General features: G+C 35.4%; 45 protein-coding genes and 1 pseudogene (2 of these 46 running past the window's edge). 36 read left to right on the top strand and 10 right to left on the bottom strand.

The window, feature by feature from the left end; translation table 11 throughout:
- Window positions 1-1,863, top strand: the 3' portion of a protein-coding gene (locus JOC76_RS09750; RefSeq protein ID WP_205177413.1) for a S8 family serine peptidase. 282 nt of this gene lie to the left of the window's left edge; only the last 1,863 of its 2,145 coding nucleotides appear in the window; its start codon lies off the left edge, out of view; the stop codon is at window positions 1,861-1,863.
- Window positions 1,864-2,021: 158 nt separating this feature from the next.
- On the top strand, window positions 2,022-2,153 hold the full coding sequence (locus tag JOC76_RS30445; RefSeq protein WP_275591347.1) for a cytochrome c family protein: 132 nt from the start codon (window positions 2,022-2,024) through the stop codon (window positions 2,151-2,153).
- A 297-nt stretch (window positions 2,154-2,450) separates the two neighbouring features.
- Here JOC76_RS30445 and JOC76_RS09745 read toward each other — a convergent pair whose 3' ends face one another.
- Window positions 2,451-3,875 (bottom strand): transposase, encoded by a 1,425-nt coding sequence (locus JOC76_RS09745; protein WP_205177412.1) that lies wholly within the window; start codon window positions 3,873-3,875, stop codon window positions 2,451-2,453.
- A 319-nt stretch (window positions 3,876-4,194) separates the two neighbouring features.
- Between JOC76_RS09745 and JOC76_RS09740 the strand changes: the two genes are divergently transcribed.
- On the top strand, window positions 4,195-5,499 hold the full coding sequence (locus tag JOC76_RS09740) for a SpoIID/LytB domain-containing protein (protein ID WP_205177411.1): 1,305 nt from the start codon (window positions 4,195-4,197) through the stop codon (window positions 5,497-5,499).
- A 42-nt stretch (window positions 5,500-5,541) separates the two neighbouring features.
- Here the strand turns inward: JOC76_RS09740 and JOC76_RS09735 are convergent, their stop codons facing one another.
- The gene (locus tag JOC76_RS09735; protein ID WP_205177410.1) at window positions 5,542-7,089 is read right to left on the bottom strand and encodes a glucosyltransferase domain-containing protein; all 1,548 of its coding nucleotides are present in this window, start codon (window positions 7,087-7,089) and stop codon (window positions 5,542-5,544) included.
- A gap of 355 nt (window positions 7,090-7,444) precedes the next feature.
- Here JOC76_RS09735 and JOC76_RS09730 point away from each other — a divergent pair, with 355 nt between their 5' ends.
- From JOC76_RS09730 to JOC76_RS09675, 12 genes are all read left to right on the top strand, one after another.
- Window positions 7,445-10,381 (top strand): S8 family serine peptidase, encoded by a 2,937-nt coding sequence (locus JOC76_RS09730; RefSeq protein WP_205177409.1) that lies wholly within the window; start codon window positions 7,445-7,447, stop codon window positions 10,379-10,381.
- 790 nt (window positions 10,382-11,171) lie between these two features.
- Complete coding sequence (locus tag JOC76_RS09725) at window positions 11,172-12,500, top strand: capsular polysaccharide export protein, LipB/KpsS family (protein ID WP_205177408.1); 1,329 nt, start codon at window positions 11,172-11,174, stop codon at window positions 12,498-12,500.
- A gap of 15 nt (window positions 12,501-12,515) precedes the next feature.
- The gene (kdsB, locus tag JOC76_RS09720; RefSeq protein ID WP_205177407.1) at window positions 12,516-13,250 is read left to right on the top strand and encodes a 3-deoxy-manno-octulosonate cytidylyltransferase; all 735 of its coding nucleotides are present in this window, start codon (window positions 12,516-12,518) and stop codon (window positions 13,248-13,250) included.
- Complete coding sequence (gene kdsA, locus JOC76_RS09715) at window positions 13,243-14,070, top strand: 3-deoxy-8-phosphooctulonate synthase (RefSeq protein ID WP_205177406.1); 828 nt, start codon at window positions 13,243-13,245, stop codon at window positions 14,068-14,070. The genes kdsB and kdsA overlap by 8 nt, the downstream gene beginning before the upstream one ends.
- Before the next feature lie 53 nt (window positions 14,071-14,123).
- Window positions 14,124-15,098 carry a KpsF/GutQ family sugar-phosphate isomerase gene (locus tag JOC76_RS09710; protein ID WP_205177405.1) on the top strand — a complete coding sequence of 325 codons (975 nt, stop codon included), beginning with the start codon at window positions 14,124-14,126 and terminating at the stop codon, window positions 15,096-15,098.
- Between the two features lie 10 nt (window positions 15,099-15,108).
- Window positions 15,109-15,633, top strand: coding sequence for a KdsC family phosphatase (locus tag JOC76_RS09705; protein WP_205177404.1), 525 nt, complete (start codon window positions 15,109-15,111; stop codon window positions 15,631-15,633).
- 15 nt (window positions 15,634-15,648) lie between these two features.
- Complete coding sequence (locus JOC76_RS09700; RefSeq protein WP_239557652.1) at window positions 15,649-16,077, top strand: HIT family protein; 429 nt, start codon at window positions 15,649-15,651, stop codon at window positions 16,075-16,077.
- 126 nt (window positions 16,078-16,203) lie between these two features.
- Complete coding sequence (locus JOC76_RS09695) at window positions 16,204-18,357, top strand: capsular polysaccharide export protein, LipB/KpsS family (RefSeq protein ID WP_205177403.1); 2,154 nt, start codon at window positions 16,204-16,206, stop codon at window positions 18,355-18,357.
- A gap of 15 nt (window positions 18,358-18,372) precedes the next feature.
- A complete protein-coding gene (locus tag JOC76_RS09690) occupies window positions 18,373-19,479 on the top strand; it encodes a capsular polysaccharide export protein, LipB/KpsS family (protein ID WP_205177402.1) in 1,107 nt (368 codons plus the stop codon).
- A gap of 113 nt (window positions 19,480-19,592) precedes the next feature.
- On the top strand, window positions 19,593-20,396 hold the full coding sequence (locus JOC76_RS09685; protein ID WP_205177401.1) for an ABC transporter permease: 804 nt from the start codon (window positions 19,593-19,595) through the stop codon (window positions 20,394-20,396).
- 18 nt (window positions 20,397-20,414) lie between these two features.
- Window positions 20,415-22,049, top strand: a complete 1,635-nt coding sequence (tagH, locus tag JOC76_RS09680; RefSeq protein ID WP_205177400.1) for a teichoic acids export ABC transporter ATP-binding subunit TagH — start codon at window positions 20,415-20,417, stop codon at window positions 22,047-22,049.
- Window positions 22,050-22,082: 33 nt separating this feature from the next.
- A complete protein-coding gene (locus JOC76_RS09675; protein WP_205177399.1) occupies window positions 22,083-25,925 on the top strand; it encodes an HAD-IA family hydrolase in 3,843 nt (1,280 codons plus the stop codon).
- Window positions 25,926-25,985: 60 nt separating this feature from the next.
- On the opposite strand, the gene JOC76_RS09670 is transcribed toward JOC76_RS09675, so the two are convergent.
- The 3 genes from JOC76_RS09670 to tagU form a co-directional block, all read right to left on the bottom strand.
- Window positions 25,986-27,353, bottom strand: a complete 1,368-nt coding sequence (locus tag JOC76_RS09670; protein ID WP_205177398.1) for a glycosyl hydrolase family 28-related protein — start codon at window positions 27,351-27,353, stop codon at window positions 25,986-25,988.
- Between the two features lie 276 nt (window positions 27,354-27,629).
- The gene (locus JOC76_RS09665) at window positions 27,630-28,079 is read right to left on the bottom strand and encodes a NanQ anomerase/TabA/YiaL family protein (protein ID WP_205177397.1); all 450 of its coding nucleotides are present in this window, start codon (window positions 28,077-28,079) and stop codon (window positions 27,630-27,632) included.
- Between the two features lie 118 nt (window positions 28,080-28,197).
- Window positions 28,198-29,124 carry a polyisoprenyl-teichoic acid--peptidoglycan teichoic acid transferase TagU gene (tagU, locus tag JOC76_RS09660; protein ID WP_205177396.1) on the bottom strand — a complete coding sequence of 309 codons (927 nt, stop codon included), beginning with the start codon at window positions 29,122-29,124 and terminating at the stop codon, window positions 28,198-28,200.
- A gap of 731 nt (window positions 29,125-29,855) precedes the next feature.
- On the opposite strand from tagU, the pseudogene JOC76_RS31035 reads away from it, so the two are divergent.
- The 4 genes and pseudogenes from JOC76_RS31035 to JOC76_RS31070 form a co-directional block, all read left to right on the top strand.
- Window positions 29,856-31,496, top strand: a pseudogene (locus JOC76_RS31035) (M4 family metallopeptidase); the annotation flags it as partial.
- Between the two features lie 405 nt (window positions 31,497-31,901).
- Window positions 31,902-33,695, top strand: coding sequence for a peptidase S8 (locus JOC76_RS31030; protein WP_443677857.1), 1,794 nt, complete (start codon window positions 31,902-31,904; stop codon window positions 33,693-33,695).
- Between the two features lie 103 nt (window positions 33,696-33,798).
- Entirely contained in the window at window positions 33,799-34,296 is a 498-nt protein-coding gene (locus tag JOC76_RS09650) for a BsuPI-related putative proteinase inhibitor (RefSeq protein ID WP_205177394.1), read from the top strand.
- 949 nt (window positions 34,297-35,245) lie between these two features.
- Window positions 35,246-35,323 (top strand): hypothetical protein, encoded by a 78-nt coding sequence (locus JOC76_RS31070; protein ID WP_504739415.1) that lies wholly within the window; start codon window positions 35,246-35,248, stop codon window positions 35,321-35,323.
- 221 nt (window positions 35,324-35,544) lie between these two features.
- On the opposite strand, the gene JOC76_RS09645 is transcribed toward JOC76_RS31070, so the two are convergent.
- Together JOC76_RS09645 and JOC76_RS09640 are read right to left on the bottom strand one after the other, a co-directional pair.
- Window positions 35,545-36,543: a DUF3231 family protein gene (locus JOC76_RS09645; RefSeq protein WP_205177393.1), complete on the bottom strand. Its 999-nt coding sequence runs from the start codon at window positions 36,541-36,543 to the stop codon at window positions 35,545-35,547.
- Between the two features lie 215 nt (window positions 36,544-36,758).
- Window positions 36,759-37,178, bottom strand: a complete 420-nt coding sequence (locus JOC76_RS09640; RefSeq protein WP_205177392.1) for a hypothetical protein — start codon at window positions 37,176-37,178, stop codon at window positions 36,759-36,761.
- Between the two features lie 832 nt (window positions 37,179-38,010).
- On the opposite strand from JOC76_RS09640, the gene JOC76_RS09635 reads away from it, so the two are divergent.
- Window positions 38,011-38,481: a DinB family protein gene (locus tag JOC76_RS09635; protein WP_205177391.1), complete on the top strand. Its 471-nt coding sequence runs from the start codon at window positions 38,011-38,013 to the stop codon at window positions 38,479-38,481.
- Window positions 38,482-38,768: 287 nt separating this feature from the next.
- Here the strand turns inward: JOC76_RS09635 and JOC76_RS09630 are convergent, their stop codons facing one another.
- The gene (locus tag JOC76_RS09630) at window positions 38,769-38,930 is read right to left on the bottom strand and encodes a hypothetical protein (RefSeq protein ID WP_205177390.1); all 162 of its coding nucleotides are present in this window, start codon (window positions 38,928-38,930) and stop codon (window positions 38,769-38,771) included.
- A gap of 184 nt (window positions 38,931-39,114) precedes the next feature.
- Here JOC76_RS09630 and JOC76_RS09625 point away from each other — a divergent pair, with 184 nt between their 5' ends.
- The 4 genes from JOC76_RS09625 to JOC76_RS09610 all read left to right on the top strand — a co-directional run bounded on the left by JOC76_RS09625 (window position 39,115) and on the right by JOC76_RS09610 (window position 41,585).
- Window positions 39,115-39,252, top strand: a complete 138-nt coding sequence (locus tag JOC76_RS09625; protein ID WP_205177389.1) for a hypothetical protein — start codon at window positions 39,115-39,117, stop codon at window positions 39,250-39,252.
- A gap of 78 nt (window positions 39,253-39,330) precedes the next feature.
- On the top strand, window positions 39,331-39,516 hold the full coding sequence (locus tag JOC76_RS09620; RefSeq protein ID WP_205177388.1) for a Fur-regulated basic protein FbpA: 186 nt from the start codon (window positions 39,331-39,333) through the stop codon (window positions 39,514-39,516).
- Window positions 39,517-39,663: 147 nt separating this feature from the next.
- Window positions 39,664-40,749, top strand: coding sequence for a YARHG domain-containing protein (locus JOC76_RS09615; RefSeq protein ID WP_205177387.1), 1,086 nt, complete (start codon window positions 39,664-39,666; stop codon window positions 40,747-40,749).
- The gene (locus JOC76_RS09610) at window positions 40,746-41,585 is read left to right on the top strand and encodes an N-acetylmuramoyl-L-alanine amidase family protein (protein WP_205177386.1); all 840 of its coding nucleotides are present in this window, start codon (window positions 40,746-40,748) and stop codon (window positions 41,583-41,585) included. Before JOC76_RS09615 ends, JOC76_RS09610 begins: the two co-directional genes overlap by 4 nt.
- A 46-nt stretch (window positions 41,586-41,631) precedes the next feature.
- Here JOC76_RS09610 and JOC76_RS09605 read toward each other — a convergent pair whose 3' ends face one another.
- Both JOC76_RS09605 and JOC76_RS09600 read right to left on the bottom strand, forming a co-directional pair.
- A complete protein-coding gene (locus JOC76_RS09605) occupies window positions 41,632-42,300 on the bottom strand; it encodes a YdcF family protein (RefSeq protein WP_205177385.1) in 669 nt (222 codons plus the stop codon).
- A 245-nt stretch (window positions 42,301-42,545) separates the two neighbouring features.
- Window positions 42,546-43,106, bottom strand: coding sequence for a YdcF family protein (locus tag JOC76_RS09600; protein WP_205177384.1), 561 nt, complete (start codon window positions 43,104-43,106; stop codon window positions 42,546-42,548).
- A gap of 1,451 nt (window positions 43,107-44,557) precedes the next feature.
- On the opposite strand from JOC76_RS09600, the gene JOC76_RS09595 reads away from it, so the two are divergent.
- The 12 genes from JOC76_RS09595 to JOC76_RS09540 form a co-directional block, all read left to right on the top strand.
- On the top strand, window positions 44,558-45,307 hold the full coding sequence (locus JOC76_RS09595) for a YveK family protein (protein ID WP_205177383.1): 750 nt from the start codon (window positions 44,558-44,560) through the stop codon (window positions 45,305-45,307).
- Window positions 45,297-46,004 (top strand): CpsD/CapB family tyrosine-protein kinase, encoded by a 708-nt coding sequence (locus tag JOC76_RS09590; protein WP_205177382.1) that lies wholly within the window; start codon window positions 45,297-45,299, stop codon window positions 46,002-46,004. The genes JOC76_RS09595 and JOC76_RS09590 overlap by 11 nt, the downstream gene beginning before the upstream one ends.
- Before the next feature lie 86 nt (window positions 46,005-46,090).
- Window positions 46,091-46,855, top strand: coding sequence for a tyrosine-protein phosphatase (locus tag JOC76_RS09585; protein WP_205177381.1), 765 nt, complete (start codon window positions 46,091-46,093; stop codon window positions 46,853-46,855).
- 288 nt (window positions 46,856-47,143) lie between these two features.
- Entirely contained in the window at window positions 47,144-48,037 is an 894-nt protein-coding gene (gene galU / locus JOC76_RS09580) for a UTP--glucose-1-phosphate uridylyltransferase GalU (RefSeq protein WP_205177380.1), read from the top strand.
- A 55-nt stretch (window positions 48,038-48,092) separates the two neighbouring features.
- The gene (locus JOC76_RS09575) at window positions 48,093-48,737 is read left to right on the top strand and encodes a sugar transferase (protein ID WP_307784709.1); all 645 of its coding nucleotides are present in this window, start codon (window positions 48,093-48,095) and stop codon (window positions 48,735-48,737) included.
- 187 nt (window positions 48,738-48,924) lie between these two features.
- A complete protein-coding gene (locus JOC76_RS09570) occupies window positions 48,925-49,815 on the top strand; it encodes an SGNH/GDSL hydrolase family protein (protein WP_205177378.1) in 891 nt (296 codons plus the stop codon).
- Window positions 49,808-51,313: a murein biosynthesis integral membrane protein MurJ gene (gene murJ, locus JOC76_RS09565; protein ID WP_205177377.1), complete on the top strand. Its 1,506-nt coding sequence runs from the start codon at window positions 49,808-49,810 to the stop codon at window positions 51,311-51,313. Before JOC76_RS09570 ends, murJ begins: the two co-directional genes overlap by 8 nt.
- A gap of 100 nt (window positions 51,314-51,413) precedes the next feature.
- The gene (locus JOC76_RS09560) at window positions 51,414-52,658 is read left to right on the top strand and encodes an O-antigen ligase family protein (RefSeq protein ID WP_205177376.1); all 1,245 of its coding nucleotides are present in this window, start codon (window positions 51,414-51,416) and stop codon (window positions 52,656-52,658) included.
- Window positions 52,659-52,679: 21 nt separating this feature from the next.
- Window positions 52,680-53,864, top strand: coding sequence for a glycosyltransferase family 4 protein (locus JOC76_RS09555; RefSeq protein WP_205177375.1), 1,185 nt, complete (start codon window positions 52,680-52,682; stop codon window positions 53,862-53,864).
- A 322-nt stretch (window positions 53,865-54,186) separates the two neighbouring features.
- Window positions 54,187-55,254 carry a glycosyltransferase family 4 protein gene (locus JOC76_RS09550; RefSeq protein ID WP_205177374.1) on the top strand — a complete coding sequence of 356 codons (1,068 nt, stop codon included), beginning with the start codon at window positions 54,187-54,189 and terminating at the stop codon, window positions 55,252-55,254.
- Window positions 55,251-56,384, top strand: a complete 1,134-nt coding sequence (locus tag JOC76_RS09545) for a glycosyltransferase family 4 protein (protein ID WP_205177373.1) — start codon at window positions 55,251-55,253, stop codon at window positions 56,382-56,384. Before JOC76_RS09550 ends, JOC76_RS09545 begins: the two co-directional genes overlap by 4 nt.
- A gap of 10 nt (window positions 56,385-56,394) precedes the next feature.
- Window positions 56,395-57,671, top strand: the 5' portion of a protein-coding gene (locus tag JOC76_RS09540) for a sugar phosphate nucleotidyltransferase (RefSeq protein ID WP_205177372.1). The gene runs 100 nt beyond the window's last position; only the first 1,277 of its 1,377 coding nucleotides appear in the window; the start codon lies at window positions 56,395-56,397; its stop codon lies off the right edge, out of view.

Here is a 57,671-nt window from a genome sequence, read left to right as displayed (position 1 = left end):
TATAATTTAAAAACAAAAAAGAATTTAAATAACTCCACAACAAAACTATTAACCTATAATGCAAACCTTCCAATTAGTGATGTACTTAATGCTCTAAATGCATCAACGCAGGTCGAGTATGCGGAACCGAACTACCTCATAAAACCAGATGCAGTATCCGACCCGTTATACGGCCAATTATGGGGAATGAAGAATACAGGTCAATCGATTTTGGGCTCTTATGGTAAAGCTGGTATTGATATTGGTGCAGAAGGAGCTTGGGCACTCACCAAAGGAAGTACTAGTGTTGTCATTGGTGTTATCGATACAGGGGTAGACATTAACCATCCAGACTTAAAGGCGCGAATCTGGAAAAACCCAGGCGAGATTGCAGGCGATGGCATTGACAATGATAAGAATGGGTATATTGATGACGTCAACGGCTGGGACTTCTTTAATCAGGATAATACTGTATTTGACTCGGCTGACGGAGATGAACACGGTACGCACGTTTCCGGGACGATTGCTGGAACAGCTGATACCGTTGGTGTTACCGGTTTAGCACCAAATGTCAAAATCATGCCGCTTAAATTCATCGGACCTGATGGGGGATATACATCGGATGCGATTCTAGCCATCAATTATGCCAAGGCAAAAGGGGTAAAAATCACCAACAACTCATGGGGTGGAGGCGGCTTCAGTCAAGCATTATCCGATGCCATTAGAGATTCCAACTCCCTATTTATAGCGGCAGCAGGAAATGATGGAGAAAACAATGATGTCACACCACATTATCCAGCAAACTATGATTTGCCAAATATTATCTCGGTAGCGGCAATTGATAACACTGGTAATCTTGCCGATTTCTCCGACTATGGTGCGACAAGCGTTGATATTGCTGCACCTGGTGTCAGTATCCTAAGTTCAGTACCACCACTCTATGGAGATTATGCCGATGCTTATGATTATTACAACGGTACATCCATGGCGACACCACATGTCACTGGGGAAGCAGCCCTATTACTTAGTAAGTATCCAACCTATACGCCAGCTGTTATCAAGCAATCGATTTTGAAAGCTTCAACCCCACTTTCTTCCTTACAAGGGCTAGTATTAACAGGCAGTATGGCAAGAGCGGATAAGGCGCTTGCGTACCAGCCTGACAGCGATATACCGGGGATTCCATTCACGGGTACCAGTATAACCACTACGGCCAACGCGACAAATGACAAAGATGATGTTTACTCTATGGACCTATTAAAGGGTGAAAGAGTGACTGTAACCTTATCTGGAGCAACGGGTACAGACTTTGATATTTACCTATACAATAACACCGCAACAACCGTTAATAGCAGTGCAGGAATTGTGGCCTACTCGGAAAAGGCCGCCACATCTAGTGAGACCTTTACGTATACTGCTTCAGCAGATGGCACCTATTATTTAGATGTTTCCGCGTTCAGTGGATCAGGAAGCTATACAGCAACGGTCAAAAGAGGGGCAACCGCGGCAACCTATGAAAATACAGCGAAGGAAATTAGCTATGTTCCTGCATGGAGCACTTCAAGCAATACAAGTGCATCAGGTGGCTCCTATGCGGTAACAAATACGGCAGGAGCGAAGGCGCAGTTTGTCTTTAATGGCACATCCGTATCGTTAACAGGTACGAAGTATGCATCACAGGGAATGGTTAAGATTACAGTAGACGGTGTTAGTACAACAACAAGTCTGTACTCTGCTTCTAATCTCTATAAACAAACCTATTATACAAAAACAGGTCTCGCAGCAGGTAGGCATGTATTAACCATTGAATGGACTGGAAAAGCAGCCACAGGAGTTAAAAAGTCCGCTACCGGCGTGAATCTTGATACGATTATTGTAAAATAATGAAGTGTGTCCTTGAAAACCTTACCGGAAACTTTTACCCGGTAAGGTTTATTTTTTTGCCCTTTAATACTTGGAGATTCATAAATCTATCATTCTTTATTAGTATTATTATGGTAAAATATAGAATTGTGCAAATATAACGGAAAATAGGGAAACGAATGAAAAAACTATTAGGTCTTGTCGTATTGGCGTTCATTTTATTGGGATCTATCCCCAAACCGCCAGCTGATGCAGGACAAGAACCGCAAATGCAACTGAACCCTCACCCCATTGAAATAGGGTGGTTCTAAAAAATTAGACCTTCTTTAAATGAAGAATGCATGTACTTTTCCCTTTCCTTACTAAACAAGAGGAGGGTTCTTGTCGTTCAGACTCACGAGTTTTCCATGCAACATTCGCGAATGAACAGCTCTTCCACGCATAAGAAATACAGTCTTAGACATGGCGGTAACCAGAGAGTTTCCAGTCGCCGTTTAGTATTCGCATCCGGCTTTTAACCTGCCAAACAAGAGATACCTAAAACTCACGTCGTAGATTTCCTGTTCTTCCGTGGGATTCAACACGGCAGAGGTTTGTAAAATACAATATTAAAACCCGATACTAGATATAAATTTTTTATTTAATGACCGAAGAGTTTCTTCGGTTCTTTTGTAGTTTTCAAAAAATGGTGAAAATTCGGTTAAACACTTCTCTCTATTTACTTTATTTTTCGTTTCATTTACGTTTTTAATTAACCAGGCAGAATAACAATCTCTCTGTATTTTTGTCCCATCTGGGAAGACATGGAACCGTTGAGATAAATTCTTTTTTTGAAACTCATTTAAAATATGGCAATATTGGCTGGCTTTTACCGTCCAGGTATTGATATATTCAATCTCCTTTCCTTGATAAGATAGTTTTGTATTAACGATTCTTAAGAACATACTCGGAGCTTTATATCCAATCCTCTTACCGAATTTCGTTTTCTGGAGACCCTTGTAATTCATCTTTTCGCAAAATACCTTGTTACCCATCTTAAGGATTGTATTAGCTAGTTTATTGTGCATGATTTTCCGAACAGCGGCGATCTTATAGCAGATTTCTTTTAGGTTAAATAATAGTTTCCAATAACGCTTAGAACGTATCCATTTATCTCTGTTCCCTTTTTTTATAGTCCCGTTTTCATGGTACTTATTAGGATTGGTCGCTCTCCTAGATCTATCCATTTTCCTCAGAATTAGTCGTTTTTCTTTCTCCAACATATCTAAGCCTTCACAAAATTCCTCAATGATAACTTCTTTATTGGACACAGCAGCCACGGTTGAGATGCCAATATCTATGCCGACTTCTCCATCACAAGATTCCTGTTTATGTAGAGGAATACCTTTTAGAATTAACTGTAAATAATATTTGATTTTCCCTCTAATAGTCTTACGAACTAAACGGCAATAGGCGATTTCATCATGTAATGCCTTTTGGATGTATGTATCGTTCATTGGAATATGCACTTTCATTTTTAAACCATTCCAATACAATATTCCGTTTTCGTAAGTTAAACCAGCCTGATTATTCTTTCCTTCTACCGAATTGAATTGTCCATACTTTTTGAAATGAACCTTTTTACTTTTATTGAAAAGATAGTCAGAAATAGATTTCCAAACTTGAAGGGCAATTTTCTGTACGACATGCGAATCTAAATGAACTTTTTGTTTATGTTTTGGATTCTTTGGCTTCTTTTGTTTAAAGTGTTTACCCATTGATTTGACGATTCGCTCAGCCCCGGTTTGAGAGATATTAAATTTTTCCCTGATTTTCCTAAGTGCAATTGAACGTTCTTCGGATTTTTCTTCCCTTAGCCAAGATTTATACTCCTCATCGGCTCTCATATAAGAAATGTTTTCTAGCATTTTACCCTTGCAAGCATTGTAGATATGACGAGCAATTTCAAATCTAGTTTCTAATATATGAAGTTGAAATGTCTCTAAGTGCAAATCGAGTTCCGCTATATAGCGTGATTTTTTCTCCTTCGCCATTTCACTAACACCTCGAACGTATGTTCTGTATAATATATTATATAGATAATTATAGGAATATTCAATCAATAAGACTTAAGAAAGCACAAAAAAACAGGCATTCATCACCTCATTAAAATAAGGTGCGTTCTGCCTGTGGAATCGTAAAACAATGAAGTTTGTCCCTGAAAACCTTACCTGAACCTTTTACCCGGTAAGGTTTTTTTGCCCTTTAATACTTAAAGATTCATAAATCTATCATTCTTTATCAATATTATTATGGTAAAATTTAGAATAGGAGAAAAATAAGAGAAAATGGAGAAACAGGAAGGAGTAACGAATGAAAAAACTATTAAGTCTTTTCGTAATAGCGTTTATTTTATTAGGATTTACACCAAATCCATCAGCTGCAGCTGAACAAGAACCCCAAATGCAAATAAAACTAGTAAACTACTTGGCAAACAAAACCAGTATTCCAGTAAAGGTAACGGGAACATACTACCTAAATGGGACAACCACCAAGTTAAGTACCGCGAAAACGTATACCGTAAAAGTAACCACTGTGAAACAAAGCGATGGAAGTACAAAGCCATACATAAGCTTATATGATGGTACAACCAAACTTTCTACGAAAGACAATTTATCAATCAAAACAAGTAACCGAAATGACACGGCAACCTTAGACAGCCATACATACTTAGGAAGTTTTAGTTTCGCGGTCGACGGTGGAAAATATGTTGGTGTGACCAATAGCATTTACATGGAAGATTACATTAAGTGTGTCGTCCCAGCTGAAATGAGTGGCTCATGGAATATTGAGGCTCTTAAAGCACAGGCGGTAGCGGCAAGAACTTATGCCTATTACCGTGTAGGCAAAGTCATCAATGATACAACGAGTTATCAGTATTACGTTGGAACCGCCAAATTGTACCCTAATTCAACTGCCGCGACGCAAGAAACAGCTGGTCAAATTCTTACCTATAATGGAAAAGTAATTGATACCTTATTTTCAGCTTCTGATGGCGGTATGACCGAGAGCAATTACAATGAATTTGGCACGACTCCGCTTCCATACTTTCCGGTTCAGAAAGATACCTATGATACCCTAATCGTGTGGAGCACTACGGTACATAAACAAGAAATCAATACGACTTCATTAGATTTAAAAAATCCTGCAGTCTGGTGGGATCAAACAAATGAAGCAGATCCGACCATATCGACCAATATTAAAGCATGGCTCAGCAAAAATGGTTATGCGAATAAGCAAATTAAGATCGTCAGCGTCCCAATACTGAAGTTTTATGATAATACAACTAGCGGTCGGGTAATACGGGGCGATTTTCAATTTACGTTTTATGTAAAAGACCAAAAGGATGCAACGGGTAAGCTGCAGCTACAAACGAAAACATATACTAGTGCAATCGCTGATACAATCAGAAGTATTATCGGAACAAACGTGATGCCAAGCACGTTACTATCCAAACAATCCGTTACCAGTACTGCAATTACGATTGCAGGTTCAGGTAAAGGTCATGGTGTAGGCATGAGTCAAGAGGGTGCCCACAACCGTGCGAGGGCAGGAATAAAATACAACAGTATCCTAGCATTTTATTATCCTAAAACGGTTTTAACCAAGCCATATTAAGCAACACAAAAGGGCTGTCCAACGATTGGACAGCCCCTTTAATTAGTTAGACAACTTCACAACGATCAAATCACCAGAAATGCGAATACTATCCTTCTTCGGCCACACGGTAAGCTCCTTTTCAATCGAATGAGCGTAATCCAATTGCTTACTAGTCGGCCTATTAAAGGGATAACCCAAAATCCGCATAAAGCCAATGGCTCTATAAGTCGTACCGGCCTTCGTTCCGATATCCCAGGCAAAGAAAGAATGTCCAAGCGTTTCTCCCGGCACAACCACAACGGACTCCGGTTCATGCTTCCCAAGTATCACCAATGAATAATCAGCACGGTCTCCCACACCCAAATTATCCAATTGAACATTAATTCGATTCGCTAACGTAACATCCTCTTCATATTTCACATGCTCCGAGAACAATAAATTAGCGGCTGTATAACTTTGATTGAAGGCCAGAATCAAACAATACGTGACCAGTGCCTTTCGAAGCCAATGATTGTTTAAAGACCAATATACATAATAAAAATTAAAAGCAATCACTAATTCAAGTGCCGGCATCTGTGCCCGAATCGCTTCTCCCTGCCCAATAATGATAGTAAGCAGAAAAGGAGAGAGATACAAAACCAAAAAGACAAAAATCTCTAAATAAATGTACGGAACACGTTTCACTATTTTTTTGATAAAAATAAACAGAACCAAGATGGTGCTAATGATAAAGCCATAATTATAAAAACTAGCATTTTTCGCAAAAAAGACTGTCGAGAGCTGTTTTTGAATCTCCTGAATAACTTCTGATGTGGGTAATTTCCCCCATAAGATTTGTCTCGTTAAGTAGGTGCCGCTAGGAATGTGCATGATCTTGGTGTACGTCATCGCGAGTAACTGCGCTAAGATAAATGAAAGCAAATAAATCAACGAATATTTTAAAATAATCACCAGATAAGTTGAGAAGGATCTTGGTTGCGATTCTTTTTGGTCCCGACAAAGGATGAGAAGAATACTCACAACTGCCCCAGTAATAAAGAAAGAATATAAGGCCTGATAGGTTAAAAAACTCCAGATGTTTAAAACAATCGCGACGACGGGAAAAATGATATAGTTTTTCTGGGTATAATAGTACGTCAACAATAAGGCGAGCACTTGGAATAAGATTCCCAATGCCACTTCAAAATTTTGTAGAGTAAAATTAAATTGTTCGGCAAAAATCGGATGTGTCAAAAAGAGAATCGGTAGGATGAACATTCCCGCACTTTTGGAAACGGGACCTAAGATTCGATGGACCAAGTAACTAAGGAAATAACAAACAATCGTAAACGTAAAAAAGGTTAAGATATTCGCCACAAACGGATTAAATCGGTGGTGAAACAATAGATATTTCGTGAAAACCAAACCTAGCCGATTCACATTTAACCAATTATCCATTTGTTGTGGATAATCATCAAGGATGGCTTCCGTATCAATGGAAAAATCAAAATAAAATAGTTTAATTCCGTAACTGAGAATCATAAAAAAGATGGTAATCACTAAAAGAAACTTTGCTTTTTGGACAAACGCTAGAAATTCATTTTTTTCATTTTTTAAAAAATCTCGCACTTTTAAAACTCCTCAAATTACTCTAAAGTATTTCCAGTTCAATCCTATATAACCATCAATGATTATATAGCCATTTATAATAGAAAAGATACGGTTTTTTTGAAAAAACTATAATTATTTAATTATTAATCTCGTTACAAGTCGAACTCCGTCTATATGAACAGACCCAATAGTTCCTAGTAATTTCCACTATGAGTATAGTAAATAATCAAATAGATTTTGGTACTTTTTTACCATCCTTTGCAGTATAATAGTTTCATTGGAAAAGTGTGAAACCATAGGAAAGGAGTTAGAAATACTAGATTAGAATAGGGAAATCAAAAGGTTCGATAAGTCATTTTGGGAGGTTTCATTGGTGAAAGGGAGAAAGGTATTTAGTGCCATTTTATCGTCCTTATTAATCGTTAGTGCGGCACCACTTGCAAGTGCAAACACAAGTGTTGCGAGCGATAAGGCGGTAACAACAACAAATGTTAAAAAAGGCAGTAATAAAGTATCAGATGTGATTCAGGTACATAATAATGCCGCAAAATCAAAAGTACAATCAGTGGTTAAAACATCTAAAAAACAAGAGTTTTCAAAAGATGAAGTTCTAGTAAAATATAAAACGGTTAATGCCCAAGCGGTTGGAACAGTGGAAAAAGGCGCCGGTATTAAAAAGTCCAAAGACCTTGGCTCAACAGGTTTTAAACTTTATAAAATCACGGATGGCAGCTCAGTCGATCAGACGATTGCTAAATTAAGACAGTCTACAAATGTAGCCTATGTTCAGCCAAACTACAAAGTGACCAAATATGCTGTAACGGATCCCGATTATAGTCTATTATGGGGACTAAAAAATACTGGTCAAAATGTGAATGGCTATGATGGAACAGCGGGAATGGATATTAATGCGGAAGCAGCTTGGGCGAAAACAACTGGTGCAAACGTGGTCGTCGGAGTGGTGGACGAAGGAATCGATTTCAATCACCCTGATCTTAAAAACAATGCTTGGGTGAACCCAGGTGAGATTGCAGGCGACGGCATCGATAATGACCATAATGGATATGTCGATGATATCAACGGTTGGGACTTCTATAATAATGATAATTCTGTTTATGATTCCAATAATGGCGACGAGCATGGTACACATGTGGCGGGAACCATTGGGGCTTCTGCCAATAATGTAGGAGTTATCGGTGTTGCGCCAAATGTTAAGTTAGTGTCATTAAAATTCATGGGACCAGATGGTGGTTATGACACGGATGCCATTGAGGCCATCCAATATGCGGACAAGATGGGCATCAAGATCTTAAATAACTCGTGGGGCAGTGACACCTACGATCAGGCACTTTATGATGCAATCAAAAATTATCATGGCCTATTTGTGGCTGCGGCCGGAAATGATGGAGTGAACACGGATTCCACACCAAGTTATCCAGCGGCCTTTGACCTGCCTAATATTATTTCGGTGGCTTCGATTGATAATACCGGAAACTTATCCTGGTTCTCTAACTACGGGGCGAAATCGGTTGATGTTGCGGCACCTGGTGAGGATATTTATAGTACAGCTCCGTACGCGTTTGCTAACGACTATAACAATGACTATCAATATATGAGTGGAACCTCTATGGCAACACCGCATGTGACAGGAAGTGCAGCCCTTGTTTTGGCGGCTCATCCTAGCTATACAGCGGCTAATATTAAACAAGCTTTAATGGATACTTCGAAAAAGTTATCCTCTCTAACAGGAAAAGTGGTCTCTGGCGGCTTGATTAATGTTGGTTCGGCCGTTTCTTACACTGCGGATAATGATAACGATATTCCTGGAACTGCATGGACAGGTTCAAAGGTATCTAACAGCTTAGACGCAGCAACTGACACAGATGATGTGTACGCCGTAAAACTATCTAAAGGTGAAAAAATAACAGCTAGTCTTTCAGGCGCTGCTGGAACAGATTTTGATTTATATTTATATGACACCAAAGCAACGACGGTAAAATCAAGTGATGGTATATTAAAATCCTCAGAAAAAGGAGGAACATCTAGCGAAAGCGTGACCTTTGTGGCGCCAGCTGCAGGAACCTACTATCTAGATACGTATGCCTACAGCGGCAAAGGTACGTATACTCTATCGGTCACACTTGGAACAACAGCCGGAATTTATGATAACAAGAGTGGATATTTAAACTATGTATCTACTAATCCATGGAGTGTTGTTGCGAATTCTTATGCATCAAGCGGTTCCTACTCCACGATTAATGCATCAAAATCAAGTGTGGAACTAGTCTTCAATGGGACAGGCATCCAGTACAATGCATTGAAAAACAAACAGCAGGGAATGGCAAAGGTGACGTTAGATGGTGCAGCACAGACGGTAGACCTTTATTCAACGGTAAACCAATATAATACTTCGGTCTATGAAAAGACAGGTCTCGCAGCAGGTACCCATACATTAAAGATTGAATGGACGGGACAAAAGAATGCATCAGCATCATCCACTGCCATTAATATCGACTCGATTGTTGTGACCAATAATCAATCTGCGACAGTAGAAGAGAATAACGCAAACATAACCTATAGTGGCACATGGACGTCACAATCCTCGACCAGTTTCTCAGGAGGAGCAGCAAAATATAACTCCGTTAAAGGGAATGCGGCAGAATATAAGTTTACCGGTGAGGGATTAACGGTTTTAGGGAAAACAGCAAGCAATCAAGGCAAAGCGGATATTTATGTTGATGGAGTTTTGGTGAAAACAGCTGATCAATATTCCAGTACAACGAAGTACAAAGTAACACTCTACTCTACAACGAGTTTATCTAAAGGACCTCATGTGGTTAAGATTGTGAATAGAGGAGAAAAATCAACTTCTTCGACAGGAACCACTATTACGCTAGACGCATTTGTCGTTTCGCAGAAATATGGAAGCTATCCAATCCAAGAAAATGCGCTAGGATTGGCTTATAGCGGTACCTGGAGCGCATCATCTTCTACTTATCATTCAGCTAGTGCGGCTAAATATTCAACTGTAGCTAATGCATATGTGGAACATACCTTTACTGGAAGAGGCGTAACCTTATTAAGCTTTACTAGGTCTAATGGCGGAAATGCGGACATCTATTTAGACGGAAAGCTCGTTAAGACGGTAAGTATGTATTCTAGTTCAACCGTATATCAAGTTCCGATGTATAGTATAAGTGGTTTATCATATGGACCACATAAGATTAAGGTTATAAATAAAGGGACGAAACCAACAGGGTCGACTGGAACGGTCGTATCTGTTGATGCTTTTGATGTAAGTGCGTACTAAGTCTTCCTACATCTTGTCAGAGCAAACTTAATTTCCCCTTAATACCTTGTTATTAAACAAAAAAGCTGACTAAAAGTTCGTTGAAGAATTTTAAAGTCAGCTTTTGTTTCGTTTGCGAGGAAGTAGCATCAAGGGGCGGTTCTTTGCTTTCGAAGCATGAGAACCGTCCTAGAAACGAATATATTTTTAATGTAGAAAAGAGGAATTGTCTCAACAATTACTTCTTGTCCGGTTGATGCCTGTTTCATCCCTCGTGTTTTATAATTAAAATTTTTATGTCATAATAACAAATGATCGCATAGTGCCAATTCCTAATTAACTTGAACCTTTTTATCCTACAATTCCACAACGGCATTATGCGTGCGGTTTTGATTAATCTGTAATCTGCAATAAAAATTGCCATAATCACATGCTTTTTATTTTTGTCGAATACTGTCATAAATACACGAATTATTGTATAGTGTTTCTACGACATTTTCTTTAATATATATGATAAAATAATTAGAGCCTTTTTCACTATTATTATGATATTTTATAAAAAATTGAACTTATTTGAGTTATTATAAATAAAAAATAGGTCTTTTGGTGGATTTGGAAATTGATTGTAAATTCGTCTGAGGTCTTTTAATTCTTTGTGTTAAAGTATATTATTATAGTTGTGCTTGATGCTCCATACATTTTATTACAAAAAAGTATCGAATTTTACAATTTATTTACATTAAATAAAGAAGTTTTAAAATGGGTGAATTTTATTATAAGATATTCAAATGAAAAAAAGGGGAAAAAATAGATGGCGAATTTTTTATTTATACGAGGCAACAGAAACAAGAAATTTTTTATAGATGTTGCTAACCAAATAAATAAACTAGGCCATTGCAGTTACCTAATCAAGTTGGAACTAGGTGATTTATTGTTTAAAAGCGGAGATATTAAAACAGTTTTCGCCCCCTTCAAAGTAAATAAAAAAGAATACCCCATCTCAAATGAAGAATTATTAAATATGGAAATTTACAATGTGACATATATCCAAAGAATATTGAAAAAGAGGGTTTCAAAAAAGACATTAACCCTTTATAAAAGATATATGTACTATATTGATAAGTTTATAGTAGAAAACAAAATTGACGTGATTTGTCTATTTAATGGTTATCATTGGATAGATCGTGTCACTTCTTATCTAGCCAAAAAAAGGGGATTAAAAGTCATTTGCTTTGAGGATGGTTTATTCCGACCTGCTACAGTAACATGTGATCCCAAAGGAATTAACGCTGCATCATCGGTAAGACAAGATGCCGACTTTTACGATTCTATCAAAGTTGATTATAATAGGTTAGAAAACTTCTTATTTAAAGCTGAACACCCTTTGCATTTAAAAAGAAAAAAGGAAAACTTGTTAAGAGTAGCTTTTGTGAAAGCTTTATCAATGTTCGGGGGATTTATTGGTTTACATCCAAACTACTACGTCCATATTAATTTACCGCAGGCCATAAGGTACTTCTTATTTAAGATGCAATTTTCAAGGCGGAATAATGATGTAATTGACTTGCCAGATGAATATGTTTTTGTTCCATTTCAGGTTTCAAGAGATACTCAGATCTTCTATAACTCTCCTAACATAGAAACGATGGAAGGGCTTTTAGACTATGTTTATTCAGCCGTTTTAAAGTTTAATAAAGAAAATAATCGTCATCTTAAGGTAATCGTTAAGGAACATCCTGAAGATATGTCAAGGAATAACTACAAAGACCTAAAAGATCGATATAAAAACATCAATGAAGTTATTTTCTTGGAAAAATGCAATGTGAAGGAACTGATCAAAAAATCAGAAGCCGTCATAACCATTAACTCTACTGTGGGCATTGAAGCTTTAACAAAAAATAAAAGAGTGCTTACGTTAGGTGAAGCCCTTTATAATATTGCGGGTGTAGTTCATAAAGTTAATGATCCAAAGAATTTGCATCTAGATTTGCAAAAAGCATTATCTACTCCAATTAATGTGGAAAGAATACAAAAATTTATCTATTACCTAAGGTTCATTTATCAAGTCGAAGGAACCATTAGCATACCAAATGAACAAACCGCCAAAAATTTGGCAGCAAGACTAAATCAATTAATTTAAAACGAGGTGTTCTTAATGAAAGCAATTGGTGTAATCCCAGCCCGATATGGATCTACGAGATTCCCAGGAAAGCCTTTAGCGTTGATTCACGATAAACCAATGATTCAACACGTCTATGAACAAGTAAGTAAAAGTAAGGAACTAGATTTAGTCGTAGTGGCGACTGACCATGAGTTAATTAAAACAGCCGTTGAATCTTTTGGTGGTAAGGCAGTTCTTACACGTACGGACCATGAAACAGGTTCAGACCGTATTGCGGAAGTAGCTTCTAAAATTGATGGAGATTTCTATGTGAATATCCAAGGGGACGAGCCTTTAATCAAGGCGGAATTAATTGATGCCCTTGTACAGGCTGCAAAAGAATCACCTGAATCCGTTGTTACAGCAAAAACAGAGATTCATAGTGAAGAAGATATTGATAATCCTAATGTTGTTAAGGTAGTAACTAATAACTGTGGAAGTGCACTTTATTTTTCACGTTCAGCCATCCCATTTAATCGTGCCAAAAAAGAACACACTTATTTTAAGCACTTAGGGATTTATTTATACCCAAAAGAAATCTTAAAAGATTTTGTTAATCTTCCTCAATCATCTTTAGAGGAAGTTGAAATGTTAGAACAGCTACGTTTATTAGAAAATGGGTTTGATATCAAGGTTGTTGAGACAAATTATGAAGTAGTGGGTGTTGATACACCTGAAGATATTCAAAAAGTTGAAGAAATCCTAGGAGGTTTAAAACAATATGTCTAAAGTAATTACTCTTAATGAAAATATTAAATTTGGTGGTAACAATCCATTTGTATTAATCGCGGGTCCTTGTATGCTCGAAAGTGAACAGCTTGTAATGGAGGCTGCAGAAAAAATTAAAGAAGTTACTACTAAATTGAATGTTCCGTTTGTATTTAAAGGCTCATTCGATAAAGCAAACCGTTCTTCTATTTACTCTCATAGAGGTCCTGGCATTGAAAAGGGTTTAGAACTTCTTGCGAAAGTAAAAGAAACATTTGATTTACCTGTAACTTCTGATATTCATGAAACGTATCAGGCAGAACTTGCTGGTCAAGTATTAGATATTATTCAAATCCCTGCTTTCTTATGCAGACAGACAGATTTATTAGTGGCATCAGGTAAAACAAACAAGATTGTAAATGTGAAAAAAGGACAATTCTTAGCTCCATGGGATATGAAAAATGTTGTAACAAAATTACAAGAAACAGGTAATGAGCAAATTCTTTTAACTGAAAGAGGAACAACATTCGGTTATAACAATCTTGTTGTTGATATGCGTTCCCTCATTACTATGCGTGAATTGGGTGCACCTGTTGTATTTGATGCAACTCATAGTGTTCAGATTCCTGGTGGTAATGGTACAACAACTGGTGGTAAGCGTGAGTTTGTTCCATATTTATCAAGAGCTGCAGCTGCTGTTGGTATCGATTCAATCTTTATGGAAGTACACCCTGATCCAGACAATGCCCTTTCAGATGGACCTAACATGGTTAAATTAGATAACTTAGAAGAAGTATTAAAACCAATCATCGAGATTGACCGCTTAGTTAAACAACTTTAATTATTAAAATAAAAATAAAAATAAAGATAGAATGATTAAAAGGGGAGAAGTACATGTTAGACGTTAAAGTTGATTTTACTGCAAGTGTGATTAGCGTGCTGGAAAAAGAGGCCCAGGGAATCCTTAACTTAAAAAATGTCATTGACGAGTCAATTAATGATGCCCTTAATATGATTCTAGAGTGTAAAGGCAGAGTGGTCATCACAGGTATCGGCAAATCAGGAATTATTGCTAGAAAAATCAACGCAACGATGGCAAGTACTGGTACTCCCTCTTTATTTTTACACCCATCTGAAGGACTTCATGGGGATTTAGGAATGGTGACGAAGGATGATGTAGTCCTTGCAATCTCAAATAGCGGAGAAAGTGAAGAAGTCCTGCATCTAATTCCTTCTATTAAGCGTATTGGCGCCAAGATTATTGCAATTGCAAAGAACCCGGATTCAACATTGGCAAGAAAATCAGATGTTTTTTTATGTATTGGTGATGTTCAAGAAGCGTGTCCGTTAGGTCTGGCTCCTACAACTAGCACTACGGTTACCCTAGCATTAGGAGATGCCTTAGCGGTTGCGCTTTTGGAAGCAAGGGATTTCACGGCAGAAGATTTTGCTGTGTTTCATCCAGCGGGTTCACTAGGCAGAAAGTTATTATTAACTGTTAATAATGTGGTTAAATCGACTAGAAAAAATCCATTGATTTTAGAAGATGCTACTGTTAAAGAAGCTTTGTTTTTAATGACAGCTGTTGGTTTAGGCGCAACAAGTGTCGTAGACGAGCAGGGCCATATGATAGGGATTGTGACGGACGGCGATATTAGAAGAGCATTTGCTCTTGAGCAAGACATCTTATTTAAAAACGTAAGCGATCTTTGCAATTATGCGCCAATTGTTATAAGAGAAGACATGTTAGCAGCGGAAGCATTCCATTTGATGGAAGAAAAGAAAGTGAATGTATTACCTGTCGTGGATGAAAACTATAAACCGATTGGTATGATTCATATTCATGATCTAATGAATCTAGGATTGTAAGGAATCGAAAATGAAAAATATTAAATTAATAGTGTTTGATGTAGATGGTGTTTTAACAGATGGAAAGCTTTATATTGGCTCTGATGGGCATGAGTATAAAGCCTTCCATACCCAGGATGGAATGGGTATCAGCCTTGCCCACTATACAGGTATTAAAACAGCCATTATAACTGGAAGAAAATCAGAAGCGGTAGCAAAGCGTGCAAGTGAACTTAAAATCAACTATGTTTACCAGGGGATTCATCAAAAGCTGGAAGTCCTGGAACAAATCATGGCTGACATGAAGATTAGTTTCGATGAAATCTGCTATGTTGGTGATGACATTAATGACTTGCCTATTCTAAAGGTAGTGGGCTTTGGAGCAGCTCCGAACAATGCAGTCCCATTAGTTAGAGAACAAGTACAATATGTTGCACATTCTAATGGTGGTGAAGGTGCTGTAAGGGAAATTATTGAACATATCTTACAGCAATCCATTGATTACCCGGCATTAATTTCAGACTTTTTGAACGGAAAAATAAGAGTAACGCAATAATAAGGAGTGGATCAGATGATTGAATGCCCAATTTGTGAAAAACACAAGCAACTAGTAAATCCAATTTTTGAAGATGAAGATTGGATCGTCAATCCTGGTCCACTATCTTCACAAGTTCTTGGATACATGTACATTGAGCCAAAAAGGCATGTAGAAAACTGGTCAGAATTGACGGATGAAGAATTGGTGAAGGTTGGACCATTGATCAAACGTCTTGAAGAAGCTTTAAAAAGAGAATTGTCAGTCGACCGAGTGTATGTTGTCACAATTAGTGAAGCTGTTAGACATCTTCACTTCCATATAATTCCTCGTGACGAAGAAGATACAACAAAAGGTTTAGGTTTGATTGAGCAGGCAACACAGCAAAAGGTAAATAGGCAGCCAACTGTCAGTGAGGAAAGATATCTCGCTTTTCTTGAAGCTCTTAAGAAACAATTTAATTAATTAACGAAGGCACTAGGTACTTTTAGGACTAGTGCTTTTAGAATGTCAAAATAATGAATTAGTGGACATATAGTTGAAGAAACTAACGGGACTACTCTTATTTCAATAGGAACATAAGGTGAAGCGATGAAGAAAAGGCTTAAAAAAATAATTAAAAAGGTAGTAGGCAAGAATCAATTTTTGAGAGTGGCTATATTGCATAAGCGGTTAAAGCCAAAATTGGAGACGGAAAAGACGATTGCTTTTTTATTAGGTTTCAGCAAGTGGAAGCACTCCTTCATACAGGACTACTTAAATCAATATGATGTAGTATTTATTGATGATAAAGAAAGTATGTTGTCGATTATCAATAAGGCTGAAAAATACAAAGAAAAAGTTATTATGGTATGGGGCTACAAAGAAAGATCAGGTCTATTGCAGTTTGCAAAAAAGAATAATATTCCTCTTTATCGAATAGAAGACGGATTTATTCGCTCAGTTCAGCTTGGGGCTTCAAAGAGTATCCCGATTTCCTTAGTTATGGATTCACAGGCACTTTATTATGATGCATCACAGCCAAGTGATTTGGAGGATATTTTAAATACGTATGATTTTCAATCTGATAAGGATTTAATAAATCGTGCTGTTAATTGTATCAATATTCTCAAAGAACAAAATATAAGTAAGTACAACAATGTCTCTTCTAAGAATATTGAGGCAGTCTATGGACATAAAGAAAAAAAGAGAATATTAGTTATTGGTCAAGTGGAAGATGATGAATCCATAAAAAGAGGTAGTTCTAGGCCAATTACTAATAATGAACTGGTTATCCTTGCTGCAATGGAGAATCCAGAAGCAGAGATTATTTATAAACCACATCCTGACGTATTATTTGGCAAGCGGGCAATGCAATCAAATCCAGCTGAGGTAGCTCATATTGCTAAAGTGATTACTGAACCACTAGGTCTGACTGATTCCTTCCAAACAATTGATCATGTATATACAATTACATCACTTTCTGGTTTTGAAGCCTTATTAAGAGGGATTTCTGTAACAACGTTCGGTGCGCCTTTTTATTCTGGATGGGGATTAACGGATGATCGTCAAAAGGTTGATCGTCGAAATCAACAATTAACAATTGAAGAGATTTTTGCAGCTGCATACATTCTCTATCCAAAATATATGCATCCAATTACTAGAAGAATGATTACCATTGAAGAGGCTCTTTCGTTTATTGGAATCATGAAGAAGCAAGAAGAGAACAAACAACATGCATACCATGTGAAATCGGAACTTTTACATCCTGAATCAGTCATCAAGAATGAGGTCGGAGGTAAAATTGGGATACTATCAAAAGGAATTCAAGCAATCCCAAATCTGGATTCTTTCTTTCTGTCTGAATTAGAATTTAATCCATATGAGGAGACGGAAAGTTTAACGTATATTGCTGGTTGGGGTATGAAACAAAGTGCAAACAAAGCCATCGCATTAGCAGAAAAATATAATATCCCATATGTAGGATTAGAGGATGGATTTTTACGTTCAGTTGGTTTAGGTGTGGATGGTGCCCCACCACTTTCGATAAGTGTTGATAATGTCGGAATTTATTACGATGCCACACGACCATCAAGACTCGAAAATATCCTTAATGCAAGCGGTTGGGAAAGAGAAGACCTTTTACAAGATGCAAAAAAATCAATGGAATTGATTAGAGTAAATTATTTAAGTAAATATAATCATGCTCCCATAATCGATTCGGCTAAATTTTTGGATGCTGGAAAACAACGAGTGTTAGTGGTCGATCAAACGCTAGGGGATATGTCCATTACACTAGGTTTAGCGGACAAAGAGCGTTTCAAAGAAATGTATGAAGCCGCCGTTAAAGAGAATCCTAATGCTGATATCTTTATTAAGACCCACCCAGATGTGATTTCTGGTAAAAAAGAAGGGAACTTAACTCCTAGGAATGTAGGTAAAAACGCCGTTTTTATTTATGATGATTGTAATCCATTGTCATTAGTAGAACAGTTTGATAAGGTGTATGTTGTTACTTCACAGCTTGGATTTGAGGCTCTCATGTTAGGAAAAGAAGTTCATTGCTTTGGTATGCCATTCTATGCAGGGTGGGGAATAACCTCTGACCGCTTAAAAATTGATAGAAGAAAGAGGGCCCGAAATCTAGAGGAAATTTTTGCAGCAGCCTATCTTCTTTATTGCCGGTATTTAAATCCAACAACGAATCAGCTTGGTACAATATTTGATGTGATTAATTACTTAACGGAAAACAAAAATAACGATTAAAACAAAGGAAATTCCATGAATTTACGTTTAGGTATGAAAAGGAAGGTAAAGAAAGTAATTAAATTTGCCCTACTGATTCTTAATATTATCAGTTGGTACTTCAAAATCGATTCTAAGAGACAAAGTACCACAGCCCTAGTATTTAATGTTTCAAAGTGGAAGCGGCCATATATTGAAAATCTGTTATATGAGTATGAAATTATGTTTATCCCAGCAGAAAAAAGCCTTTTTTTGTTATCACCAATCCTAAAGAAATTAGAAAAAAAGGTAATTATCATTTGGGGATTTGGTGGAGATCAAGAGATTTGCCGTTATGCTGAAACGAAAGGAATCCCTGTTTATCGTATCGAAGATGGCTTTGTGAGATCTGTTGGACTTGGATCTATGCATACACCGCCATATTCAATATGTTTTGATAAAAAAGGAATGTACTTTGACTCAACTAAACCAAGTGATCTTGAGGACATTCTAAATCAATATGATTTTGAGCAAAATCCTAAATTACTTAACCAATCTAGAAAGTGTATCGAGATGTTAATTAACTTAGGAATCAGCAAATACAATCATCTTGACTCTAAGAGTGTTCATGAAATATACGGGAAGAAGACGAAAAAGAGAATCTTGGTTATTGGCCAAGTTGAGGATGATGCGTCTATTCTCAAAGGATGTAGTAAGAGAATAACCAATAACGACCTTGTAAGGCTAGCTTACCAAGAAAATCCAGATGCAGAGATTATTTACAAGCCGCATCCTGATGTTTTAACCGGTCGAAGGCCAAAACAATCAGATCCTAATGAGATAAAGCATATTGCCAAAGTAATTCAGGAACCTTTAAGTCTGGTGGATTCGTTTAAAACGATCGACCATGTTTATACCATCACTTCACTATCTGGATTTGAAGCACTCCTAAGAGGAATTACGGTAACGACTGTAGGGGCGCCCTTCTATTCAGGTTGGGGAGTTACGGATGATCGTCAGATTACTGGTCGTAGAAATAGAAAATTATCTGTTGAGGAGATTTTTGCAGGTGCGTATCTTCTATATCCAAGATATGCAGACCCCTACACAAAAGAACAGTTATCACTTGAAGAAACGATTAAACGGATTGCATCTAATTTATAAATTGTAACCATCTAAAGATAAGGAATATATACATTTGGTTTAGAAAATAGTTATATTGAAACTCAAACTCAGTGTATGATCAATCCTAACGAAATAAGATAGGAAGCTATAATATGATTCAAATAACACAAGTCATAAAAGAACAATTATTTAATTTTAATTTAATATTTCGACTAGCATTTTATGAAGTTAAAGGACAATACTTAATGCATTATTTGGGTGTCTTCTGGCAGTTTTTAAATCCTCTCGTTCAAATCTTTGTTTATTGGTTTATATTTGGAATGGGTATACGTGGGGGTCACCCAGTTAATGGAATTCCATATTTCGTTTGGTTAATCTCTGGATTAATTCCTTGGTTTTTTATCAATCCTTCTATCACACAAGGCTCAAATAGTGTCTATTCCAAATTAAACCTTGTTTCCAAAATGAAGTTTCCAGTTAGCATCCTGCCATCTGTAACAATTATCGGTAATAGTTTTCAGTTTCTTGTGATGCTGCTTCTTTTAATAATAATAGTTCTTCTAAACGGGATTCATCCAAATATTTTCTTTATTCAATTGGTTTACTATATGTTTTGTTTATATGTTTTCTTATTTTCATTCACTTTGTTTTTTTCAACATTTTCTACAATCGTCAGAGATTTTCAAGCATTGTTACAAACAACAATGAAAATGCTCTTTTTCATGACTCCAATTGTTTGGAGCACAGACAAATTACCTGGCATATATCAAAATTTGTTAATGTTAAATCCAATTTACTATTTAGTAGATGGGTTTCGAAAATCCCTCTTATTTAACACATGGTTTTATGAGGATTGGGCCTACACGTTATATTTCTGGGCTCTTACATTAGTTATCTTATTTATTGGTGCTGCATTGCATTTAAAATTTAGGAAAAACTTCTTTGATTATTTGTAAAATGGAGGCTTGAATTCGGTGGAGCCAATAGTAAGATTAAATAACGTTTATAAAACATACAGCTTTTATAAAACACAGTCAGAAAAATTGCTGGATGTCCTTGCGATAAAAAAGAAAAGGAAAAGTTTCACGGCTTTAAGAGGCATATCCTTTGAGGTATATAGAGGAGAGAGTGTTGGGATCATTGGTATAAATGGATCCGGAAAATCAACACTTTCTAATCTATTAGCCCAAATTGGTGTTCCAACATCCGGGAAGGTTACCTTAAATGGAGAATCTTCACTCATAGCCATCGCAGCTGGGTTAAATAATAATTTAAGTGGCCTAGAAAATATTCGTTTGAAATGTTTAATGATGGGTCTTAAAAATGATGAAATAAGTAAAATTACTCCAAAAATAATTGAATTTGCTGATATAGGTGATTTCATTTATCAGCCCGTAAAAAATTACTCAAGTGGTATGAAATCTAGGCTTGGTTTTGCTATATCGATTCATACTAATCCGGATATTCTAATTATTGATGAAGCATTATCTGTTGGAGATCAAACTTTTTATGAAAAGTGTATAAAGAGGATGGAGGAATTTAAAAGCGAAGGGAAGACCATTTTCTTTATTAGTCATTCAATATCTCAAGTAAGAAACTTCTGTGATAAAGTACTTTGGTTACACTTTGGTGAAATCCATAAATTTGGCGACAGTAAAGAAGTCTTGAAAGAATATAAGGAATTTATAAACTGGTTTAATTCCTTAAATGAAAAAGAAAAGAAGGAATACAGAACTCAAAAGCTTCAAGAACAATTTCTTGAAAGAAAAAATGAACTTTCACATACAAGGAGAAACCTCAAGGGGAAGAAAAAGAAAAATAATTCCTTTAAAAGATGGTTGTTTTCCATACAAATTCTGTTCTTATTACTTTTCTTATCTATTACGATACTACTTATGTTTACAAAACAGGATCCATTAATAATCCTAAATAGTAAATCTCTAGGCTTAACGGATAATAATATTGCTTCCAATAAAATTACTATGCCAAAGGCAAATCAAATAAAAAAAGAATCCATTAATAAAAAGGGGTTAATTACAAGAGAAAACGTGGATATGTACTCAGATCCAAATTTTAAAAATAAAATTGGAACTTTATCTTTTGCAAGCCCTGTTCAAATAGTAGAAAAAAGCAATAATGCTTACTCCATTAATTTTGATAATAGTATCGGATATATTAAAGCTAATACAGCATCTATCCTTGAAAACAATCCAAAGGTATCTGATTATAACTTACAAGATATTATTGGTGCCGCTCCGAAAACATTTTCCAGTTCTTATATGTTTTTTATGGAACACTTAGGTCTAAGTTATAATCAAGTAGAGAAAAATATTCGCGGTCTATCACAAGAAATGACTAGTGAAGATGGAGAAAAGGTTCAAGTATATAACTATTATAACGTTGAATATTTTTTTGATAGCACAAATTTATGCAATAAAATGAAAATACTTAATATCAATACTGATAATGATATTATTCGAAATTTGGAATCAAATGCAGTATTTAAGGATTCAACTGGAAATCAGTTTTTAACATATATAAAGGATTACGAAGTTATTGTGAATAAGAATGAAGGCAGTATGACTATAAAAACCTTAAATAAGCAATAATTTCAAGAAGACTATGTCAAAGGGGATGACAACATGAAAAAGTTTCCGTTTAAAAAAGCTCTCTTTATGTCTAATTTTACAATTGACTTGGGAGATCCCAATTATCGGACAGGGGCATACTTAAAATACTTAGAACCAATTGCCAATACATTGTCAAAACAAAATAATTTGGATGTAAAATTTTTAGTGGCAACCCATACCTTAGAGTCGATTAAAAGAAATTCCAAATCAACAAAAATCGGACAGGATAATAGTTTTATTATAGATTACCAAAGAGATATCGATGTTTTTGGTTTTGGTGATAACTTTATTCGCAAGTCGTATAATAGCAGCTTTGCTTCTGAAGAGAGTGCCTACATTAATGGTTACTTTAAATCCCTCTTTAAGGGTTGGGAGCCAGATTTAATTGTATGCTGGGAGTTCCCTACAACTATTTTCCGTGCTTTGTTCCCTAATGCACTGGTAGTAGATTTAATGCCTGGATTATTTATGAGACCTCCATATCCTAGAACGATTTCATTTGATCCTGTGGGTCTGTATAAAGATAGTGTATTTAAAGATCCATATTTAAATGAAATTAAGGCAACTGATGCTGAGCTTGATGCATACCATATGATCCGTAAGCAGAACGAGAACTTTTTTGATGAAACCTCAGCGAAAAATGTTGTTCTATCCAAGTTGAAAGAACCTGAAAGATTTGAAAAGTTTACACTTGTTCCACTTCAGATATCACAGTATTTTGGTTTTTATGAGAATTGTGAGTATAATTCCCAGTTTGATTTCTTATTAGATGTATTAAAAAATACGCCGGAAGAAACAGGGGTAATTGCAACACAATATGTTAGCGGCTTTGTCGCAGAGAAAGCCATAAATGATAAGAATATTGACTTTTTAACAGCTAATTTCTCCAATTTCCTCTATTCCAAGGATTTTGAAGCTGTTGATAACATCTCCCAATTTATCGCTCCTTGGGCCGATGCAACATGTTCAATTTCAAGTACGATAGGTCTTCAGGCAAAGTTTTTTGATCGTAAATTAATCTCGCCTTCACGTTCTCATTTATCTTACTTAGCTGACCAAACAGATTTAAAACAACAAATTTATACAGGCAAAAGTAATAATGAAAATGTAATGGCAATTATGCTGAACAGGCAAACATTCTTAGAAAACCGGATATTGAATGACCCTGAATATTTGTCTGCCATATTTACTGAAATGGCAAAGAACAGAGCAAATGGTGCGACAGGAATTGAATTATTACCAAGTGGTCTTATCGTAAAAACAGTTAAAGAAAATCCGTTTTATTATAATTCATCTTCATCACCTCAGGCTGCAGTGCGACAACTTAGTAGGTTAGGAAATACGGGTGTACAGCTTAATAATAGTGAATTAAAGACACTAGTTGATCAGATGAAAAATGCCAATGTACTTTCTTTTGATATCTTTGATACTTTATTGTCTAGGGCTGTATTTAAACCTGAAGATGTTTTCTTAATTATGCAAAAGGAATTGTCTACTTCTAATCATAATATCCAATTACCTGAACATATTATAAATGCATTTGCCCAATTAAGACCAGGAGTAGAAAGACAATTACGCCGTGAAAGAGATGAGGTCATTCACTCCCATTTAAGTGAGCATGAATTGACAGAAGAGCTTACGATTAGAGAAGTTTATACGCTCATGATGGAACGGTTTGGCGGAAATATAAGTGAAGTGGATAAACTAATTGAATTTGAACAGAAGATTGAGCATGATGTTTTATATGCCCGTCCAATCGGTAAGTTCTTATTTAATGAAGCGATAAGAACAGAGAAACCAGTTATTATTGTTTCCGATTTTATTCATGACGAGGCTTTTGTAGCAAAAGCACTTGAAAATGCAGGTTATGCGGGCTACGATAAGTTGTATGTCTCTTCAACAATAGGAAGCAAGAAACATTCTGGAGACTTATTTAAACATGTAGCGGAAGAAAGAAATATTGATGTCAGCACGATTTTACACATTGGCGATAATAAAATTGGTGATTTAGAGATGGCCCAAGAATCTGGCTGGGGTGCAGTTCGTATTTCTTCTGCCCGCGAACAAGCGTTGGAGTTTCTAAAAGAACGTAAACTTTCTCCTGCTATTATAGATAAGAGCTTCTTTTTACGTACATCATTGTCTCTATTTGCAGAGAGATATTATGAATTAAATACCTTTGTTGAAAAAGATGCGGTTCCTAATACACCAAGGACATTTATTAAATCAGGTGAAGAACTAGGCTTTATCGGTCTTGGTCCGCTTTTATTATCTTACACTGAATGGATTATTCAGCAAGCGAAGAATAGAAAGTGTAATTCCATTATTTTCTTTGCGCGTGATAGTTATTTACCATTTAAAATTGCTGAAAAAATTCTAGAGGCACGTGGGGAGTCCAATCTGTTTGAATTGAACTACATTGCCACTTCTAGAAGAGGGGTCATGAGGTTAAATATTGAGTCTCCTGAAGACTTCTTTACGGTACGGATTGACGATTATGCAAGAAAAAATCCCCTTTCACTATTATTAGCTGATAGATTTGGAATTGATTTAGATTCAATCTCAGAAACGATTCTATCACGCTGGGGAATTACGAATCCTGAAATTACAGTGGGGAAAGTAACTCCAGCAGCTATCTATGGTATCGTGTATGATTATGTAAGAGAGAATTGGGAAAGAGTAAGTGATCAACTAGACGAAAAGAGAAATATATACAGGGAATATCTAATTCAAAGTGGTGTAGATTTGAAAAAGAACACATTAGCCATTGACTTTGGCTATAAAGGTTCAACCCACCGAATGATTAGTAAACTGTTTGAAGGGAAATTTTATCCGGCATTCTTTATGTCCTATGCGGATGACTTTGGACATGATCCAATTACACATGCAGAAGCCTATTATCAAAAAAATATTATTCCAAATCATAAATCAAGTATCATGTTGAGTCATAATTTAATTATAGAAACGTTAATGAATGAACCAACGGGAAGCTTACTTGAAGTGGTGAGGTCAAGAGACAACGAGATAAGAGTGGTAAAGGAAGAATTAGGTTCTGCTGAACATTTTGCAAAGGTAAATTCCATTCATAGAGGTGTCCTTAACTTTGTTGATACATGGCTACAATGCTTTAGAGCAACACCAGGCATTATTACATTAGAGCAAAATGCTACAGATTATATTTTAACTAATATCTTACGCAAACCTACACAACAAGAAGCAGAGATTCTTAAAGGTATGGTTTTTGACAATAACTTTGCTGGTCATAACAATCGTTACATTGTCACACCTAATTCAAACGCAAAAGATACGGAGAGCATTTGGAAAGAAGGTCACAAGGCGTTTTATGTTGCAAATAATAATGCGGTGGTTAAAAATAATACTCCTGCAGCTAAGCCAGCTCAACAGGTGAAAACTCCGGCAACTGTTGAAAAAAAAAATAATACATCAACAGTAAAGAATGAAAAGCCTGTAGGAAACAATAAAGCAGCTGCACCAAAAGCGAATGTTGTAAAACCTGCGGAACAAAAGAAAGAAGTAAACAATAAAAATGGTAAAGCAGGGAAATCAACGATTACTCTTAGTGGTCCATATATATATGTTGATGGTACAAGATATTCTAAAAACATTAACTCATTGCGTTCCTTATATAGAGACACTTTTATTGAGTCTGTTGCTACACTGGCGAAAAAAATGCCTAAACCAGAAGCTAAAGAGTATTATGCAAATTTAATAAAAGACCATTCCAAAGCATATGTTGCAGCTAAACTATTACAAGAAAATGGTGGAATTATGCAAGCGGATATGCCAACTGGAGAAAAGTTTAAGATTTATTTAAAATGGATGAGAAAAAAATAAAGAAAAAAGGTTGTCCAAGTTTTGGACAACCTTTCATTTTGCATGTCTTGGTTTAATGTTCTAAGGGAGTTTAGTTGTAGAGACAATCGTTATACTTGATTTATTAATCGTAGAATCACTTTTAAATAATTTGGAATAACCTTTACCTGTAATATAAGAACCAATATTTATATTTCGGCTATTATTAATAAAACTCCATGCTGTACCACTATCACCTAAAAAATTTGTACCGTCAAAAGTTGCAGTAGAGGTATTATCATTTACAATAGCCACATCAATTCCTAGCCCAGGTTTAAGGCCAGAGGCAGAAATACCATCACAATCCTTAAAATAAAATCCAAACTTTGTTCCAGAAAAATTTGTGGTCGTCTTGTCGATTTGTGATCTTATATTTGTAAGCCAGGATTTGTCGACATTTCGTAAGCGCACGCCATACCAATTTTCTTTATGGTCATAGCCACTCTTATGCCGGCTTACAGATACATTGGTAATGGATACCCAACTCCTGTTCGCAAGATCAATACCACGATACTGGGCATTTATCAATGTATCAGTAATTCGACCTTCACCATAAGGATCATTACCAGTGTCAACAATCCCCTCAAATGCATGAGCAAAATCACATTGGTCGATCATAAAAAAATTATGATTGCCAATTTCCACAGCACGTTTAATTCCATGGGTGGTGACTCTATTGATCCGAGCCGTTAAAATATCACTACTAGCATTTAAACGTAAAAATGTTTGATTCACCTGCTTAGTAGGATTCTCTGAAATTTTATAAGTCCCAATGGCATCTATTTTATCAATATAGGTACCCCAGCTGTCTGCTACGTCTATGTAATATTTCCATCCATATTTATAGACAAAACCAATATTTAAAGCTTCCTTTTCATCACCGCGAAACTCTAAATCGTGAAAAGAGTAACGAACATGGTAATGTGAGTATAGAGCACCACCCAAAGGGGTTTTAATGGCCGAACCTCCATGTGAGCCTTTCGCAACAATGGTTAAGTCAGAGATTTCTCCTTTAGCACCTATTTCTTTCGCACCTTTAAAAGATATTCCATCCTTGCCTTTCATATCAGTAAAGACAAGAACTGTTCTTCCTTCACCATCACCAGATATTTTCAAAGGCTCTGAGGTTAAAGTATCCTTAATGACATATTTACCCGATGGTATAAACAGTGATACTTTCTGAGTTTCCGCATAGGCTAGTGCCTTTTGAAACGCCTTAGTATCATCCGTTCGTCCATCACCACTTGCACCAAAATCTGTTTTTACATTTTTTATGTAAGTATTGTTGTTTTGTGAATCTTCTTGAACATTCTGTGTTTGTAAAAAAAAGTGAAATATTCCATAGATTAAAAAAGTGCAAATAAGTATTGCTCCAAAGATTAAAGAACTCTTCTTCACCTTAAAAACCATCGTAAGACTTCCTTTGTTAAAATTATTTAAATCATAATAATTTCTTTGATTTATGCCAATAAATTCTATATTAACATATTCATGCTGATGAAGTGATTTAAAATAGCATTATTAATGCTACTTGAAGTAAATTGACCATATGGAGGGAATTTGAAAAGAGAAAAGTTATTGTAATAAACAAGAACTATATATATATAAAGGGAAAACCTACTGTTTTCCCCTGAGTAAAAGATTATAGGGCTAAATAAGAATTTAGGATAAAGAAGGGGAATAGGTTTAATCACATCTTACTTTTACAACTGCCTTCTTAATATACTGAGGCTCGTTAACATATAATGTTGGCATATGTCCATCCTCGGGTGTAAAGATGGTAAAATAGCCTTGTCCAACTTTAAATAGATCACCATTACCTTCTAAGAACAAAAGGTCTCTATCTTTGTATTGCTCAACTATTTCTAAACTCTCAACATTCGCAAAGCCCATTTGTTCCTCTCCACGAATCATATATTGAATATCCGTGTATTTGTAGTGGGATTCCCAACGTCCCTTTTCAGGTGGAATGGTTTCGTATTCCTGTATAGTCACGAAAATATCGTTTCCTTCAATTTCATATTTACCCGGAGTTAGTGCATTTAAATCATTTTCCAGGAGAAATTGAAGGCCTTTTTTTAATCGAGGATGTAACCTCACATAAAGTTCGGCATTAGTTAGTTTATCTAAAATCATAATAATCCCTCTTTTTTCTTTGAGTAATTTTGTTAATGTAATCAAATTATATCATATGTTAAAATGGATATTTCTACATAAAAAGGCTGATAAGGAATTTCCTTATCAGCCTGATAACTTATTTTAATTCAAGTTGGGTACGAAGTTCGTTTTGAAGTCTTTGCTTCTCCGCATCAGAAACTAAACCATAGTAGATACCACCGATCATAGTTCCTGTTTCTTTAATTTCCATTTGCGTTAAATTAGATGCAGCGGATTTATAATTTTTTTGAATGTCAACCATTTGGTCAAAAGTAATATTGGTTTTTACATTCTTACCAATGGCTGCAAAGATGTTTGAGTAGTTGGTTAAACTAGAAACACTTGCACCCTCTTTAAGGACAGCCTGAATGACTTGTCGCTGTCTTTCTTGACGACCGAAGTCACCACGAGGGTCTTGGTGTCTCATTCTGACAAAATTAAGGGCTTGTGCACCACCTAAATTAATATTCCCTTTGGCAAAATGATCGCCGCCATATGAAAAATCAAGTGTGTTATTAACCGTTACGCCGCCAACCGCATTAACAATGTCTTTAAATCCTTGCATGTTAACTTTCATATAATAGTCAATTGGGATATTAAGAAAGTTTTCAACTGTATCAACAGACATTTGTACGCCGCCAAAAGCATAAGCGTGGTTAATCTTATCAACGGTTCCATGTCCGACAATTTCGGTACGAGTGTCACGAGGGATACTAAGCATCTTGACGGAATTATTGTTTGGGTTAATCGTTAAGACAATCATCGTATCGGAACGGCCTCTGTCACCAGGGCGCTCATCGACACCGAGCATTAAGACAGAGAAAGGATCTTTATTGGAAACTGCCACAGGTGTTGTACGCTTAGCGGATTGCGTCTGCTTAAGCGGCTCATTCATTGTTTCGACAGTACTTTTTAACGAACTATATACATTATATGCGTAAACTCCTACACCCAAAACAAGGAGAAGAAGAATAATTCCAGTAACCTTCAACCAAGTTCTCTTTTTCTTTGTTTGAGATCTCATTCGATAATACCTCCAAAAAAATGACAAATATTTTGCACTCAGCTATAAGAATACCAAAAAGATAGGAAAATAGATATAAAAAAAATATGGGAGTTATTTGGAAAATATTATAGTGTTTTTGAAAGCCGGACAAAATTTAAGGTTAATAGACATATCGAACAGCTTAATTCGACACATCCTCCCCAATCTCCCCATTCCTGGTTTAAAGGTATTCACAATATGGGAAACCATCGATCCATATTTGCTTTACTGGCTGGCAGAATAAGTGATCGACAAGTCATAACTCACGCCATATTGAATAATCGATGTGAACCCATAACGTGCATGGTATAGCTGTTATAGGAAATCCTTGTGATGGTTGAGTGGAAGGGGCTGTTGTATTCGTTTTTGCAGGTTCGGAAGGTTCTTTCCTAATACAACTGCGATTGTAGAATAAAATTTTAAAATTTTGTTAACAAATACTTACATCCACATTAATGCATACAATCAATTCCATAAAACTGGGCGAGATGAGGAGATTGTCCGGTTATGTCGCTTTATTTTTTTAAAAAATTCTTGCAAAATTACCAATTAATAACTTATTATAGTTTAATAGTATGATAATAGGAGGTGAGTTTTCGGGTATATAGGACTACTTCATAATGACGATCATCAAACAACAGGGGGGTTTTTGATGATTAATCGTAAAAGTCTACGATTATTTCAGTATAGTACAAAAGGGGGATCATTTTTTGAAAACGAGAATTGCTAGTCTAGCTTTAACATCAAGTCTATTATTTACCTTTAGTATGCCAATGAAAATGACATACGCACAAACATTGCCTTTGGAAAATGTTCCAAACATTGTGGGCAGTAAAATTGAAACTGTTAATTATAATGAGAACCTCGGGAACTCTAATTTCATTTCAGGAATACTAGCAAAGGACCCTTCCGCTTCACCGGACAAGCTGGTCTTATCATTTTTTAACAAAGCAAAAAATACATATGGGTTAACCAGTGATGCGAAAACCTTATTTGTTAATAAGGGGAGTATTAAAGATCCAATAGGTGGTCACCAAGTCATTCGTTTACAGCAGGTCTATAAAGGAATCCCTGTTTTTGGTTACCAACAAATTGCCCATATTAGTAAAAAAGGAGAACTTCTAACCGTTTCAGGCGATGTGCTTCCAGAGAATAACTTTAAACAAGCGACAGCTGCAGGAAAGAAAATTAGCAGCGAAGAGGCGATCAGTCTTGCACAAAAAGACTTAAAGTTCTCACCCAAATATACTAATACACCAAAAGCGGAAATCCAATACTATTACCATGACAACAAATTAAGTTTAGTATATGTGGTGAATTTGTCATTCCTTGATCCGAAACCAGGGAATTGGTTCTACTTTATTGATGTTGAATCAGGGAAAATCATTCATAAATTCAACTCAATTGATGCGTTAGGTGCAACGGTTAAGGGGAAAGGGGTTTTAGGTGATACAAAGACACTGCAAGCCTCTAAGACCAATAATATGTATTATTTGCAGGATTTCACCCGTGGATTAGGAATCAATACTTATAATGCAAAAGCCACCGAAAGTTTGCCAGGAACCCTGTGGAGGGACACAGATGGTGTTCTAAATGATACGTATGATGCTCCGGCAGTAGATGCTCATTACTATGCAGGCACGACATTCGATTTTTATAAAAAGACGTTTAATCGAGACAGCTATGATGATGCGAATGGACCAATCAAATCATCCGTTCATTATAGTACGAATTACAATAACGCCTTCTGGGATGGTAAACAAATGGTTTATGGTGACGGGGATGGAGCAACCTTCCGTTCACTTTCCGGCGGCATTGATGTGGTAGCCCATGAGCTAACCCATGCCGTGACTCAATATTCTGCAGGATTAGTGTATGAAAATGAATCTGGTGCATTAAATGAAGCGATGTCAGATGTTTTTGGTACATTAGTAGAATATTATAATAATAAATCACCAGATTGGAATATCGGTGAAGATGTATATACACCTAATATAGCAGGGGATGCGCTTCGTTCCATGTCCAATCCGACCCTTTATGGCGATCCGGATGACTATTCAAAACGTTATATTGGTGATGACGACAATGGTGGAGTCCACACAAACAGTGGGATCATCAACAAAGCGGCTTACTTAATTAGTCAAGGCGGTAAGCAAAATGGTGTAACGGTTACTGGCATTGGCCGTGCGAAATTAGGGCAGATTTTCTACCGTACCCTAACTCAATACTTAACACCGGTTTCGAATTTCCATCAAATGAGAGCAGCAAGCATCCAAGCAGCAACAGATCTTTTTGGAAGTACAAGTCAGGAAGTGAAGACCGTACAGGCAGCTTTTTCCGCGGTTGGGATTAATGGGGTATCTTCCACTGTCATCACGTTAAATCTGGGAACAGCCTATAGTGGTACGTTTACTAAAGCAGGGGAAGAGAAGTGGTTTAAAATTGATCCTTCCAAAGCTTTGACGGCATCCTCCCATATTACATTCTCAACTGGTGATTTTCCGACTTTGATTTCGGTTTATCAGGATTATACTAGGGCGAATGAAGGAGAAGCCTATTTTGAAAATGCCGATAGTACAGTCGATTTTCCACTTTCATGGACAGGTCCTTATTATGTAAAAGTAGAGGCACTGCAAGCAGGAGACTTCTCCCTTACCAATACACCTATATACAAAGAACCGGAAGAGGATTCAGAAAACTGTGCGATAGAAGGGGTTGCCGCAGATTCGACTTCTGTTTTTGAAAATCTGAATGGCATGAGAACGATTCGTGATCAACTTTTAGACAAAACGGATAAAGGGGAACAAATTACGTCTTTATACTACGAAGTGTCAAAGTCGATCGTTATGGATGTAATAAAAGATAAAAAGCTTCGTTCCAGTCTGAGTGGCGACTTATCACAGCTATCATCTGCGATTAAAGCAACAGAAAAGCTTTCCGTAAGTGGGGAGTCTTCATACAATATAACTAATAAAGATGTAAATGCCTTAACGCATTTATATGAGACGGTTCGAAATGATGTTTCAGGAGAATTGAGAGGGAAATTAGATAAAGCTTGGAACGAATTTAATGTAAAGCAAATGGCAGGTAAAAATGTAGCCACTGCTTTAACCCAAGCAAATCTATTAAAGGCAAACAGTGCTTCAAATGAGATTCTGATTAAAGTAAAGAATAACTATAATACCGCTGACGTTGCAAAACTAGTGAGCCGTACATTGTCATCAAAAGGATTAAACGTTGACGTAAAAGTAAATGCATTATCAAATGCACAAGTATCTTTAGACCATACGTTTAAAATCAAAGTAAATCAAAAAATGAATGAGGTATTAAAAGAACTTAAAAAGTCAGAACAAATTGAGTATGCCGAACCAAATGGAATCATGAGAGCCTCTACCGCAGATGTTCACTATCAATATCAATGGTCGCTTGAGAATACGGGACAAAATGATGGGGTTGCTGGTGCTGATATTAACTATGTAGATATGGTCAAACAGCTTTCTGGTAAGTCATTGCCATCCATGATCGTTGCGGTGGTTGACACTGGGGTGAATTATAGCTATGCCGATTTTAGTGGAAAAGTTCTTACCAATTTGGACTATGATTTTGTGAACAATGATAATGATGCACTTGATGATAATTCCCATGGATCACATGTAGCAGGAATTATTGCGGCAAAATCAAATAATAAGAATTCGATTGCTGGAATTAACCAGTATACGAGCATCTTACCTGTTAAGGTTCTTGACAGTGAAGGGTCTGGATCATATGAAAATGTAGCTTTAGGAATCAGGTACGCAGTCGATAAGGGAGCTAAAGTCATTAATCTAAGCTTAGGCGGCGATGATGATAGTAATGTGATTGAGGATGCTCTAAGATATGCGGCTAAAAAAGGTGTAACTGTCGTTGCGGCCGCTGGAAATGATGGTACTAATAAATTGAGTTACCCAGGAAGATCAGAATATGTTATTTCAGTCGGTGCAACAGATAATATCGATCAACTTGCAGACTTTTCTAACTATGGTGAAGGCCTGGATGTAGTGGCACCTGGACAAAGAATTGCAAGCTTTGTAGGTAATGGGGAAGTAAAATATTTATCAGGTACATCCATGGCGGCTCCGCATGTTGCAGCTGTTGCAGGATTACTTTATTCACTTAAACCAAATATTACACCTGCGCAAGTATCACAAGTATTACAAGAAACAAGTGAAGATCTTGGTGATATTGGATATGATGATTATTATGGCTGGGGACGTTTGGATGCGAATGCAGCCATCAAATATATCATTTCATCTGACAAAGTGGCACCAGGCAAACCTACTGTTAACCCTGTTGGTGATACGGATAAGGTTGTTACTGGGAAAACAGAAGCATATGCGACTGTTTATGTAAAAGTGGGAACACAAACATTAGGGTACGCTAGGGCTAATTCTGCGGGAGCTTTCTCCGTATCGATTACCCCACAAAAGGTCAATACAACATTATCAGTAAATGCGAAAGATACGGTTGATAATGTTGGTGCAGCCACCTCTGTTGTGGTATATCATAAATAAAAGATGACCAAAGGTTATGGTAAAATCAACATAAAGTAAATAAGTAGAAGGAGTGACTTGTTCACTCCTTTCCTTATTTTCGTGAATAGTGGAGGAGTGTCAAATGAAACACAGGAAGCTTTTTTGGAGCATACTTTTCCTTATGTCTCTGTTAACTGCTTGTGGATTACAAAAATCAGATTCAAATCCATCTAATGATCATACGAATTCAACTCCTACTAGTAAACCAACATCAAATGGGATTGCTAATTTTGGGATTGAAGCTTCACTTGAATTAAAAGAGGATCTATCAGGATTGGTGTTTATTTTTAAGCTCAAAAACCAAAGTGAGCAGGTACAAGACCTAATCTTCCCTTCTTCACTGAAATATGATTATCTTGTACGAGATGAAAATAATTCAATTGTTAAACAACGTTCAAAGGAAATGGTAGGCGCTGACCAAGTGAGCGTAGTCAAGTTAAAACAAGGGGAAGAACTAGTATATAAAGAGGATTTTAACAAAGTAACAAAAGACCTGAAAAAAGGAAATTATACGATTGAGTTTATCTCAACTGCAAAGAAGCAGGACATTAGAGCAAGTCTTTCATTTAAAGTGGAATAAAAAAGCCCCAAGTGGATTTACTAAAGGGTTCTGTTTTGAGGTGTCTTTCTTAAAATACGTGCCGAAATGATAGTCGTATTGGCATCGTTATTGGTATATAAAAAAGTAGAACTAGTCATAGTAATTGGAAAGTTTCTTTATTAGGAATACAAAAACCTTATTTATATAAAACCTCACCTACTTGTGATACAGTTCACCGTTATGCACCCATATGAAGTTCTCTTGAAATTTTTAGATAAAACTCACTCCCTTTTAAATAAGATGTTCCTTAATCGAGTACCAGCGAAAGTGAAATAAGCGGAGATTTTCCGGTTAGATGTAGCATGGAGCTCGTTTCGGGGTAAATAAGCGGAGGATTTCCGGTTATGCATAGCAAAATTCCCTATTTTCGCATTTTTCGAGTCAATAGGCGGAATCTCTCCGTCTATTTAAGCCTTTTTTAATAGTAATTACCAATTAGGCGGAATTTTTCCGTCTATTTATCTGATTGGGTGCTTAACCTGATTCCCTAACCGATAAGTGCGGCCCCACTTATACGTCTTCCCCAAATTCCCTTGTCCTGGATTAAATGTATTCACAATTTGTTCAACCATCGATTCATAATTGTCTTGTTGGCTGGCAGAATCGACAAATAATAACTCACACCATATTGAATAATCTACTTTTGATTTGTTTCCTTTTTGATAGGAAATAAGACATTAAAAATATGGAAGTTTTCTAGGAGCTATTATATGGTCATGATAGAGTAGTAAATAGAACATTGAAGAACATTGTCTCCGCCTTTCGAGCCATTTTTACATACTACAGTTGGGATGCATTTACATTCCGACATGCTTCTATTAAAATGTGTAACTATTAAAGGAACTGAAGGGGGAAATCGAAAGTTGAAGCGGGAATTTAAGGTGAATTGTGGAAATATTGCTAATTTTTCGCAGATTGTGAAAAAGGCGTGAACGAAACAGAAATCACACTAGAAAAACTAATCGAGGACCTAAAAGCAGATTTAAGAAACTTGGTTATTTCATAAATATATTTAAAGAGGGGTGTCCCAGTTGTTGGGGCACCCCTCTATCGAATGGAGATTATATAACTCAATTGATGACGGAAATTTCAGATGGATTGATGATTATACCAATGGGTTATGAAGGACAAAATCCAGTTAGTGAGCTATTAAGTTGTCCTTCATTCATGCTTAGGCAGTGTACTGATTCACATAGACCTATAAATCTACTCCGAAGAACTTTTAAACTAGATCCCCGCTAATTTATTTCTCTCAACCGCACTTGGAGGCATTTCAAACCAGCCAAGTTTAACCATTATTTCCGCTCCATCATCTAGGTAGGTAGCAATTTCCGCGATTAAGCGAGCGTAGGTTATACCTAAATCACGTCTTTGGCTTGTGGCCATTGCATTGCCATACGAACCCATTCCAGCTCCATTTATGTAGAGAAGATGGTACATCATAAGTTTTTCGGAAAAGGGTGAAGTCGTAGAGTCTGTAATCTCCGATTCCCATGTTGAAATACTCGATATATCATCGTCACGCAAAATCGATCCAAACACCTCAATATGTTTAGAAGAGATTCCTTTGCCCCGCTTCATAAATGCCTTAATGGCTGGAGTATGGCTAACCTGTAAAAAACCAGTAATCAATGCTTTTCCCAAAGAATTGGTGAGTGTGTTGAAAAACAAATGGGTAATTTCAATTGAAGTTAATGCCCGTCGATCCCCGAAAAATGCATTAAGAAACGCTTCCTTATGAACGTATTCTGCTTTTTGAGGGTAAGGGATAAAAGGCGGGCGGATATACATTCCCTTTGTTAAAAGCGTATGAATGATCGTATCGAGCTGTTCCGTGGTTTGTGCAATCGCATATTTAAAGGTCTCACGAATATCCTCCCGTGGGCAAATAGTAAGAGAAATTCCATATGAAGCAATCCCAAATCCCATCAATTGCTTGAGGTACTCTAAAACAAATTTGTCGGTAAATAATTTTGGTGCTTCCAAATGGACGTCATCATCCGTAAAGCCATAAGGAATGGGCAATTTTTCGGCTAGAAAATGTTGCTTCAATTTTAAATCCATCGCTTCTGAGAACGCCAACGCCGTTTTTACGACGGCATGGATATCAGAATCATCGGTTGTTTTTTCGAAATGCTTTAACATACGATTTGCCATGGAGTTCGTGATATATGCAGCCCATAGTTGAGACAATTCAGCTGATGTTAATTTAATATTACTCCCCATCGCGACGTCTCCCTTTCCCTAAGATTTACTTTAATGTATATCTTTCGCTATTTAACTGCTAGATATTCTCCATTTTATTTAAATATTTACTCTTATTTCCAACTCTTCAGGACTTCTCCTAAAGTGCTCTCACTTCCGGAAGATTGCTGATTAATTCCATTTATGATACAAAACGAATCATTTTATTGGCTGGAAAATAGGCGTTGGGTTATTCCTTAGTTGATTGTTTTTCGAGCCTGTAATATCTCATCGATGATTTCGATATGAACGGCAGCCCAAGATTTTTCATGAAAGTGGAGAATTACACTGAGGGTAAGGATGAATATATAGGCGAAAACAAAGAATATCCAAAGTAAACTTCCCTCTTTAAACAGAAATTCTTGTAATTGCTCTGAAAATAGGAGTAAGAGCCATGGGCCAGAAGAGACAAGAAGAGGAATCATTCCGGAGCCATTTTTCTCTTTGATCATGCAAAAATAGATCTTTTTTAGAGTAGGGCTATCAATCGTAATATAAAAGTTTTGAATTTGTTCAATCTGGTTTATTTCCTTTACGGATTGAAAGGATTGTTCCTTGTTCGATGCCCTTTTTAGTTTCAGATAAATTTTATGCGCATCCCCTCGTAATGAAAACATATAAAAACACTTTCCTCCATTAACATCAATCATTACTAGAAGGCTTTACCAATAGAGTTTCTGCTATACCTAATTCAAATAAGTTTTATTTAAACGGTCCAACTTAAATATATTTGGTAATTAAAAAATGTCATAAACGGCAGTATGTATTATGAAGGTAAAAAGAGCCAAAATACGCAAGTAGGTGCATAAAGACTTGCATATTTTAGGCTCTATATTTTTATTCCCTTATAATGCTAAAGCACCCATTAGTTTAAGTACAAACTTCACAATCTTGCTTCGAATTAATTAAAAATGTGAGACTAAATCACAAAAAGAACAGCATATTTTCATTATCCCTTTTACTTTCAATTTGACTAAAAAGATTCATTACAGATGTTTCCAAATAGTGTAAAATATAGACTGATAGAAAACAAAGGAGTTGTTTAGATTGTTATCATTTTATTATCAACGCTATAAGTCGTGGGTTTGGCTTATTTTGTTCTCAGCTTTTGAAATAGGGGCAATATCTAAATCCTTTTACTCACCATTGTGGGAAGTTATACTCAACGCTGTTATAGGCTTAATTTGTTTAGGGGTATATATTCGCTTAAGGTTTCTCAAACAAAATCAAAATTGAACCTAAATTAAACTGTACTATATAAAAAACATTCTTCAATTAACCTGCCAGTTAGTTCAACAACAATGAAAGAGTCCTTTAAATCGCAGCACCTCTTTCTCTTGCACCGTTCGTGTAAAGTATAACTAAATATTGTAAAGTATTCCTCCTTCAGATTGGCACGAACGTTCATTCGTGTATAATTAAAATATGCTTATCAAAGGAGGAACTTTTATGAATTCAATTGAATTAATTATTTTAAACTTAAATGAAGTTAGAAGAAGAAGCATAAAAGTCTGGAGATCTATTCCTGAAGAAAAACTAAGTTGGAAGCCAGATAATGAAGCAATGAATTGTCTAGAAATGGTCAGGCACGTACTGGAAAGCGAACATTATTATCACCTGGCACTTAAAAATCAAGGAAGTTTATCCGTTTTTAATTCCCCTTTTGAAAACAGACCTTTTACTTCTGTAAATTCTGAATTGGAATTTGCCGAACCCTATCGTAATCAATTCATAAATACAATCAGATCATTTTCTGAAGAAGACTTAACAAATATTAAGATTGACCGTTCTGATGCAGGATACATAAGAGACCTGGGGGATATGCTCCTACGCATTGCGTATCACGAATCTGTTCATACTGGTCAGTTATTAGATTATTTAAGAACCGCAGGTGTTCCAAGAATCCGTATTTGGGATTAGTGCGTAATATTGGTGCTTTCACTGTTGTGAGGCACCTTTTTTATTGCTTATTGGATTTTTTAAGGTGTTCCCTTCTTCAACTTAACTGCCATTTAGTACAGTAAGCTTTGCTTTACAAATATAAATAAATATAAGTGCTCATACACTTTTCCCTTAAGTAATGATTCATAAGTCTTTATAAACATGATGCCAAATCATACATCAGCTATTTGCCAGAAACACACTTAAAGGTTATTTCCAATATTATGCAGGCTGAATTATTTAGAATGTAAAAAACGGAGAATCAGTTATTTCTCCGTTTTTTTGCAATCTAATATGAGTTTTAAGGCCTCAATGAGACCAGGAAGTTTTTCGTAATTTGCTTGATCGTTGTTTTTAATGATCTCATTGATCCTGCTTTGGATTCGAGTTACTGCCTCCTCTATCGTCAACAGACCAACTATCTCCATGTCACCTCCAAACTTTTTTTATAGTATATGTAAAAAAGGTACAGGCGATTAAACACTTTCCTTATGAAATCAAATAATTACAATATTATTACATGTTTTTCTATTTTTACGGAAAGTTAACAATTCATTTAAGAGATGTTAAATCCAGATAAAACGACAGATTTTAAAAGATTGCTTTTCTATAATGACAAAGTCAAAGGCAAGAGGGAAATGTTTCATTCTAAAAAATACAACCACAGTTGTAGGAAGTAAGGTGAAATTCTATGAAAAATTGGCACAGAAGACAAAGAAGGAAATGGATAAAGAGTGGTTTGGCAGATAGGTTTATAGGGTACATACAATACCGGGTATTAAACCTCATGATATTGGCAAGCTTTTTAAATAAATAGAGGTGTAAAATATGGAAAATTTATTACGATATGCGGTTCAATTAAAAAAGAAAAAATTAATTAATATGCTTATTAAATGTGGAATTTATAAAAAGAATAACAAACATCTTTACGAGTTGACATTGAGTGAACTTGAAAAGGAATACAAGCACTATATGGATACGAATGGCCTTGTGCCCTATTCAGAAGGAAGATGATAGTTTTATATAAAGGTCCCCTTGCACAGTTTTCCTCGCCTGTACCCATCACACACGATGTCCTAAAAGAGAGGTATTACGGAGGATTTATGCGTATTCTTTAACTGTGATACTATTATTTTAAAAGTAGAAAAAGGGGAGTAAGAGATGAAGTTTTGTACCAACTGCGGGGAAAAGCTGAACGAAACGGATTTTTTCTGTACCCATTGTGGCATCAAGATTAAAGAGGACGAAGTTCCGGTTGAGCAGCAGCCTTTTCCGCCAATTGAGCCCATAGAAGCAAGAGAAGCAACAACAAAAAGTAGTGAGACGACAAGAAGCGAATATAAAAAGGGAAAATCGAAGAAGAAGCGAATCCTAACAGGGATGGTCTCATTAGTGGGTGTCGGGATTATTGCTGGGGCTGCTTACTACTTTACGATGGGCCTGCCCTCGAAGAAGGCGACTACAGCAAGGGTAGCGTCTACTACCAATCAGCAGACCACCCAAGCGAGTTCAGATAGCAACAAGTCTTCGGATAATGATACGAATCAATTAACACACAATGATCCTAAGACATTTGAAGAGATTCCCATTGTAGATGGGAGCAAGACGTATCAGCTTGGTCAATGGAAAGTGGAGAATGACAATGGTGTGATCCATCTATCGGCAACAGAAATTCCGAGTGCCACACTTGAAGAAATCTTCTCCCTTTATGACGGCAAAAGGTACGAGCCTTTGAAGCAATGGGCTAAGAAAGTGTATACGGCAGCAGTAGAAATGGCGGATGCCAATGACAGCTCCTATACGATTAAGGTGGGCAACAACTGTGTCGCACAAAGCCCCAGCACGCTTCCTGAGCCGTTACGGAATGATTATGCCGGTTCCTGCGGCTATTCGATTCCTGTTTTGACAGGTTCCAATAAAACGGATTTAATCCTGGTGTTAACGGAAAATGTCTTTTCATCGAACACGAACACAGACATCAGATCTACAGCCGATTATATTATCCCGGACTGTAAGACAAAAGTGCTGTCGGAGTCGGAAATTGATTCCCTGACCAAGGATGAGCTTCGGTTAGCGAGAAATGAGATCTACGCCCGTCATGGCTATGTATTCAAATCGGCCGATTTACAAAACTATTTTTCCAAAAAATCCTGGTATACGCAAAACTCCAGCTATAACGGAAGTTTGACGACAATTGAACAACAGAATATCAATTTATTAAAAGATAGAGAGGATAGCCTGAATTGACATCTAAGAAACTATTCTTCATCTTAGTAGGCTTGGGTGTGTTGTTTGTCAGCTTGCTAGTTTTTTATATAAATAACAAACAAGAAGCGCCAAAGGAACAACCTATTGTTAAAAAAACAGAGCAGGGTGGACAAACCAAGAATACGGCAGAAAAGAAGCCCACTCCTGTGACGGAGCAGCCTCAGCCCAAGTCACAGCCTGCGAAAAAATCATTTGTGGTATGTATTGACCCAGGGCATCAGCGGAAAGCGGATTTAGCAACAGAACCGGTTGGACCTGGTGCGAGGACTGAAAAAATAAAGGTAACCGGTGGAACGACAGGGCTCTCTACTGGGAAACCGGAGTACATTCTGAATCTGGAAGCCTCCTTGATACTCGGTAAGATCCTGAAACAAAGAGGCTATGAAGTGGTCTACACAAGAACCACACACGATGTCAATTTAAGTAATATCCAGAGAGCGGAAATCGCCAATCAGCACCACGCGGACTTGTTTATTCGGATTCACGCCGATGGTTCAACGAATCGGAATACCTCCGGATTTTCAATTTTAACAACATCTAGTAAAAATCCTTACACTCAGGCGATTTACCAGGATAGTTTGCAGGCGGGGGAATCGATTTTAGCAGCGGTGAAGGGGTCAGGGGAGACAAAGGTGAATGGCATCTCGTATCGGGATGATATGTCAGGACTCAATTGGGCCAAGGTGCCGGCGATTCTAATTGAAATGGGCTTTATGACCAATCCGAAAGAGGATCAAAACCTATCGAACGGAGACTACTTACAGAAATTAATGATGGAAGTTTCGGATGGGATTGACGAATATACTAAACAATAAGTTAAAAAAGACTTCTAACGATTTTCCGTAGAAGTCTTTTTGTATATTATAAATCAATCCAATGATATAAAAGTAATAAATATCCTAAATATTTAATCGGTTCTTCAAATTCCAGTTTCATTCTTGTTTTTAGAATACTAGGACTGCTCATCGATGATCCATACGAAGCAACATAGACCAGTTTCAGTTTTTGTTTGTTGAGTGCTCGTTTATAGGTTAAACGAACACGGTCCATATGGTAATTGGATGATACCACGATGGCTGATTTAAAATGGTATTTTTCCATCAATGCAAGTGTATATTTTGCATTTGTATAGGTGCTGGTGGCATTCGGCTCATCGATAAAATGAACGCTGTCAGGAATCTTCAATTTTTTTATTTCATATTTAAATAGTCTGGAATTGGAGTTTGATAGCATAATCGTGTCTGCATACCCAGACTTGTATAAATCATAGGCGGTTTCCAAACGTCCCGTTTCGCCGCTAAGGACGATGATGACATCCGATTTAACAGGCTTCTGGTTTACTGAAAAGAAGTTGCTTTTAATAAAATAAAAGACATAAAGGCAAAAGATACCTAAGGAAATAAATCTAAATCTCATCAAAATAGGAAGCATTAGTTTCAAGGGCATTGATTCCTTTCGCGCCGTTTCCGGATGTTTAGTAGAACGGGTGCCAATGAGAAGTTTATCTATCAAACTAATTTTATTAGGCATTATAAAACCGCTGATAAATCTTAAAAAACGCTGATAAATGACTTATTTTCGCCGATAAAATAAAAAAATCGCCGATATCTTCCAAAAAACCGCTGATAATTAATCAATTTACACCCAACTCACCCTGCTTATCAAATTAAAATCTTCTTAAAAGACAAAAACAGGTCCCAAACTGCAAGGACCTGTCAAAAAATTTACATATTTAAAGCTATTTTTGCATATCGATCTCGTAGATATGAATCCACCTATAAATCAAGCCACCTATACAAACCCAATAGATAACCAATATATTTAATCGGTTCTTCCAATCTCAATGTCATTCGTCTGTTTATAAAGTGGGCACTGTCAATCGAAGATCCTTTAGAGGCAACATAGGTCAATTTTACATCTTTATTGCCTAGCGCTCGATCATAGGCTAATTTGACTCGATCCATATGATAATTGGATGATACCACGATTGCTGATTTAAAATGGTACTTTTCCATCAATGCAAGAGTGTACTTGGCATTGGTGTAGGTACTGGTAGCATATGGCTCATCTATAAACTGACCATTATCAGGTATCCCCAATGCTGCCTGTTCATCTTGAAATACCTTAGAATTGGAATTGGAGAGAATGATATAATTTGCATACCCAGACTTATACAAATCATAGGCCTTTTCTAACCGCCCTAAATCTCCACTGAGAACAATGATGACATCAGATTTAATAGGCTTCTGGTCTACTGAAAAGAAGATATTTTTAATAAAAAACAATAGATAAAGGCAAAATATACACAAGATAATATATTTAAAGATTTTGTTCAAGATGATGGTCTCCTTCACAGCGTCCCCGGAACTTTAGGGAGAATAGTAAAACGTGCAAACCTATGAAGCTTTTATTTAAACAGCTAATTGGTTTTTAATAGAGAAACAGTAAAAGCGCTGATAAATGATTAGTCTCCGCTGATAAATCAGTTAAAAGTGCGGATAAACTCCCGCAAAGTGCCGATAAATCTCAAAAAACCGCTGATATTTTACAAATTTACACCCAACCCACTCGGCTTATCAAGTTAAAATCCAATTAAAAGACAAAAAACAGGTGCTAAACTGAAAGGGTCTGTCAATAAACTTACACATTCGCTCTCGATTTCCTAATCCAACTGCCTTACTAACAAATACATATGAAATAACGTTGTTTTGGTCGGTTGTCCTTCCAGGTTTTGGACAATTCTATAATAGGTATTATTTTATCGGTATTGTGTTATTGATGTTAGAATTTATCATAAACTTGAAGTCTCACCTTAATCTCGTTCTAGTTAATACCTTTAATGGGGATTTCCAGCTTGCCCATCAGTCGGTGAACTAAAGCTGGGGGCTTTTCTACCCGTCGATTTACGGCTTTGCTATCTGGCAGGCTTTCAATTCGGCTAAAGTCAATAACAACAAACTTGAAGGAAAGAATGTTGAAAAACGAACCTATCTTTCCGGGTTCTTTATCGGGCTTGTCGTTGGCATGGACTTCGGCTTATTCTGACATGATAGCAACCTAATCAAAATCATTTCTTTATTGGATTATCCGGTGTTTAATGGGATATTGTTTGGGCTTATACTTGGGGTGATTGGGAATTTATTAGAACAAAAAATCTATCGAAAACATAATCGAAAAATGAAACAATGACAAATATGAGACTTAACATTTTATAAGATTTGAACATTGTAAAACGTGGCTGATCTTTAGCAGATTGTGAAAAACTTATATGACAAAGGTGTTAATGAAATCGAAACCACATTGGAAAAGTAGATTAAAGATTTAGATGCAGATTTAAGACAATTAGTTATCTAATAATATTAAATGAATTGGGTTGCTGGGGCATCTCTGGCAGCGTATTTTAATACCCCTTATCCGAGTTTCTACTATTATATATGTAATTAAATTATGTAAGTGATTACATGGGAAAAAGCCATAGAAACAAATTCATCCGTTATTATTAAAAGTATAATAACCCTATAATTTTATTTTATGGAAAATCTTCCAAACTTCGAAGGTAGTCTCCGTTTTCGCTAATTCAAAAATTATCTAGTAAGACCATGGGAATTAAATCCATATATAATTTCCCTCTTCCATTTTCTTTCAATTCATTGTTTAATAGATAAAGTGTAAAACATTTGTTAAGTTTATAAAAAGAGTGTGTGATAAATTTGTCAAATTATGAAAAATTACGACAAATTATGTTATAATTCTTTTTGTTTTTATTTTTGCATTTTAGGAGGACAAAATGGAAGAGACGATTAGTTTAAAAGAACTTTTGGGGACACTGAAAAAACGATTACGGTTAATCGTGTCGCTAACAATCATCGCTGCATTAGCTAGCGGAATCATCAGCTACTTTTTCTTAACCCCGATTTACCAAGCGTCAACACAAATTCTTGTGAATCAAACAAAAAGTGATCAAGCATTATACAACTACAATGAAGTACAAACAAACCTTCAATTAGTCAATACCTATAATGTCATCATCACAAGTCCAGCCATTTTAGATATCGTTTCGAAAGAACTCGATTTAAATATGACTGCTACTCAGTTAAAAGAGAAGCTTACTGTAGCTAGTGAAAATAACTCCCAGGTAGTTAACCTGTCTGCTCAGGACCCAGATCCAAAAGTGGCTGCTCAAATTGCCAATAAAACAGCGGAAGTATTTAAACGTCAAATCACGAAAATTATGAAAGTGGATAATGTCAGCATTCTTGCAAAAGCAGATGTATCTGAAAATCCATCTCCAATTAAACCTCGACCATTATTAAACATAGTGATTGCGATGGTTGTTGGTTTAATGGTGGGCGTCGGCCTAGCTTTCTTACTTGAGTACTTAAATAACACCATTAAAAACGAACAAGATATTGAAAAGATATTAGAGCTTCCTATCTTAGGTGTGATTACAACCATTGATGATGAAAAAATCGAAGAATTAAAAATGCGCAGAGATACAAAAAAATCAACGGTAAGAGGTGAGACACTTGGCTCTTAAGAAGAAAAAGACGCAAACCAGTTCAAGTAGAAAATTAATAACGGCGGTAGCCCCGAAGAACGCTATTTCGGAACAATACCGTACCATCCGTACTAATATTCAGTATTCTTCCATTGATGGAGAAATGAGAACGATGATGGTTACATCTGCTGGTCCGGGAGAGGGGAAATCAACTACTGCTGCAAATCTAGCTGTGACGTTTTCGCAGCTTGGTAAGAAGGTATTATTGGTGGATGCTGACTTACGTAAGCCAACGGTTCACCATACATTCCAAGTCAACAACATCTATGGTTTTACAACCGTTTTGACAAAACAAACCACTCTTGAAAAAGCCGTATTGAAATCACAGGAAGATGACTTGTTTATCTTAACGAGTGGTCCAATCCCGCCTAACCCAGCCGAATTACTAAGTTCCAAATCAATGGAACAGTTTATTATGGATGCAAAAGAAATGTTTGACTATGTCATTTTTGATACACCGCCATTATTGGCTGTAGCTGATCCGCAAATCATTGCAAATCAGTGTGATGGTTCGGTCTTAGTAGTTTATAGTGAAAAGACGGAAATCGATCAAGCGAAAAAGAGTAAAGAATTGCTACAGAACGCACAAAGCAAGCTTCTAGGTGTCGTGCTAAACCATAAAGAAATCAAGAATAATGATTATTACTATTACTATGGGACTTATGGTACAAAATAACCATTCGACAAAATTCGTCCCTTTACCAGGACTTTCGACGGTGCTAGTATGAGATAGTAAGAATTTAGTAGAAATGAGTGTGACTTATGATTGATTTGCATTGTCACATATTGCCCGGTGTTGATGATGGAGCAAAAGATGTGTCGGAAAGTATATTAATGGCGCGAAGAGCTGTCGAGCAAGGAATCCGGACCATCGTAGCAACCCCCCATCATTTAAATAATCATTACGAAAATCCAAAACAACGAATCTTACAAAATGTTAAAGAACTAAACCAAGTATTGCGGGATGAAAAGATTGATTTAACCATCCTCCCTGGTCAAGAAACCCGAATTTATGGAGAAATGGTAGATGACTACATGAGGGGAGAGATTCAACCGGTAAATGGCAGTCCCTATGTACTGGTTGAATTCTCCTCCAGTCATGTCCCGAGATACACGGAGAAGTTGTTTTATGATCTGCAAGTAAAAGGTCTAGTTCCGATCATCGTTCATCCGGAGCGGAACCAAGAAATTATCGAACAGCCTGACCTCCTTTATAAGCTTGTGCAAAACGGAGCCTTAACACAGGTAACGGCTAGCAGCATTTGTGGGGACTTTGGTAAAAAGATTAAGAACTTCTCTGTGCAGCTAATTGAAGCAAATTTAACACATTTTATTGCCTCGGATGCTCACAATATCCATAACCGTACATTTAAACTAAGGGAGGCATTTGACCTCATTTATGAAAAATACGGTAATGATATAGTTTATATGTTTGATGATAATGCAGCGCTTGTACTGAAAGGAAACAATGTTTATAAAGAGGTACCGGAAAAAATTAAAAAGAAGAAGTTCTTTAAGATTTTTTAACATCTTTATTCAGGTTTCGAACCTGAACGGTGAGGCTTCCCTGTCCGTTATCAATGGGGGCACTCGGTCATACTGTGGGTCAAAAAAGATGACCTTAGACGCTTGTCGTCATTAGGTTGATGTGAGGACGGGTTAGATGCCCATTTTAAAATAATAACTAATAAATATCTAATGAAAGAATAAGCCTGAATCCGCTTGCAATTCCATTAGGTATTTATTTTTTTGCTCTAGTACTTTAGCGGGGGGAAGAGTTTTTTAATATACAAAGAATAAATGGGGGTAAATGAGTTGAAAAAAGTTAGAAAAGCTATTATTCCGGCAGCTGGTCTTGGAACTAGATTTTTACCAGCAACGAAGGCAATGCCAAAGGAAATGTTACCTATTGTTGATAAGCCTACGATCCAATACATAGTTGAAGAGGCTGTAGCATCTGGAATTGAAGATATCATTATTGTAACCGGTAAAGGAAAACGTGCCATTGAAGATCACTTTGATATGGCGATGGAATTAGAAGAAAACCTCATCGGAAAGAAAAAATTCGATTTATTAGAAAAGGTGCAATTTGCTACTAATCTAGCAGATATCCATTACATTCGTCAGAAGGAACCTAAAGGGCTTGGTCATGCTGTTTGGTGTGCAAGAAACTTTATTGGGAATGAGCCTTTTGCCGTTCTTTTAGGGGATGATATTGTTCAAGGCGAGACACCGTGCTTACGTCAATTAATAAATCAGTATGAAGAGACCTACTCATCTGTGATTGGTGTCCAAACAGTACCTGATCAAGAGACACATCGATATGGAATTATTGATCCTGCTTCACAGGATGGAAGATTGTATCAAGTTAATAACTTTGTAGAAAAGCCAAAATTAGGTACAGCCCCATCCAATCTAGCGATCATGGGACGGTATGTATTAACTCCAGAAATCTTTATGTTCCTTGAACAGCAAGAAACAGGGGCTGGTGGTGAAATTCAATTAACCGATGCCATCCAAAAACTAAATCAAATTCAAAGAGTTTTTGCTTATGATTTTGAAGGAAATAGATATGATGTCGGTGAAAAATTTGGCTTTGTCAAAACTACTGTTGAGTTCGCCTTGCAACATGAAGACTTGCACAATGATATGATTGATTATTTAAAAAATCTCGTTTCTACTTTTGAAAAGGAAAAAATAAAGTTATAGAAAGAGAAGGTTGGTGTCCAGGTTGCCTGATTTTACAAATCAAGATGTAGCATATATAGATAATCAAACTACTAAAGTTCAAGTGAATAATCGAAAAAGGTATTTAATAGCTAAGAGAATAATAGATATTATCGGGGCTTTATGTGGACTTATTATTCTTAGTCTTCTATTTTTAGTTATCGGTATATTAATAAAGCTTGAAGACCCCAAGGGAAAAGTATTTTTCTTTCAAAAACGAGTTGGTCTAAATGGGAAAGAATTTAGGATGTATAAGTTTCGTTCGATGGTGTCTAATGCGGAGGAAAAATTACAAGAATTATTAAAGTATAACGAAGTATCGGGTGCCATGTTTAAAATGAAAGATGACCCCCGCATTACCAAAGTAGGGAAGTTTATAAGGAAAACAAGTATTGATGAACTTCCGCAGCTGTTCAATGTGCTTAGAGGGGATATGAGCTTAGTAGGTCCTCGGCCTCCTCTACCAAGGGAAGTTGCTGAATACACTACTTATGATAAGCAGCGCCTAATGGTAGCACCTGGTTGTACAGGTCTCTGGCAAGCAACAGCAAGGAATAGCGTTGGATTTAAGGAAATGGTTGAACTAGACCTAGAATATATCCAAAAACGTTCGTTCTCTTTTGATCTAAAAATTATCATAAAAACGGTGTTGATTTTATTTGGCTCGAAAGATGCTTATTAATTTCAGAAAGTTTCTTGAATAATTATGTTTGCATATCGTAACATTTTATAAAACAAATAGTATTTAAATATCTAATGAATAAACTAATTGAAATTATGTTTTTCATTAGATATTTCTTTTTAAGTTTATATTAAATCTGAAAATAATTTTTTGCGTAAGGCTAACTACTTGTTTAGGGTGATTATATTTGAATATTGCTGTAATAGGAGATAGTTTTCCTGAGTCTTTACTATTAGATAACGATGGATATCCTTCCATTATCTATAATGAATTAAGTAGCTATAATAAGGAAGGTGTAAGGTTAGAGAAGTACACAAAGTCTGGTGTGTTACTTAAAGATGTAACAGATTTGCTTAATCCTGATTTCTATGCAACCAATTGGGATTATGTTATATTACACTGTGGTAATTTTGAATCTTACCCTTCAATCTCAAAAAAGACTCATAAATTTCTATTTAATAAATGGATACAAGAGGATTTAAGGCATAGGCTCAAATATAGAAGTAAATTAACAGAACTTTCATTTGATTTAAAGCAGAAACTTAGAGGTATTCTGAATTATACCTTTGGTGTGGATTTTAAAACTAGCAATGAAGCATTCTATACTGAATACAAGAGTATAATTGAACACTTGAAAAATAACGGTGTAAGAAATATTATAATAGTTTCCCTTTCTAAGGTCGATGAATATATAAATAAAAATTATAACCAATACATTCTAAATTATAATGAAATAATAAAGGAGATTGGTACAGAACTTAATGTTAAGTTAATTGATGTATTAAATTTTCCATTAGAAGCTAGTGAAAAAGTTCATACAAAAGATGGTTGGCACTGGAATGAAACAGGTCATACAATTGTGGCAAGTGAAATTCTAAAAGAAGTTTTTGGACACAATATAAAAAATAAAAAATGTTACAAACAATCTACGAATAATAAAAATCAATCTTTAAGTGGTTTGTTGTCTATAAAAAATATTTTGAGGATAATTGAGTTGATACCCTTATCAATTTTAATATTCTACTTTAAAACATTTACTCCTGTAGATAAAAAGAGGAAGCAGGTTAATTATGAATAAGGTCCTGAAAAGCTCTTTTATAATTATCCTTGTCATATTACTTAGTAAGGTTTTGGGATTTATAAGAGAGTTTTGTATAGTCTATGTATTTGGTGTATCTTATAAGACAGATGCATTCTTAGAAGCATCTGTGGTTCCACAGCTCTTGTTTTCCACTATCGATTTAGCCTTTGCTGCTGTATTAATACCAATAATTCAAGAGATTAAACTAAAAGATAAAGAAAAATTGCCTGGTTTTGTTTTGGCTTTATCTGTGAGCACTAGTTTAGTTCTAGTTATTGTCACTCTTATTGGTTTAATCTTTAACAATACTATAATAAATATTGTTGCTGCCGGGTCTGCATCAAATGTAAAGACCTTAGCCATTGTACTAACTCAGATAATGATGCCAATGATAATTTTTCAGGGAATTATCCAGATACTTATAGCTGCGTTAAGGGTTTTAGATAGACCAATTATAGGAAACTTTATAGGTATTCCTTATAACATATTAATTATACTTGGTATATTTTTAGGGAAAGATTACTTAGGCGTTTATGGAGTTTCCATTTTTATTGTATTAGGAACGCTTTTACAGGCTCTCTTGCTAGTGATTTATTGCATAAAACTTAATGTATATAATAGGTTTAAGTTTAGTGAACAAAAAATTTATTTAAAGAAAGTTGTAATTTTAGGCGTTCCAACTCTTTTATCCACTTTATTTGCACAATTGCAAGTTGTAACTGAAAGAGTGTTGGCATCACACCTAGAGACAGGTTCCATTACAATTGTCTTTTATGTTAATAAACTATTTACACTTGTGATTTTTATTATTTTAACTTTAATTAACTCAGTCCTATATCCAAAAATGACAAGCTGGGCGTTAAATAATAAGAACGGGGAATTTGAAAAAAATATGGGGGGAATTATTAAATACACAATAATGATTCTTTTCCCGGCTAGTATATTTTTAATATTAAATGCACATGAAATTGTATTTTTGGTATTAGGAAATGGACATGTGGATACAAAATCGTTAGTTACGATTTCAAAGGGCTTTGGATTTGCAAGCTTAGGGTTAATCGTGCTTATCTTAAAAGATATTCTCCTAAAAATACTCTTCTCTGTACAAAAAGTGGCAATTGCCACTCGACTTAGTGTTATAAGTATAGTTATTAGTATTATCCTAAGTATAGTACTTGTAAACCTTTATGGAGTTTATGGAATTATTCTTGCTACTCCTCTTGCTACTTTTATTACCGTTTTTCTCTTGATGTATATACTAAATAAAAAAGTAAAAATACATTTGAATTTCTCCTTTAGTTTATTTGAAATCATATGGCTTTTAACTATTGGTGTATTTATATTTCTTGGGAATAATTTGATAAAGTCGTATATCCAAAATATATATATAAATGTTTCAATCAATTGTCTAATTTTTATAGGTTTGTTTGGATTGTCCTACTTAATCGTAAGTAAGTTCTTTCCGAAAAATGGTATGTTGGGACTCGAAAAATAGTAGTAGAACTAGGGAACATACTTCGAAAATTAATGTTAAATGAATACGATCTATACATTCAAAGTATGTACCTGAAAAAAGTTAATAGAGGAGAATTATTTTGTATGTTCTTATAGTTATTGCAATATTATTTTCTGCTCTAAGTGGAATAGCAGGAAAACTAAGTGCAAATTCAACAGATCTTTCATCCTTGACTATATTGCCAGTTATCGGCATTTTTTTTGCTTATTTAATTAGGCTTTTAAAAGAAAAGGGAATTATTAATTATAAAGGTATTTATTGGCTAGTATTCTTAAATATATTATTCATTTTCGTCGGGATGTTTACAACGAATTTTAATATATTCTCCGTTAAATTTGTAATTTATTATGTTTTCATCATTGTTTTATTGAACATTTTAGATAAGGATATGCTAATTAAGGTTTGTAAAGTATTGATGTATGTTTCAATACTATTATCCTTAGATATTATTTTCCAAGGGGTTAAATTGCTTGGTACAGGAGTGGACTTAGTTAACCTAAGAAGCTATACATTAATGGACAAACAATATTACACAGTTCTTTATGCAATTGTTTTACCAACTAGCTTCTGGTTTTATTTCACTTCAAAAAAATTGAAGGATTTAGTTATTTTAATTGTCTCAATTATTGCATGCATTTTATTTATGCAGATTAAAACCTTGCTAATTTCAATTCCTTTATCAATTTATCTAATTTTATTTATCACTAACGGATATTCTAGAAAGAAACTCTTTATGTATGGAATTGTTTTATTATTAATTTTTGTGTATCTCATTATTACAGGAAATGAATTTATAAACCAATTTTATGTGATTCTCTATTATATATTTGGCATGAGTGATAAGATTCCTTTAGATTATCTAAAATATGTTGACACATTAATAATCCGATTAGAAATAATAAGGAATGCTATGAGTCATTTTTCACACAATGTATTATTTGGAATTGGTTATGGTAATTATGCTGATATAGCTAAAGGAGATACCATTAAGTCTATTGCAAGAAATATCACTTATGACCTTCCAGCTGAAGCGGAAAGTGGAGTTTTACTACTTCTCGTAGAGGGTGGAATAATTGGATTGCTACTTCATTTTTCAGTGTATGTTTATATCTTTAGAGGATTCATTAAAAATAATAATAAAGATGACCTAATACAAAACATTATTACTTCTATAGTTTTAGTAAATGGAATTGCAAATATATTCCAGGATAATTTGAACTTATTGTATTGGTTTTTCTTAGGTGCTGGTATTTACGTAAATAGTGGAAAGACTATAGCGATACCACAATTAAAAAAGAGCTTTAATCCACATACTAAGAACTAAGAATTGCAGAGGTTGCTTAAAATGAAAATTCTAATATTTAACACCTTATATTATCCTAATATCATTGGTGGAGCCGAAAAGTCGGTTCAATTACTTGCAGAATTGTTAGTAAAGAATGGACATGAACCGGTGGTAGTATCCACTGCTAAAGAGGATGGTATAGACTATATAAATAAAGTAAAAGTTTATTATTTAAACCATAGAAATTTATATTGGTCCATTGAATCTAAAAATAAAAACCCACTTCAGAAAGCATTATGGCATGGTATAGATATCTACAACCCACGTTTTGTAAATAAAATTAATGACATCATCTTGAATGAAAAACCTGATGTTATCCATTCAAATAATCTGACTGGATTTTCCATGGTTCCTTGGATTGTTGCAAAGAGGAATAATATTCCGGTAGTTCATACTCTGAGAGATTTTAGCTTAATGTGCTCAAAAGCAACCATGTTTAAGGGTGATCAAAATTGTAGTGGTCAATGTACAGAATGTAAAGTATTTACTTCATATAAAAAAAATCTAAGTAGCCAAGGGTACGTAAGCTACTTAGTGGGAAACTCAAATTTTATGGTAAATCGGCACAAGGAATTGGGTTACTTCCAAGAAGTTCCATCGTCAAGAATATTTAATGGTACTAATATTATTAAGTATAAACAAACTAATAATGACTATAGTAAAAGAATAAAGTTCTTTTATATGGGTAGGATAGATTATACAAAAGGTGTAAAGCTTTTACTCGATACATTTACAAGGATTCAAGAGGCAGATCTTTACTTAGCCGGAAAAGTGTATGAGCAAGAAATTAATGAAAATATAGAAAAGGAAAAATATCCTTCAAACATTAAGTTTTTAGGTTATATTGATCCGAATGAAATCCTTGAAGAGATTGATGTTTTGATAGCTCCTTCGTTATGGAATGAACCGCTGCCAAGAGTAATTCTCGAAGGATACTCATATGGCAAACCAGCGATTGGAACAAATCGTGGTGGAATTCCAGAATGTATTCTTGATGGTAAGACGGGCTATATTTTCAATCCAGATGAAGATGAAAGTTTAAAAAATATAGTAAAAAAAATTATTGAGAATCCAGATATACTAAATTCTTTATCAAGTAATATACCTAATTATCTAGCAAAGTTTGATATTAATAAAACAGTTAATTCTTATATACAAACATATTTAAAAGTAACAAATAAATAATCACATCGTTTTTCAGACACATATTATGAATGATTCTTAATAATTTAAGAGAAATAAATTAAATAGTGATGATTAATCTTAATACAAAGTGATAAAAGGTGACTATTTTATACAGTAGTATTGTTAAAAGTGAATTTTTTCACTAATTCTAAAACTAAGACTTAAAGTCCTCTACTGTTTTTGCTTTACTCTATAAAATTAGTTATTTATTTATAAGCTTTGAAATTTAAAATCATAATCGAAAATTCGATTGTAAAAATTATCACAAAGTAACAATGGGTTTTCTGAGGCAAGTTTAATCAATAAGAATAAGGATGGTAAAATGTACATTAATGGCCGTTTTTTAACTCAAAGAATTACTGGCGTTCAACGATTTGCTTATGAATTAATGATAGAGCTTGATAAACATCCAAACCTAATTGAACAACTTAAAATAAGGATAATCATCCCTAAAAATTTTAATGAACACGAATATCCATTCCACAAGATTCCTTTTGTTAAATCAAAATTTTTAAAAGGGCATCTTTGGGAACAGTTGGTGTTACCGTTTAAGAGTAGGGGAGAAATATTACTTAATCTTTGTAACACAGGGGCTTTATTTAAAAAGAATCAACTAACAGTTATTCATGATGCAGCGGTTTATGTAAATAAAAATACTTTTTCACTTACTTTTAGAATGTGGTATAAAATACTGTTTTTCATGATGGCGAAGTTTTCCAAAAAGATTATAACAGTATCTCAGTACTCTAAAAAAGAGCTGATAAATTTTTTAGATATACCTAATCATAAAATTAGCGTTATATCTGAAGGTAAAGAGCAGATTATTCGAATAAAATCAGACAGATCTATTTTAGATAGATTTAATTTAAATAATGATAGGTATATTTTAGCTGTCAGTAGTTTGAATCCAAATAAAAATTTCCAAGCTATTATAGATGCTACTAAAGATTTACCTAATGATATTAAATTAGTTATTGCAGGAGGAGATAATAATAAGGTTTTTCAACAATCACTTGATTTAAATAAGGTAAATGCTATTTTTGTAGGATATGTAACAGATGAAGAGTTAAAAGCATTATATGAAAATGCTTTTTGTTTTGTATATCCTTCATTCTATGAAGGTTTTGGACTCCCGCCTCTAGAAGCCATGGCATGCGGATGTCCAGTTATAGTATCAAATACAACTTCCATACCGGAAGTTTGTGGTAATGCTGCATTGTATATTAATCCTCATAATCCAAAAAATATAGCTGAACAAGTTACCTTCCTATTAGAGAACTCCAAAATTCAGGAAGAGTTTAAAATGAATGGATTGTTACAATCTGAAGGGTATTCTTGGAAAAATAGTGTTGAACAACTAATACAGATAATTAAAGAGGTTTCAAAATGAAAATTGCAATTATTCATGATTGGTTAGTAACATATGCTGGCGCAGAAAAAGTATTAGAACAAATACTTCAGGTTTACCCTGAAGCTGATATATTTAGTGTTGTAGATCATTTGGGGGACAATAGAGAGTTTATTCAAGGCAAAAAATCAAATACTACTTTTATACAAAAACTACCATTTTCGAAAAAAAAGTATAGATCATATTTACCCCTTATGCCTTTGGCTATAGAACAGCTAGACTTATCGAGTTATAACTTAATAATATCAAGCTCACATGCTGTAGCGAAAGGGGTAATCACAGGACCAGATCAACTTCATATCTCGTATGTTCATTCGCCTATTCGTTATGCATGGGATTTGCAACATCAATATTTAAAAGAGTCTGGGCTTGAAAAAGGGTTAAAAGGAATACTTGCAAAATTTATTCTTCATAAAATTCGTAATTGGGATTATCGTACTGCTAATGGAGTAGATTATTTTTTGGCCAACTCAGATTTTATTGGTAATAGAATATGGAAAGTATATCGCCGAAATTCACATGTGATTTATCCTCCTGTAGACATACAGTCTTTTCCATTGAAAGAAGAAAAGGAAGACTTTTATTTAACTGCTTCTAGAATGGTTCCATATAAAAAGATTGACTTAATTGTTGAGGCTTTTAGTTTGATGCCGGATAAAAAATTAGTAGTAATAGGTGACGGACCTGATTTTGAAAAAATTAAGTCAAAAGCTGGATATAATGTAGAATTACTAGGTTACCAGTCTTTTGAAGTTTTAAAAAGTTATATGCAAAGGGCTAAGGCATTTGTTTTTGCGGCTGAGGAGGACTTCGGTATTACTCCAGTGGAAGCTCAAGCAAGTGGAACTCCTGTAATTGCTTATGGTAAAGGAGGGGCTCTTGAAACTGTGCTTGGAATTAATAGTTCTGAAAAACCTACAGGGCTATTTTTCTACGAACAAACTACTGAATCTATTGTTAACGCAATACAAATTTTTGAGGAAAATAAATATTTAATATCCCCATTAAATTGTAGAGAAAATACAATTCGCTTTTCACCTGAAAGATTTAAAAATGAGTTAAAATCTTTTGTTAATGAGAAATTAGAGGAGAAAAAAAAATTTAGAATCTGAGGTGTTTAAATTGAGATTAGTACTATTATCTGGTGGGTCGGGAAAACGACTATGGCCTTTATCAAATGATGCAAGATCCAAACAATTTTTAAAAGTACTTGTTAATGAAAATAATGAATTTCAATCGATGGTTCAGAGGGTTTGGAGCCAGTTAGATAAATTAGGATTAACTTCATCAGCATTAATTGCGACAAGTAAAAACCAGGTAGAAATGATTCAAGGGCAAATCGGTAAAGATGTTACTGTAATTGTTGAGCCTGAAAGAAGAGATACTTTTCCTGCAATTGCACTAGCGGCATCCTATTTATTTTCTATTGAAAACATTGCTCGTGATGAAGTTGTAGGAGTGCTGCCAGTTGATCCATATGTTGAAGATAAATTTTTTGCTAGATTAATTGATTTAGGCGATGTTTTAAGAACATCAAATGCCGAGCTTGCATTAATGGGTGTTCAGCCCACTTTTCCATCTGAGAAATACGGCTATATTGTACCGGATATTGAACGATCAACAAAGGATATTGTAAGGGTTAGCCACTTTAAAGAAAAACCCGAAACAGAAGAGGCAAAATTGTTACTAGAACAACAAGCTCTCTGGAATTGTGGAGTTTTTGCATTTAAATTAGAAAAAGTTATATCTTTATTAGAAGAAAAAGGTTTACCTACTGATTATGAGGAATTATCAGCAAATTACTCTCTATTACCGAAGATAAGTTTTGATTATGAAGTAGTAGAGAAAACAAAAGAAATCATAGCAATTCCATATAATGGTGGATGGAAAGACTTGGGAACATGGAATACTTTGACCGAAGAAATGGGGTCGAATATCCTTGGAAAGGCAAATTTAAGTAATGATTGTGAAAATACACATATTATAAATGAATTAGATATCCCTGTTTCTGTACTTGGATTATCAAACATTCTGGTTGCAGCGAGTCCTGATGGAATTTTAGTTACAGATAAAAACGCTAGCCCTCGAGTTAAAGAATTAATCGGTAATTTGGAACAGAGACCGATGTATGAAGAACGTCGATGGGGCTGGTACAAGGTCTTGGATTATACAAAATACGAAGACCAAACAGAAGTATTAACGAAACGAATCAATATTTCAGCAGGTAAAAACTTAAGTTATCAGTATCATAATTACCGTCAAGAAGTTTGGACAATTGTTAAGGGTGAAGGAGTGCTTTATTTAAACGGTGAATTTAAAGTAATTAGGCCCGGAGATGTAATTGAAATTTCAATTGGTATGAAACATGCAGTAAAGGCTGTAACAGACCTAGAATTTAT

Origin of the sequence: Neobacillus cucumis, from assembly GCF_016908975.1 — a bacterium.
GTDB classification, from domain to species: Bacteria; Bacillota; Bacilli; order Bacillales; family Cytobacillaceae; genus Neobacillus; species Neobacillus cucumis.
This window is presented reverse-complemented; position numbering and strand designations above follow the sequence as displayed.

What these genes read in the sequence shown, in the direction of transcription:
- JOC76_RS30445 (WP_275591347.1), top strand. Translation starts at nt 2,022, where the DNA reads ATGAAAAAACTATTAGGTCTTGTCGTATTGGCGTTCATTTTATTGGGA.
- JOC76_RS09745 (WP_205177412.1), bottom strand. Translation starts at nt 3,875, where the DNA reads ATGGCGAAGGAGAAAAAATCACGCTATATAGCGGAACTCGATTTGCAC.
- JOC76_RS09740 (WP_205177411.1), top strand. Translation starts at nt 4,195, where the DNA reads ATGAAAAAACTATTAAGTCTTTTCGTAATAGCGTTTATTTTATTAGGA.
- JOC76_RS09725 (WP_205177408.1), top strand. Translation starts at nt 11,172, where the DNA reads ATGGCGAATTTTTTATTTATACGAGGCAACAGAAACAAGAAATTTTTT.
- kdsB (WP_205177407.1), top strand. Translation starts at nt 12,516, where the DNA reads ATGAAAGCAATTGGTGTAATCCCAGCCCGATATGGATCTACGAGATTC.
- kdsA (WP_205177406.1), top strand. Translation starts at nt 13,243, where the DNA reads ATGTCTAAAGTAATTACTCTTAATGAAAATATTAAATTTGGTGGTAAC.
- JOC76_RS09710 (WP_205177405.1), top strand. Translation starts at nt 14,124, where the DNA reads ATGTTAGACGTTAAAGTTGATTTTACTGCAAGTGTGATTAGCGTGCTG.
- JOC76_RS09705 (WP_205177404.1), top strand. Translation starts at nt 15,109, where the DNA reads ATGAAAAATATTAAATTAATAGTGTTTGATGTAGATGGTGTTTTAACA.
- JOC76_RS09700 (WP_239557652.1), top strand. Translation starts at nt 15,649, where the DNA reads ATGATTGAATGCCCAATTTGTGAAAAACACAAGCAACTAGTAAATCCA.
- JOC76_RS09695 (WP_205177403.1), top strand. Translation starts at nt 16,204, where the DNA reads ATGAAGAAAAGGCTTAAAAAAATAATTAAAAAGGTAGTAGGCAAGAAT.
- JOC76_RS09690 (WP_205177402.1), top strand. Translation starts at nt 18,373, where the DNA reads ATGAATTTACGTTTAGGTATGAAAAGGAAGGTAAAGAAAGTAATTAAA.
- JOC76_RS09685 (WP_205177401.1), top strand. Translation starts at nt 19,593, where the DNA reads ATGATTCAAATAACACAAGTCATAAAAGAACAATTATTTAATTTTAAT.
- JOC76_RS09675 (WP_205177399.1), top strand. Translation starts at nt 22,083, where the DNA reads ATGAAAAAGTTTCCGTTTAAAAAAGCTCTCTTTATGTCTAATTTTACA.
- JOC76_RS09670 (WP_205177398.1), bottom strand. Translation starts at nt 27,353, where the DNA reads ATGGTTTTTAAGGTGAAGAAGAGTTCTTTAATCTTTGGAGCAATACTT.
- JOC76_RS09665 (WP_205177397.1), bottom strand. Translation starts at nt 28,079, where the DNA reads ATGATTTTAGATAAACTAACTAATGCCGAACTTTATGTGAGGTTACAT.
- tagU (WP_205177396.1), bottom strand. Translation starts at nt 29,124, where the DNA reads ATGAGATCTCAAACAAAGAAAAAGAGAACTTGGTTGAAGGTTACTGGA.
- JOC76_RS31030 (WP_443677857.1), top strand. Translation starts at nt 31,902, where the DNA reads ATGAGAACGATTCGTGATCAACTTTTAGACAAAACGGATAAAGGGGAA.
- JOC76_RS09650 (WP_205177394.1), top strand. Translation starts at nt 33,799, where the DNA reads ATGAAACACAGGAAGCTTTTTTGGAGCATACTTTTCCTTATGTCTCTG.
- JOC76_RS09645 (WP_205177393.1), bottom strand. Translation starts at nt 36,543, where the DNA reads ATGGGGAGTAATATTAAATTAACATCAGCTGAATTGTCTCAACTATGG.
- JOC76_RS09640 (WP_205177392.1), bottom strand. Translation starts at nt 37,178, where the DNA reads ATGTTTTCATTACGAGGGGATGCGCATAAAATTTATCTGAAACTAAAA.
- JOC76_RS09635 (WP_205177391.1), top strand. Translation starts at nt 38,011, where the DNA reads ATGAATTCAATTGAATTAATTATTTTAAACTTAAATGAAGTTAGAAGA.
- JOC76_RS09630 (WP_205177390.1), bottom strand. Translation starts at nt 38,930, where the DNA reads ATGGAGATAGTTGGTCTGTTGACGATAGAGGAGGCAGTAACTCGAATC.
- JOC76_RS09625 (WP_205177389.1), top strand. Translation starts at nt 39,115, where the DNA reads ATGACAAAGTCAAAGGCAAGAGGGAAATGTTTCATTCTAAAAAATACA.
- JOC76_RS09620 (WP_205177388.1), top strand. Translation starts at nt 39,331, where the DNA reads ATGGAAAATTTATTACGATATGCGGTTCAATTAAAAAAGAAAAAATTA.
- JOC76_RS09615 (WP_205177387.1), top strand. Translation starts at nt 39,664, where the DNA reads ATGAAGTTTTGTACCAACTGCGGGGAAAAGCTGAACGAAACGGATTTT.
- JOC76_RS09605 (WP_205177385.1), bottom strand. Translation starts at nt 42,300, where the DNA reads ATGCCTAATAAAATTAGTTTGATAGATAAACTTCTCATTGGCACCCGT.
- JOC76_RS09595 (WP_205177383.1), top strand. Translation starts at nt 44,558, where the DNA reads ATGGAAGAGACGATTAGTTTAAAAGAACTTTTGGGGACACTGAAAAAA.
- JOC76_RS09585 (WP_205177381.1), top strand. Translation starts at nt 46,091, where the DNA reads ATGATTGATTTGCATTGTCACATATTGCCCGGTGTTGATGATGGAGCA.
- murJ (WP_205177377.1), top strand. Translation starts at nt 49,808, where the DNA reads ATGAATAAGGTCCTGAAAAGCTCTTTTATAATTATCCTTGTCATATTA.
- JOC76_RS09555 (WP_205177375.1), top strand. Translation starts at nt 52,680, where the DNA reads ATGAAAATTCTAATATTTAACACCTTATATTATCCTAATATCATTGGT.
- JOC76_RS09550 (WP_205177374.1), top strand. Translation starts at nt 54,187, where the DNA reads ATGTACATTAATGGCCGTTTTTTAACTCAAAGAATTACTGGCGTTCAA.
- JOC76_RS09545 (WP_205177373.1), top strand. Translation starts at nt 55,251, where the DNA reads ATGAAAATTGCAATTATTCATGATTGGTTAGTAACATATGCTGGCGCA.